The 57,671-nt window shown below is 33.1% G+C and carries 55 protein-coding genes and 1 riboswitch (2 of these 56 running past the window's edge); of the genes, 22 read left to right on the top strand and 33 right to left on the bottom strand.

The window, feature by feature from the left end; translation table 11 throughout:
- Positions 1-1,015, top strand: partial view of a threonine aldolase family protein gene (locus R6X41_RS09800; RefSeq protein WP_318499787.1) — the 3' portion only. The gene continues 11 nt to the left of window position 1, outside the view; 1,015 of the gene's 1,026 nt are visible here — the last part of the coding sequence; the start codon falls outside the window, past its left edge; it ends in the stop codon at positions 1,013-1,015.
- Between the two features lie 65 nt (positions 1,016-1,080).
- Here the strand turns inward: R6X41_RS09800 and gdhA are convergent, their stop codons facing one another.
- Positions 1,081-2,424 carry an NADP-specific glutamate dehydrogenase gene (gdhA, locus tag R6X41_RS09795; protein WP_318499785.1) on the bottom strand — a complete coding sequence of 448 codons (1,344 nt, stop codon included), beginning with the start codon at positions 2,422-2,424 and terminating at the stop codon, positions 1,081-1,083.
- Between the two features lie 221 nt (positions 2,425-2,645).
- On the opposite strand from gdhA, the gene R6X41_RS09790 reads away from it, so the two are divergent.
- Together R6X41_RS09790 and R6X41_RS09785 are read left to right on the top strand one after the other, a co-directional pair.
- Positions 2,646-3,398: a THC0290_0291 family protein gene (locus R6X41_RS09790; RefSeq protein WP_318499783.1), complete on the top strand. Its 753-nt coding sequence runs from the start codon at positions 2,646-2,648 to the stop codon at positions 3,396-3,398.
- Positions 3,399-3,507: 109 nt separating this feature from the next.
- Positions 3,508-4,230 (top strand): DUF3298 and DUF4163 domain-containing protein, encoded by a 723-nt coding sequence (locus R6X41_RS09785; RefSeq protein ID WP_318499781.1) that lies wholly within the window; start codon positions 3,508-3,510, stop codon positions 4,228-4,230.
- Here R6X41_RS09785 and R6X41_RS09780 read toward each other — a convergent pair.
- Complete coding sequence (locus R6X41_RS09780) at positions 4,210-4,674, bottom strand: DinB family protein (protein WP_318499779.1); 465 nt, start codon at positions 4,672-4,674, stop codon at positions 4,210-4,212. The genes R6X41_RS09785 and R6X41_RS09780 overlap by 21 nt on opposite strands.
- A 73-nt stretch (positions 4,675-4,747) precedes the next feature.
- Here R6X41_RS09780 and R6X41_RS09775 point away from each other — a divergent pair, with 73 nt between their 5' ends.
- Positions 4,748-5,101, top strand: a complete 354-nt coding sequence (locus R6X41_RS09775) for an arsenate reductase family protein (protein ID WP_318499777.1) — start codon at positions 4,748-4,750, stop codon at positions 5,099-5,101.
- Positions 5,094-5,978 carry a DMT family transporter gene (locus R6X41_RS09770; RefSeq protein ID WP_318499775.1) on the top strand — a complete coding sequence of 295 codons (885 nt, stop codon included), beginning with the start codon at positions 5,094-5,096 and terminating at the stop codon, positions 5,976-5,978. The genes R6X41_RS09775 and R6X41_RS09770 overlap by 8 nt, the downstream gene beginning before the upstream one ends.
- Position 5,979: 1 nt before the next feature.
- On the opposite strand, the gene R6X41_RS09765 is transcribed toward R6X41_RS09770, so the two are convergent.
- Positions 5,980-6,459, bottom strand: coding sequence for an acyl-CoA thioesterase (locus R6X41_RS09765; RefSeq protein WP_318499773.1), 480 nt, complete (start codon positions 6,457-6,459; stop codon positions 5,980-5,982).
- A 116-nt stretch (positions 6,460-6,575) separates the two neighbouring features.
- Between R6X41_RS09765 and R6X41_RS09760 the strand changes: the two genes are divergently transcribed.
- The 7 genes from R6X41_RS09760 to R6X41_RS09730 all read left to right on the top strand — a co-directional run bounded on the left by R6X41_RS09760 (position 6,576) and on the right by R6X41_RS09730 (position 13,219).
- Entirely contained in the window at positions 6,576-7,433 is an 858-nt protein-coding gene (locus R6X41_RS09760) for a YicC/YloC family endoribonuclease (RefSeq protein WP_318499771.1), read from the top strand.
- A gap of 1 nt (position 7,434) precedes the next feature.
- Positions 7,435-8,010: a guanylate kinase gene (gene gmk / locus R6X41_RS09755; protein WP_318499769.1), complete on the top strand. Its 576-nt coding sequence runs from the start codon at positions 7,435-7,437 to the stop codon at positions 8,008-8,010.
- Between the two features lie 6 nt (positions 8,011-8,016).
- The gene (nadD, locus tag R6X41_RS09750; RefSeq protein WP_318499767.1) at positions 8,017-8,595 is read left to right on the top strand and encodes a nicotinate (nicotinamide) nucleotide adenylyltransferase; all 579 of its coding nucleotides are present in this window, start codon (positions 8,017-8,019) and stop codon (positions 8,593-8,595) included.
- A gap of 327 nt (positions 8,596-8,922) precedes the next feature.
- Positions 8,923-10,074, top strand: coding sequence for an FAD synthase family protein (locus R6X41_RS09745; protein ID WP_318499765.1), 1,152 nt, complete (start codon positions 8,923-8,925; stop codon positions 10,072-10,074).
- 284 nt (positions 10,075-10,358) lie between these two features.
- Positions 10,359-10,422, top strand: a riboswitch (Fluoride riboswitch).
- Between the two features lie 44 nt (positions 10,423-10,466).
- Entirely contained in the window at positions 10,467-11,771 is a 1,305-nt protein-coding gene (locus R6X41_RS09740) for a voltage-gated chloride channel family protein (protein ID WP_318499763.1), read from the top strand.
- A complete protein-coding gene (locus R6X41_RS09735; protein WP_318499761.1) occupies positions 11,768-12,112 on the top strand; it encodes a hypothetical protein in 345 nt (114 codons plus the stop codon). Before R6X41_RS09740 ends, R6X41_RS09735 begins: the two co-directional genes overlap by 4 nt.
- A gap of 105 nt (positions 12,113-12,217) precedes the next feature.
- On the top strand, positions 12,218-13,219 hold the full coding sequence (locus R6X41_RS09730; RefSeq protein ID WP_318499760.1) for an NAD(P)H-dependent glycerol-3-phosphate dehydrogenase: 1,002 nt from the start codon (positions 12,218-12,220) through the stop codon (positions 13,217-13,219).
- A 10-nt stretch (positions 13,220-13,229) separates the two neighbouring features.
- Here R6X41_RS09730 and R6X41_RS09725 read toward each other — a convergent pair whose 3' ends face one another.
- Genes R6X41_RS09725 through R6X41_RS09715 form a run of 3 tightly spaced genes read right to left on the bottom strand, consistent with a single transcriptional unit; the run spans position 13,230 to position 15,043 of the window.
- Entirely contained in the window at positions 13,230-13,625 is a 396-nt protein-coding gene (locus R6X41_RS09725) for a hypothetical protein (protein WP_318499758.1), read from the bottom strand.
- Between the two features lie 4 nt (positions 13,626-13,629).
- Complete coding sequence (pheS, locus tag R6X41_RS09720; RefSeq protein WP_318499756.1) at positions 13,630-14,649, bottom strand: phenylalanine--tRNA ligase subunit alpha; 1,020 nt, start codon at positions 14,647-14,649, stop codon at positions 13,630-13,632.
- Positions 14,650-14,686: 37 nt separating this feature from the next.
- Entirely contained in the window at positions 14,687-15,043 is a 357-nt protein-coding gene (locus R6X41_RS09715) for a hypothetical protein (protein ID WP_318499754.1), read from the bottom strand.
- A 127-nt stretch (positions 15,044-15,170) separates the two neighbouring features.
- On the opposite strand from R6X41_RS09715, the gene R6X41_RS09710 reads away from it, so the two are divergent.
- Complete coding sequence (locus R6X41_RS09710) at positions 15,171-15,689, top strand: CvpA family protein (protein ID WP_318499753.1); 519 nt, start codon at positions 15,171-15,173, stop codon at positions 15,687-15,689.
- Here R6X41_RS09710 and R6X41_RS09705 read toward each other — a convergent pair.
- The 15 genes from R6X41_RS09705 to R6X41_RS09635 all read right to left on the bottom strand — a co-directional run bounded on the left by R6X41_RS09705 (position 15,686) and on the right by R6X41_RS09635 (position 33,051).
- Positions 15,686-17,890, bottom strand: coding sequence for a PepSY domain-containing protein (locus R6X41_RS09705; RefSeq protein ID WP_318499751.1), 2,205 nt, complete (start codon positions 17,888-17,890; stop codon positions 15,686-15,688). The two genes, R6X41_RS09710 and R6X41_RS09705, sit on opposite strands and share 4 nt — an antisense overlap.
- Before the next feature lie 12 nt (positions 17,891-17,902).
- On the bottom strand, positions 17,903-18,397 hold the full coding sequence (locus R6X41_RS09700; RefSeq protein WP_318499749.1) for a DUF2271 domain-containing protein: 495 nt from the start codon (positions 18,395-18,397) through the stop codon (positions 17,903-17,905).
- A 5-nt stretch (positions 18,398-18,402) separates the two neighbouring features.
- A complete protein-coding gene (locus R6X41_RS09695) occupies positions 18,403-19,905 on the bottom strand; it encodes an ankyrin repeat domain-containing protein (RefSeq protein WP_318499747.1) in 1,503 nt (500 codons plus the stop codon).
- Between the two features lie 2 nt (positions 19,906-19,907).
- On the bottom strand, positions 19,908-20,819 hold the full coding sequence (locus R6X41_RS09690; protein WP_318499745.1) for a DUF6607 family protein: 912 nt from the start codon (positions 20,817-20,819) through the stop codon (positions 19,908-19,910).
- Positions 20,820-21,050: 231 nt separating this feature from the next.
- The gene (locus R6X41_RS09685) at positions 21,051-21,677 is read right to left on the bottom strand and encodes a carbonic anhydrase (RefSeq protein WP_318499743.1); all 627 of its coding nucleotides are present in this window, start codon (positions 21,675-21,677) and stop codon (positions 21,051-21,053) included.
- A gap of 161 nt (positions 21,678-21,838) precedes the next feature.
- Positions 21,839-23,431: a SulP family inorganic anion transporter gene (locus R6X41_RS09680; protein WP_318499741.1), complete on the bottom strand. Its 1,593-nt coding sequence runs from the start codon at positions 23,429-23,431 to the stop codon at positions 21,839-21,841.
- 70 nt (positions 23,432-23,501) lie between these two features.
- Entirely contained in the window at positions 23,502-23,801 is a 300-nt protein-coding gene (locus tag R6X41_RS09675) for a hypothetical protein (protein WP_318499739.1), read from the bottom strand.
- A gap of 45 nt (positions 23,802-23,846) precedes the next feature.
- A complete protein-coding gene (locus tag R6X41_RS09670; RefSeq protein ID WP_318499737.1) occupies positions 23,847-24,596 on the bottom strand; it encodes a tetratricopeptide repeat protein in 750 nt (249 codons plus the stop codon).
- 1 nt (position 24,597) lies between these two features.
- Positions 24,598-26,370, bottom strand: a complete 1,773-nt coding sequence (locus tag R6X41_RS09665) for a BatD family protein (RefSeq protein ID WP_318499735.1) — start codon at positions 26,368-26,370, stop codon at positions 24,598-24,600.
- A gap of 24 nt (positions 26,371-26,394) precedes the next feature.
- Positions 26,395-27,333, bottom strand: a complete 939-nt coding sequence (locus R6X41_RS09660; protein ID WP_318499733.1) for a tetratricopeptide repeat protein — start codon at positions 27,331-27,333, stop codon at positions 26,395-26,397.
- Positions 27,330-28,367, bottom strand: a complete 1,038-nt coding sequence (locus R6X41_RS09655) for a vWA domain-containing protein (protein WP_318499731.1) — start codon at positions 28,365-28,367, stop codon at positions 27,330-27,332. Before R6X41_RS09655 ends, R6X41_RS09660 begins: the two co-directional genes overlap by 4 nt.
- Positions 28,368-28,370: 3 nt before the next feature.
- Positions 28,371-29,375 carry a vWA domain-containing protein gene (locus R6X41_RS09650; protein ID WP_318499729.1) on the bottom strand — a complete coding sequence of 335 codons (1,005 nt, stop codon included), beginning with the start codon at positions 29,373-29,375 and terminating at the stop codon, positions 28,371-28,373.
- Entirely contained in the window at positions 29,375-31,063 is a 1,689-nt protein-coding gene (locus tag R6X41_RS09645) for a hypothetical protein (RefSeq protein WP_318499727.1), read from the bottom strand. Before R6X41_RS09645 ends, R6X41_RS09650 begins: the two co-directional genes overlap by 1 nt.
- Positions 31,064-31,080: 17 nt before the next feature.
- A complete protein-coding gene (locus R6X41_RS09640) occupies positions 31,081-31,944 on the bottom strand; it encodes a DUF58 domain-containing protein (protein ID WP_318499725.1) in 864 nt (287 codons plus the stop codon).
- Between the two features lie 105 nt (positions 31,945-32,049).
- On the bottom strand, positions 32,050-33,051 hold the full coding sequence (locus R6X41_RS09635; RefSeq protein ID WP_318499724.1) for an AAA family ATPase: 1,002 nt from the start codon (positions 33,049-33,051) through the stop codon (positions 32,050-32,052).
- A 253-nt stretch (positions 33,052-33,304) separates the two neighbouring features.
- Between R6X41_RS09635 and R6X41_RS09630 the strand changes: the two genes are divergently transcribed.
- Positions 33,305-34,057 (top strand): SDR family NAD(P)-dependent oxidoreductase, encoded by a 753-nt coding sequence (locus R6X41_RS09630; protein WP_318499722.1) that lies wholly within the window; start codon positions 33,305-33,307, stop codon positions 34,055-34,057.
- 1 nt (position 34,058) lies between these two features.
- Entirely contained in the window at positions 34,059-35,192 is a 1,134-nt protein-coding gene (locus R6X41_RS09625) for an ATP-binding protein (protein ID WP_318499720.1), read from the top strand.
- Between the two features lie 251 nt (positions 35,193-35,443).
- Here R6X41_RS09625 and amaB read toward each other — a convergent pair whose 3' ends face one another.
- The 5 genes from amaB to R6X41_RS09600 form a co-directional block, all read right to left on the bottom strand.
- Complete coding sequence (amaB, locus tag R6X41_RS09620; protein WP_318499718.1) at positions 35,444-37,000, bottom strand: L-piperidine-6-carboxylate dehydrogenase; 1,557 nt, start codon at positions 36,998-37,000, stop codon at positions 35,444-35,446.
- Positions 37,001-37,088: 88 nt separating this feature from the next.
- Positions 37,089-38,972, bottom strand: a complete 1,884-nt coding sequence (locus R6X41_RS09615; protein ID WP_318499716.1) for a T9SS type B sorting domain-containing protein — start codon at positions 38,970-38,972, stop codon at positions 37,089-37,091.
- Between the two features lie 245 nt (positions 38,973-39,217).
- Positions 39,218-39,766 (bottom strand): YciI family protein, encoded by a 549-nt coding sequence (locus R6X41_RS09610; protein WP_318499714.1) that lies wholly within the window; start codon positions 39,764-39,766, stop codon positions 39,218-39,220.
- Positions 39,763-40,236 (bottom strand): CYTH domain-containing protein, encoded by a 474-nt coding sequence (locus tag R6X41_RS09605; RefSeq protein ID WP_318499712.1) that lies wholly within the window; start codon positions 40,234-40,236, stop codon positions 39,763-39,765. Before R6X41_RS09605 ends, R6X41_RS09610 begins: the two co-directional genes overlap by 4 nt.
- Positions 40,217-40,894: an NAD(P)H-binding protein gene (locus tag R6X41_RS09600; RefSeq protein WP_318499710.1), complete on the bottom strand. Its 678-nt coding sequence runs from the start codon at positions 40,892-40,894 to the stop codon at positions 40,217-40,219. Before R6X41_RS09600 ends, R6X41_RS09605 begins: the two co-directional genes overlap by 20 nt.
- Before the next feature lie 92 nt (positions 40,895-40,986).
- Here R6X41_RS09600 and dinB point away from each other — a divergent pair, with 92 nt between their 5' ends.
- The 3 genes from dinB (at position 40,987) to R6X41_RS09585 (ending at position 46,084) form a co-directional block, all read left to right on the top strand.
- Positions 40,987-42,087, top strand: coding sequence for a DNA polymerase IV (dinB, locus tag R6X41_RS09595; RefSeq protein WP_318499708.1), 1,101 nt, complete (start codon positions 40,987-40,989; stop codon positions 42,085-42,087).
- Positions 42,088-42,325: 238 nt separating this feature from the next.
- Positions 42,326-44,746, top strand: a complete 2,421-nt coding sequence (locus tag R6X41_RS09590; RefSeq protein ID WP_318499706.1) for a TonB-dependent receptor — start codon at positions 42,326-42,328, stop codon at positions 44,744-44,746.
- A gap of 27 nt (positions 44,747-44,773) precedes the next feature.
- The gene (locus R6X41_RS09585) at positions 44,774-46,084 is read left to right on the top strand and encodes a hypothetical protein (protein WP_318499704.1); all 1,311 of its coding nucleotides are present in this window, start codon (positions 44,774-44,776) and stop codon (positions 46,082-46,084) included.
- Positions 46,085-46,217: 133 nt separating this feature from the next.
- On the opposite strand, the gene pyk is transcribed toward R6X41_RS09585, so the two are convergent.
- From pyk to R6X41_RS09560, 5 genes are all read right to left on the bottom strand, one after another.
- A complete protein-coding gene (pyk, locus tag R6X41_RS09580) occupies positions 46,218-47,657 on the bottom strand; it encodes a pyruvate kinase (RefSeq protein WP_318499702.1) in 1,440 nt (479 codons plus the stop codon).
- On the bottom strand, positions 47,657-48,142 hold the full coding sequence (locus R6X41_RS09575) for an IPExxxVDY family protein (protein ID WP_318499700.1): 486 nt from the start codon (positions 48,140-48,142) through the stop codon (positions 47,657-47,659). Before R6X41_RS09575 ends, pyk begins: the two co-directional genes overlap by 1 nt.
- Before the next feature lie 139 nt (positions 48,143-48,281).
- Positions 48,282-49,022, bottom strand: a complete 741-nt coding sequence (rnc, locus tag R6X41_RS09570; protein WP_318499698.1) for a ribonuclease III — start codon at positions 49,020-49,022, stop codon at positions 48,282-48,284.
- 6 nt (positions 49,023-49,028) lie between these two features.
- Positions 49,029-50,282, bottom strand: a complete 1,254-nt coding sequence (gene fabF / locus R6X41_RS09565; protein ID WP_318499694.1) for a beta-ketoacyl-ACP synthase II — start codon at positions 50,280-50,282, stop codon at positions 49,029-49,031.
- 13 nt (positions 50,283-50,295) lie between these two features.
- Entirely contained in the window at positions 50,296-50,529 is a 234-nt protein-coding gene (locus R6X41_RS09560) for an acyl carrier protein (RefSeq protein WP_007647141.1), read from the bottom strand.
- Between the two features lie 235 nt (positions 50,530-50,764).
- Between R6X41_RS09560 and purN the strand changes: the two genes are divergently transcribed.
- The 4 genes from purN to R6X41_RS09540 all read left to right on the top strand — a co-directional run bounded on the left by purN (position 50,765) and on the right by R6X41_RS09540 (position 54,971).
- A complete protein-coding gene (gene purN / locus R6X41_RS09555) occupies positions 50,765-51,328 on the top strand; it encodes a phosphoribosylglycinamide formyltransferase (protein ID WP_318499662.1) in 564 nt (187 codons plus the stop codon).
- A 22-nt stretch (positions 51,329-51,350) separates the two neighbouring features.
- Entirely contained in the window at positions 51,351-51,986 is a 636-nt protein-coding gene (locus tag R6X41_RS09550) for a ribonuclease H1 domain-containing protein (protein ID WP_318499660.1), read from the top strand.
- 108 nt (positions 51,987-52,094) lie between these two features.
- Complete coding sequence (locus R6X41_RS09545) at positions 52,095-53,021, top strand: PfkB family carbohydrate kinase (RefSeq protein ID WP_318499658.1); 927 nt, start codon at positions 52,095-52,097, stop codon at positions 53,019-53,021.
- Between the two features lie 54 nt (positions 53,022-53,075).
- Entirely contained in the window at positions 53,076-54,971 is a 1,896-nt protein-coding gene (locus R6X41_RS09540; RefSeq protein WP_318499657.1) for an amidophosphoribosyltransferase, read from the top strand.
- A gap of 457 nt (positions 54,972-55,428) precedes the next feature.
- On the opposite strand, the gene R6X41_RS09535 is transcribed toward R6X41_RS09540, so the two are convergent.
- Entirely contained in the window at positions 55,429-55,752 is a 324-nt protein-coding gene (locus R6X41_RS09535; protein ID WP_318499655.1) for a phosphoribosylpyrophosphate synthetase, read from the bottom strand.
- Between the two features lie 107 nt (positions 55,753-55,859).
- Positions 55,860-57,671 carry the 3' portion of a penicillin-binding protein 1A gene (locus tag R6X41_RS09530; RefSeq protein WP_318499653.1) on the bottom strand. It continues 513 nt past the right edge of the window, so 1,812 of the gene's 2,325 nt are visible here — the last part of the coding sequence; its start codon lies off the right edge, out of view; its stop codon occupies positions 55,860-55,862.

The raw sequence follows: 57,671 nt of genomic DNA, 5'->3' as shown, positions 1-57,671 counted from the left end.
TTTAAGAAGTGATACAGTAACAAAACCAACTAAAGAAATGCTAGACGCCATGATGTCTGCTCAAATTGGGGACGATGTATATAAGGAAGATGAAACTATAAATCTTTTAGAAAAACGCATTGCAAACATGTTTGGAAAATCTCACGCTATGTTTTTTCCTAGCGGAACAATGGCTAACCAAACAGCAATTAAATTACATACAAATCCGGGTGAACAGGTTATCTGCGATAAATATGCACATATATATAATTATGAAGGTGGAGGAGCTTCTTTTAATAGCGGAGTCTCTTGTAAATTAATCGATGGACATCAAGGAATGTTTACAGCCAAAGATGTTATAGAAGCCATAAATCCACCAGAATTTTATCATAGTCCGTTAACTTCTTTAGTTGAAGTTGAAAACACGACCAATAAAGGAGGTGGTGCTTGTTGGGAATTTAAGGAACTTGAAAAAATAAAATCCGTTTGTGAGGAACACAACTTAGGATATCATTTAGATGGAGCGCGTTTATGGAATGCCTTGGTCGCTAAAAATGAAACTTCACAACAATACGGAACAGTATTCGACACCATTTCAGTTTGTTTAAGTAAAGGCCTAGGTTGCCCAATAGGATCGGTATTAACTGGCGACAAGGAATTTATGTCTCGCGCTTTACGAATACGAAAAATGTTAGGTGGCGGGATGCGTCAAGGTGGATTTTTGGCAGCAGCAGGACTTTATGCTTTAGACCATAATATAACACGTTTAGCCGAAGATCATAAAAAAGCAAAAGTATTAGGCGAACATTTAAAAACGTTAAACGTTATAAAACACGTAGTGCCTACTGAAACAAACATTGTAATTTTTGAGTTAGAAAAAGATGTAAATAGCAATCAATTTATTTTAAAATTGAAAGAACAAAATATTTTAATTAGCGATATGGGGCAAGGAAAACTACGCCTAGTAACCCACCTTGATTACACTAACGATATGCATACTAAAGTTTTAGACACTTTAAAACATTTAAATTTCTAAAACCATAAAAAAAGCCTTCAAAAGTAAATTTTCGAAGGCTTTTTTAAAATATTTAAAATTAGAGATTATACCACTCCTTGAGCTAACATAGCATCTGCTACTTTAACAAAACCAGCAATATTTGCTCCTTTTACATAATCTACATAACCATCCTCCTCAGTACCATAAGTTACACAAGACTCATGAATATCATTCATAATTTGATGTAATTTAGCATCAACTTCTTCTCTAGTCCAATTTAAACGTAAAGAATTCTGACTCATTTCTAAACCAGAAGTCGCAACACCACCAGCATTAGAAGCTTTTCCTGGCGAAAACAATAATTTAGCATCCTGAATAATTGAAATAGCTTCTGGTGTAGTAGGCATATTTGCACCTTCGGCAACAGCAATTACATTATTTGCTATTAATAATTTAGCATCGTTTGCATCTAATTCATTTTGTGTAGCACAAGGCATTGCTATATCGCATTTTACAGACCACGGTCTTTCTCCTTCAACAAATTTTGCAGATGGGTAAGCCTTAACATATTCATTTATACGACCACGTTTTACATTTTTAAGCTCCATGATAAATGCTAACTTTTCAGCATTTATTCCGTCTGCATCGTAAATGTATCCTGAAGAATCTGAAAGCGTTACCACTTTTGCACCTAATTCCGTTGCTTTTTCACAAGCATATTGAGCCACATTACCTGAACCAGAAATAACTATAATTTTTCCTTCTAACGATTCGTTACGCGTATCTAACATATTTTTAGCAAAATAAACAGCGCCATAACCAGTCGCTTCAGGTCTAATTAATGACCCTCCGTATTCCATACCTTTACCTGTTAACACACCAGTAAACTCGTTACGAAGTCTTTTATATTGACCGAATAAATAACCTATTTCGCGACCTCCAACACCTATATCTCCAGCTGGAATATCTGTATTTGGACCTATATGACGCGCTAATTCTGACATAAATGATTGACAAAAACGCATCACTTCATTATCACTTTTACCTTTCGGATCGAAATCACTACCTCCTTTACCTCCGCCCATAGGCAAAGTTGTTAAAGAGTTTTTAAAAGTTTGTTCGAATCCTAAAAATTTTAAAATACTTAAGTTTACTGAAGGATGAAAACGCAATCCGCCTTTATAAGGACCAATAGCAGAATTAAACTCAATTCTAAAACCTCTATTTACCTGAGTATCTCCTTTATCATCAATCCACGGGACTCTAAATATTATGGTACGTTCTGGTTCGACCATACGCTCCAATAATTTTTTACCCTTATATTTTTGATTATTTTCAATAAACGGAATTACTGTTTCTGCAACTTCGTGTACTGCTTGAAGAAACTCTGGTTCATGACCATCTTTTTGTTTTACAAGCTCTAAAAAAGTATTTATTTGATTTTTCATTTTTTAAAAAATTATGATGCAGTTAAACATTCATGAGTTTTGAACAACAAATATACATTATCTTTAAAAATTACAGTCTTTTTTTGTAGTTTCACAATTAATTTGATGTTAAAAAAAACTTAATGCCGATTTTTTAAATTTTATTGGATTGGTATTAATCATTTTATATATTTGTTAATGCTATTAATCAACTAAATCTGCATCTATTTCATTTAGATCCAATGCTAAACAACCTAAAATTACTTTTATTAGTTATATTTTTAAGCCTATTCAATTCAGTCAATTCACAAACATTGACAGGTTATGAACTTGGAATACTAGTTGGACCCGTTCAAATGCGTTCTGATTTTGGTTTAAGAGGAGACAAGGCTACTAACCGTGGAAACATTGGATTTGGAGCTGGCTTAATGTTCGATATAAATCCTATGGATTGGGGATCTAGACGTGATTATGCTTACGACCATTTTAAACTTCGATTTGATCTTTCTTTTAACAAAACTAGCTTACAGCATTATGGTGAATATGTCGATCCTGACAACACCAGTGAAAATGCTAATAAATTAAGAGCACAACGTGGAGAAGCAAAAAATTCTAGTTTAGGTGTAGCTCTTGAATATTACCCCTTAAGTTTAAGAGGTTTCTTTTACAACTTTTTCGATTTTACTCCATACCTAATTCTTGGTGTACAATATACCTATGCAAAACCAGGATCAAATATCACTAATGAAGATCAATTATATGGACCATGGGCAAATAAAGGTTCTATAAATACAGAATCATTTTATACTATGGCTTTGAATACTGGAATTGGAGTACGATATAAAGTAAGTGAATATTCTGATTTCTTATTCGAAACTAAGTTTCAGTTTTTTAATAGTGATTGGGTAGATGGTTTAAACCATCCATTAGATTATAATGAAAACAACGATGCTTTAATCTGGTTCACTTTTGGTTATGTGTACTATCTAAACTAATAAATTTCATCTTCTTTATATTGATTTTTTTTAATATATAAAGTCTAATTTTATCTTCGAATATCAAACTGCAATATGTACCTTTATTCTAGAAAAATAAAGCACTATTATGCACCCTAAATTACACCAAATTCTCGTTCTGTTTTGCCTTTTCATTTTAGCTTCATGTACAGAAGAAAAAGCTATAACATTTTCAGAAGAATCTTTTTCAACTCCTACCAATAATATTGTAGACATTAATATTCCTAAGGCTGAAGGTGAGAGTGATATTGCTAAACAAATAAACGTAACACTAGAACAGCGTATTGCTGCAGCACTTCAGTTTAATCAAGAAGATAATACAATAAATGCTCTTGAAGACAATATAAATAACTTCAATTCTGAATACACTGACTTTAAAAGTCAATTTCCTGAAAGTGCACAAGAATGGGAAGCTCAAATAGATGGAGAGGTTATGTTTCAATCGCCAGAGATTATTAGCATCTCATTAACTTGTTACACGAATACCGGTGGTGCTCACGGTATTTTAGTTATTAGCTTCTTAAATTTTGACGCACAAACTGGTGCTTTAATTGATAACAGTCAATTATTTAAAAACATCACTGAGTTTACCCAAGTAGCAACCCCATACTTTAACGACGAGATTGCGGAGAAAAAAGACATGTATCTAGATCCCGAAAAATTTGTTTTACCTCAAAACATAGGCTACAGCGCAGACGGGTTGATTCTATTGTATAACACTTACGAAATTGCACCCTACGCTGCGGGAATAACAGAATTTGTTATCCCATTTAGCGTGGTTAATTCTTATCTAAAGTTTAACGGTTTTTAGTAACGACATTACAATTCCTAAATGAATACCTTCATGAAATAAAGCAAAATCTAAGGCGTCGTCTACATTATGCAATGTAGTTCCAGTCGTTTCGGGCGTATATTCTTGAAAATTTAGAAATGCATTTTCGTTATAGTCTGTTTTTGTTTTTTGAATAGTTTCTGAAAGCATTTTTGCGATAACATCAACATCATCTTGTGTTACATTCCCTTCTGGCTTGGAACCTTTTCTATAAGCATTTATAAATTCATCTGAAACCAACATTGGCAAACCAGATAATTTATAAATCAGAACTTGTTCTGTAGCCACAATATGGCCAATATTCCAAATAATATTATTATTAAATCCTTTTGGGATTTTGTTTAAATCTTCAAGACTTAACTGTTCTAAATATGATTTAAAAAAACCTCTAGTTTTTTCAAATACAGAAAAAGTAAAATTCATTGTATTCAATTTTTGAATAAATATAAGTCAAACTCATTAAAATGCTTTTATTTTGCATCAAAATCTGATCATTATGAAAAAAATATACTACTTAAAAACTTGTAACACGTGTATGCGCATCATTAAAGAATTAGATCTGCCTAAGGATGTAAGCTTTCAAGATATTAAAGAATCACCAATTACAGTGGCTCAACTTGAAGAGATGTATGAATTATCGAAAAGTTATGAAGCACTCTTTAGCAAACGAGCTAAATTGTATAAAGAAATGGATTTAAAAAATCAGACTTTAGAAGAAACCGATTACAAAAACTACATTTTAGAACATTACACCTTTTTAAGCCGACCTGTATTAGTTTACGACAATCAAATATTTATCGGAAACAGTAAAAAATCGGTAGCTGCTGCCAAACATGCTATACATGAATAAACGCACATTAGCATTAGTTTTACTCTTTTTAGTTCAAGTATTTTATGGCTTAAATTACGGTTTCGCCAACGATGTTATAGACGGCGGTTACATCAAGCCTGCTGGATTTATTTTACTACGCCTATTAGGAGCAACAACGCTTTTCTGGATTATAGGAATATTTATTCCTAAAGAAAAAATACAGAAACAAGATTACTTAACGTTTATAGCAGCTGCATTTTTTGGAATGTTCCTTAATATGCTCTCATTTTTTAAAGGCCTAGAATTTACAACCCCTATCCATGCCTCCGTAATATCTACAATTACTCCCATTGTTGTACTTGTATTGTCCTCAATTTATTTAAAAGAAAAGATTACTTCTCTAAAAATTCTTGGAATCATTTTAGGATTTTCCGGAGCTATAATTCTGAGTATTTACGGAAAAGCAATACATTCCGGCGATAACATCGTACTAGGGAATTCTTTGATTATTCTTAATGCTACCGCTTTTAGTATCTACCTTATAATAGCGAAAAAACTAACGGCTAAATATCATCCGCTAACGATTATAAAATGGTTGTTTCTTTTAGGTTTAATAATGACAACGCCTTTTGGTATTCAAGAATTCCGAGAAGTGCAATGGCATACATTTTCATCTTACAATATATTTTCAGCATTTTTTGTTGTTGTTTTTGCAACTTTTGGAACTTACTTATTAAATGTAATTGCCCTAAAGCAAGTAAAAGCCTCTACAGCTAGTATTTTTGTTTATCTCCAACCAATGGTAGCCGCAATTTTCGCTTTAATTATTGGCAGCGACACTATTAATAGCGTCAAAATAATAGCTGCCATTTTAATTTTTGCTGGCGTATATTTAGTTACAAAACCATCTAAATAAGTTATTTATTTAGAGGTTTTGGTATCTTATTCATAACTCTAGTATCTGCCTTGGTTAGCCATTTAAAATCTTTTGTTTTCGGGAATACTTCAGCCATTTTCATTAATTCGCCTGGAAGCGCTGTTAATTTCCGTTCTTTTAAATTTATCCAGCCTCCTAACATTTCACAATGCGCAATATTTTCACCTTTTTGATTATAAAAATTATGTTCAAATTTAAAAAATTTACCGTCCTCACTTATTCCAGACACTTCTAATCCCACTGTTATTGGCTGTCCTAAAAACGCTTCTTTAAAATAATACATATGCTCGTAAAACACCACTGGACCTATATTGTACTGCGCCATGTCTTTAGCCGAAAATCCGTTTTCTAGCAAAAATGCCATCCGCGTATGACTCATAAAATTAGTATAAGCAGAATTAGCTAAATGGCGATTTGCATCGATATCACTCCATCGTATTTCAAATTGTTTTGTATACATATCTATAATTATTAATTTCCATAAAAATAAAAAATTATACTGTGCACGCATACTAATTTTAGAATTTTCTAAACGCTTAAGTTTAATTACCTTTGCACAACTTTTAATTATAGTTTATGATATATTCAATGACGGGTTACGGTAAATCTGTATTACAATTACCAACCAAAAAAATTTCTATAGAAATAAAATCACTGAACAGTAAAAACCTAGATTTGAATACGCGAATGCCTTCTTTTTACAGAGAGAAGGAATTGAATTTACGTAAACTTATTGCTGATAAACTAGAACGCGGAAAGATTGATTTTTCCATTTTTGTTGAAGTTACAGGTGAAGAGACTTCTACTCAAATTAACAAACCTGTTGTAAAAGAATATTTAAAACAATTGAAAGAAATTGTTGATGGCGATGCTACCGAACTTCTTAAAATGGCAGTTCGTTTCCCGGATGCATTAAGCACAGAACGCCAAGATATTGACGAAGATGAATGGGACAATATCTTAAATGAAATCCATTTGGCATTAAAACATATTAGCGAATACAGACTAGATGAAGGTAAAGTTCTAGAAGCTGATTTTAAAAATAGAATCGCAACTATTGAAAACCTTTTAGAGGAAGTAATCACTATAGACCCTGAGCGTATTGAAGCTGTTAGAGAGCGTTTACGTAAAGGTATAGAAGATTTAAAAGAGAAAGTAGACGAAAACAGATTCGAGCAAGAATTGGTGTATTATATTGAAAAATATGACATCACTGAAGAAAAAGTACGTTTAAAAAACCATTTAGACTATTTTATGACGTCTTTAAATTCTGAAGATTCAAACGGAAAAAAATTAGGATTTATCGGTCAGGAACTTGGTCGTGAAATAAACACAATTGGTTCTAAAAGTAATTATGCACCTATGCAAAAATTAGTTGTGCAAATGAAAGACGAACTAGAAAAAATAAAAGAACAACTTTTAAACGTTTTATAACATGCCCAAAGGGAAACTTATCGTTTTTTCTGCCCCATCAGGTTCTGGAAAAACAACTATAGTAAGACATTTACTTGGTCTTGAAGATTTAAATTTAGAATTTTCAATTTCAGCAACATCACGCGAAAAACGTGGTACAGAAGTAGATGCCAAAGATTATTATTTTTTATCGCTTGAAGATTTTAAAACTAATATTAAAACTGATGCCTTTTTAGAATGGGAAGAAGTCTATCGCGATAATTTTTATGGTACATTAAAAAGTGAAGTTGAGCGCATTTGGGCACAAGGAAAACACGTGATTTTTGATATTGACGTATCTGGAGGTCTACGTATAAAACGAAAATTCCCTAAAGAGACACTTTCAATTTTTGTAAAACCACCAAGTATAGACGAATTAAAAATCCGTTTAAAAAAGCGTAAAACAGAATCTGAAGACAAAATAAACATGCGAGTTGCAAAAGCATCAGCCGAATTAGCTACAGCTCCGCTCTTTGATTGTATTATAGAAAACGACACTTTAGAACACGCACTCGCAGAGGCAGAAAAAGTAGTTTCAGAATTTATAAACAAAGCTTAACATTTCATGAAAATCGGACTCTACTTTGGCACCTTTAATCCCATTCACGTTGGGCATTTAATCATAGCAAATCACATGGCTGAATATAGCGATTTAGATCAGATTTGGTTGGTGGTTACGCCTCATAATCCGTTTAAAAAGAAAAATACACTTTTAGATAATCATCACAGATTAGAAATGGTGTATCAGGCTACAAAAGATTATGAAAAATTAACTGCCAGCGACATCGAGTTTAAATTGCCGCAACCTAGTTATACGATTAATACGCTTACCTACCTCTTGGAAAAACATCCAAATCATGAGTTTTCACTTATTATGGGTGAAGACAATTTAAAAGGATTTCATAAGTGGAAAAATAATGATGTCATTTTAGAAAATCATAATATTTATGTGTATCCTAGAATTTCTGAAGGTAAAACAGAAACTCAACTTAAAAATCATCCTAAGATTCATCGAGTTGATGCTCCTATCATGGAAATCTCTTCAACCTTTATAAGACAGGCGGTTTACGATGGTAAAAGCTGCAAACCACTACTTCCTGAACATGTATGGACATACATAGACGAAATGAATTTTTACAGATAAGAAAAAGGGCAATTCAATTAGGATTGCCCTTTTTCTTATCTGCTATTTTATCTTTTAACCTAAAGTAAAAACACGTAACGCTTCTCCAGGATAACATCTGTTACTCGTAAATTGTTGTATTCTGATAAGAATTAGAAGTTCTTTATAAAAGGGCAATTCATAATGATTTCTGAAATATTTTAAATAACGACACCAAAAGCAGTTATAATAAGTATTACAAGTACGCTTTTACAACAAAGTTGTTGCTCGTTTTCCGCAAATAAAATATCTTGCATACAATTGTTTTTAGAGAGTAAATCCAATTTTAGAATATAAATTAAATATAAGATGAATAAAAAAGTATTTGTTTCTGGGTGTTTTGACATGCTACATAGTGGCCATATTGCATTTTTTAAAGAAGCCTCTATGTATGGTGACTTATATGTTGGGATCGGTTCTGACGCAACTATTTCAGAATTGAAAGGGCGCCAAACCATTAATTCGGAACAAGAAAGACTTTATATGATAAATGCTATTAGGTACGTAAAAAAAGCTTTTGTAAATACGGGCTCTGGAATCTTAGATTTCAAAGAAGATTTAGAAACATTAAAACCTGATTTTTTTGTAGTAAATGAAGATGGTTTTTCTCCTAAAAAAGAAGAATTATGTAACGCTCTTAACATCGAACTAAAAAACCTAAAACGAATTCCAGACGAAGGACTTCCTGAGCGCTCAACAACAGCCATACGATCTGCAGGAAATTGTTCTTTACCTTATCGAATCGATTTAGCAGGTACTTGGATTGACCAACCTTACGTTTCTAAATTTCATCCAGGATGGGCTATTACATTATCTATTGAGCCTATTATAGAATATAACGAACGTTGCGGTATGTCTACCTCTACTAGGAATGCTGCAAAACAAATTTGGCCTTATTATTTACCTTTAGAAAAGCCAGAAAAACTAGCTGAAATACTTTTTAAATTTGAAAATACACCGGGTTCAACTCTAATTTCTGGCGCACAAGATGCCATTGGTATTTGCATGCCAGGTCTCGTAAGACACTATTACGACAAAGCGTATTGGCCTACAAAATTCGAATCTATTGATGACGAATCTACGTTAACCTGGCTAGAAGAGCATATTTACATGGTTATGCTTTGGCCAAGAGAACCTGGCTTAGATCTTTTAGGTGAAACGTATATTAATGAAGACAATGTAAAAGAATTATCCGAAGCGTCTGAAATGGTTTGGGACGCTATAAAGGCTAAAGATTTAGACACCTTTGCTACTGGATTTTTAAATTCATTTAAAGCACAAGTAAAAATGTTTCCTGCAATGGTTAACGATAGAATTAATAAAGAAATCGATAAACATAAAGATCACGCTATGGCATGGAAGCTTGCTGGAGCTGGTGGAGGAGGCTATTTAATTCTAGTTTCAGAGGAACCAATTGAAGACGCTATGCGCATTAATATTAGAAGAAAAGAAGTGCTTTAGCACACCATTTCATAGCCTTTTTAATTATTAAAATCTCTATCAGGCATATCCTAAAACCATAGTAACTACTTGATAGAGATATATTTTAATCTTAGCAATTAGATAACTCTAATAATTATGCCAGAATTGTATAAACAATCACAATCTAATGTTAAAAAATTAATAATCAACAAATTACAAAGTCTATAGATTAAATATGATACACCTTTCAAAAACTTAAATTTACATGAGGATTATAAAGACTCACTAAAACTGATTGATTTTATTTTATTTGTTATAATTTTGTTTCATTGGGCAATGAGGTCTGCCTTAAACCGTTCGCAAAGAACTGATGACTTCTACTTTTTACAGGCTTATTTATGCCTAAGTAGAATCGTTTATATTAGGTAATTATGAAATTTGAAAATCTTAAAAAACAATTAACCTCTTTCGAACAAATCCCCTCTTTATATTATCTTCTTAAATGGTTTGTAATCTGTGCTTTTATAGGGCTCGTAACAGGAAGTATTTCTGCTTTTTTCTTAAAAAGTCTAGAATGGGCGACAAATTATAGAGAGTCAAATTATTGGATAATCGCCTTATTACCTATTGGAGGATTCATTATAGGAATCACCTATCACCTGTTTGGAGACAGTGTCGTTAAAGGAAACAATTTACTTTTAGAAGAATTTCATTCACCTAAAAAAATAATTCCGTTTAAAATGGCACCATTGGTATTATTCGGCACTGTGGTTACTCATTTATTTGGTGGGTCTGCAGGTCGTGAAGGTACTGCTGTACAAATTGGAGGTGCTGTTGCAGACCAATTCACTAAAATATTCAAACTCTCGGATCGCGATCGGAAAATTGTAATAATTGCTGGTATAAGTGCTGGTTTTGCATCGGTTTTTGGTACACCTTTGGCCGGAGGAATTTTTGCTTTAGAGGTACTGATTTTAGGTCGTATTCGTTTAGACGCGATTGTTCCTAGTTTTTTAGCCGCTGTGTTAGCCAACTATTTTTGTGAGATTTGGAATGTTGGACATACACATTACCACATTGATACTGTTGCCGAAATGAATCCTATTAATCTACTTTGGGCCATGTTGGCAGGAATAATTTTTGGGCTAGTAGCCATGTTGTTTTCTAAATCAACACACTTTTGGACAAATCAATTTAAAAAACTTATAAAATATCCGCCATTACGTCCGTGTATTGGTGGCCTAATTTTAGCCATCACTATATATAGTATTGGCACTACAAAATATATTGGATTAGGTATTCCTACAATAGTTGAATCGTTTAGCTCTAACATGAATTCTTACGATTTTTTAGCAAAACTACTCTTCACATCCTTCACTCTTGGAGCTGGATTTAAAGGCGGGGAAGTAACACCTCTATTTTATATAGGAGCAACTTTAGGGAATGTTTTAATTTGGTTTATTCCGCTTCCAATGGGCTTACTCGCAGGTATGGGATTTGTCGCTGTTTTTGCCGGAGCCACCAATACACCAATTGCTTGCACAGTTATGGGAATTGAGTTATTCGGAATTGAAGCAGGCGTTTTTATAGCCATTGCATGTAGCGTTTCCTATTTATTTTCTGGGCATACTGGTGTGTATACTTCACAAATTATTGGAAGTCCGAAAAACAATAGTGTGTTTAGAGAAAAAGGACTTACCTTATCTGAAATTGACGCTAAAAGACATCATAAATGAAAACGTTAACCACAGTAAGAATTTATTTTGAATACGGTAAAAAACGTAAAGATGTCCCCTTTTGGAAAACACTTCACGAATCTGATTTTTCTACACTAATTTTAAAGAAAGCTAAAGCTTCAAACTTAAATCAGGTGTTACAATTTAATGTCTCAAAAGGGTATTTTAATAATGAAAAAATAAACTGGGGACTTGGTGATGTTCAACATTTTAAACACCCCCAAATAATTGAAATCACAGATTCATTAGAGAACATTGAAACTTTTCTAGAACAAGAAAAAATCTTTTTCGAAGACACTTCAATTTATATAATTAAAAATGAAATTTTACTAAAATCTTAAGCTATTGTTATATATTACACTTTAAAATATGCTTTATTAATATTTCATTAACCCAAAAAAACTACTTTTTTACGTACTTTTGAATCTTATAATCTTAATGTTTTTATGAGTAAAGAATTAAAATATGCTGTATTTGGTGCTGGTAGCTGGGCTACTGCCATTGTAAAAATGCTTTGCGAAAATCTGGATGAAGTGGGTTGGTACATGCGTAGTGTTTATACAAAAGAACATTTACTAAAAGAACAGCACAATCCTAATTATTTAAGTTCTGTAGAATTTAAAACAGACGAACTTATTTTAAGTAACGATATAGATGAAATAGCCAATTATGCAGATGTCTTAATTTTTGCAATTCCTTCTGCTTTTATGCAAAGTGAATTAGAAAAATTAACGATAGACATTTCTAATAAAACGGTAGTTTCTGCAGTAAAAGGTATTATACCTGAATCTGGATTATTGGTAGGACAACATTTTCATAATGTATTTAATATTCCATTTAATAATATTGCTGTAATCGCTGGCCCATGTCATGCCGAAGAGGTTGCATTAGAACGTTTGTCATACTTAACCATTTCTTGTGCCGATTCTAAAAAAGCGAAAGCTATTGCAAAAAACCTATCAAGTAATTATATAAAAACAAAAATTAGCGACGATGTTATCGGGACAGAATACGCCGTAATGCTAAAGAACATTTATGCTATTGCTGCAGGGATTGCACACGGTTTAGGGTACGGAGATAACTTCCAGAGTGTACTAATGAGTAACGCTATTCGCGAAATGAAACGCTTTATTAAAAAGATGCACAAAATGAAACGTAATATTAATAATTCGGCATATTTAGGCGATTTATTAGTTACTGGATATTCTTTGTTTTCCAGAAATAGAATGTTTGGAAATATGATTGGGAAAGGCTATACCGTAAAATCTGCACAAATGGAAATGAGCATGGTTGCTGAAGGATATTATGCCACAAAAAGTGCACATTTATTAAACGACAAAAACGATAGAAAAACTAAACTTCCTATAATTGATGCCGTTTACGAAATTTTATATGAAGGGAAAGACCCTAAGAAAACATTCACAAAACTAACCGAAAAACTAGATTAAATCGGGGCTATTATTTCACTAAAACACCCTGAACTCCCATAGTAGGAATAAGCTGAAAAGCCTTTTCGTTTATCGTGTTTTCTTTAAATACGAATGTTTTATCGAACATTTTGTTACCTTCAAAAAAAGAGATTTCAAAAGTGTTTGTTAATGCCAAAACATCTTCTTGAAGGTATTCAATTTTCGCGAAACTTCTAGCAGGAAGTGTGTCTAGTTTATGACGCATTACTGCTGTTTTCTTGTCTTTAGATAGGCCTTTAGTGACGATTAAAACCATCTCTAAATCTACATCTTTATCATTTATAATATAGGCCGTCCACTCGTCTACCCTAAAGGCTTCATTAAATACTTTTACAGCAGCAACATATACACCATCTACTTTTGGAATTTCAATATCTTTCTTCATGAAATTATATAGTAGACTTAAATTGTTCTAAGAAACGCACATCATTTTCACTTAACAAACGAATATCATTTATTTGGTGCAATAACATAGCGATACGATCTATTCCTACTCCAAAAGCAAAACCAGAATACACTTTAGAATCAATATTACAATTTTCCAAAACATTAGGATCTACCATACCACAACCACCAATTTCTAACCAACCGGTTCCTTTAGTAATTTTGTAATCAGATTCTGTTTCTAATCCCCAATACACATCAATTTCCGCGCTTGGTTCTGTAAATGGGAAATAAGACGGACGTAAACGAATTTTAGATTTTCCGAACATTTCAGTAGTGAAATACTGAAGCGTTTGCTTTAAGTCTGCAAAGCTTACATCTTTATCTATATATAATCCTTCAACTTGGTGAAAGAAACAGTGAGAACGTGCCGATATCGCTTCATTTCTATACACACGACCTGGAGAAATGGTACGAATTGGAGGTGCATTATTTTCCATATAACGCACTTGTACAGAACTTGTATGTGTTCTTAACAAGACATCTGGATCTGTTTGAATAAAAAACGTATCCTGCATATCTCTTGCCGGATGATATTCTGGTAAATTTAAGGCTGTAAAATTATGCCAATCATCTTCAATTTCTGGGCCTTCACTAACGTTAAAGCCTATCGTTGAAAAAATATCTATAATTTGATTTTTTACAATTGAAATCGGATGACGTGCTCCAATAGAAATCGGTTCACCGGGTTTAGATAAATCACCATAAACGCCTTTCGACTCCTCATTACCTTCAAATTCAGCTTTTAAAGCATCTACCCGTTCTTGAGTAATATTTTTAAGCTCATTAATTACTTGACCAAATTCCTTCTTTTGATCGTGAGCTACGTTCTTAAATTCAGCAAAATAATCGTTTAACAATCCTTTTTTACCTAAATATTTAATACGGAAAGCTTCAACTTCGTCTTTAGACTGTGCTTTAAACGCTTCTGCTTCAGCAATAAGTTCTTTTATTTTATCAATCATGATATTCCTTCAAAAATGAATGCAAATTTAATAATTCTTACTTTATATATTCGGTTTCCATGAAATAGTTTACAATAGCTTCTTTCATTAAAATACTTTGCTCACCAGCTTTTAAAGTTGGTAGTTGTTCTTTCATGGTATAATGCGGCCAACCATCTTCGTCTACAAAATCAAACTCATAATACCCATAAGGCATCAATAACTTACAGATTGCGATATGCATTAAATCTAATTTCTGGTCCTTTTTAAAAGTACGATCCAACTGTCCTAATTCCTGAAAGCCAATTAAATAAATAATAGCATCTAGATCTAACGTATCGCCATCGGCAAATTGATTCGATAATTTAGTAACGACGTCTTTCCATCGCGTTTTTAATTCTTCGTCTCTTGACATATAATTTTTATTACGCTTAAACTGCGTGCTGCAAAGTTAAAAAATAGCATCTCATATCTCGTAAACATCTCATAAAATATGACAGATTCATTTTAAATATTATATTTGAAAAAACAACCAATTCAATATGAATTTATTAGACATCATTCTTGCTGTATTACTACTTTTTGGTTTAGTTCGAGGATTTATGAATGGTCTTTTTGTTGAAATAGCCTCTTTACTTGCTTTAATTCTTGGTATTTTTGGTGCGATTCACTTTAGTGCTTATACTGCTTCACTTTTTGAAGATAAAGTAGATTGGGATGAAAACTACGTAACCATAGTGGCATTTGCCATAACATTCGTGGTCATTGTACTCGTAATTGGTTTGGCAGGAAAAGCCCTTACAAAACTAGCAAATTTTGCTTTTTTAGGTATTGTAAATAAAATTTTAGGTGGTGTTTTTGGAATGCTTAAAGTTGGTTTAATTGCAAGTATTGCTTTAAACATCTTTGGAAATTTAAATGACACTATACCTTTTATGGATAAAAAAGATATTGACGAATCTATACTTTACGAACCTGTAATGTCAATATCTACAAAACTATACCCTGCAATTAAAGAGAAAGTTGAAGAGAAAAAAGAAGATTTTTTACCTACAGACTAATAACAGTCTAATTTAAGTTGCCCTTTGTTTTTATATACACTTAACGGATATTCTAGATATCGCTCACAAATAGATTCTAAGACTATTAAAACGTCTTTTTGCATCGCTATAGAACCACAAATCATAATCACACCTTTTTGCTTTAAAACGTGAGCTACATGTTCTGCATCGCGCTCTAAAAGATGTTGTACATAAACCTTTTTTTCGTCTTGCTGAGAATATCCAATTTCTAGTTTTTGAAGTCTCTTAGTTTCTAAACTTTCATCTATAATAGATTTATAAATATCGAAAGACGATTCTTGCCTTCCGCCCCAATATAAGTGCATATTCTGACTAGAAGTATTTTGATTTATCATCCCTAAGAATGGCGCAATTCCTGTGCCGTTAGCGATCATTAATACATGCTTAGTGCGTTTAGACAATCGGAATTCTTTATTCTTGATTAAACGTGCTTTTATAACATTGTTTGGATTTAATTCATTTAAATAATTAGAACACAATCCTAATTCCTGACGTTTAACACTTAGAAAAATGGAATCGTTTACTTTTCCAACAGAATATAAACGCTCGATGCTATTTGCTTCGGGTTGTATAGCCAATAAATCGCCAGACTTAAATCGAGATAGCCCTAATTTAGATTTAAATGCAATGGTAAATGTATCGTCCGGATTCTCGTTTGCAATAGATTTTATAACGACTGTAAAAGTTCGTTTTCGTTTTTTATTTTGTAGCACATCATCTCCAGCTAACTGAATTTGTAATCCTACTTTTTTCGACCAAGAATTAATCCACTGTGTATAGGCCTCAAAAGATTTATTATGGATCGTGAATGGCATTAAAAGCTGAACCGCATTCGGGTCTGTTTGAAGCAATTCGTCCACATCGAAAGCATATTTACAGAAATCTGAATATGCTAAAGATCCAAACCCAACTACAGAAAAACTATAGGCATGCTCTGATACTGTATTTTTAAAAGTATCGAAAAACTTATTTGCATTTTCGGGTGCTTCACCTTGGCCATAAGTGGCTGTAATAACAACCAAATGTTCACAATTTTTATAGGTTGAAAATGAATTCAGTTCAGCAATAAAACTAGATTCACCTAATTTCAATAATTGCTTGTGCAACATATTTGCGTATTGCAACGTACTACCATTTTCAGAACCGATTAAAATGATATATTTCGCATTGTCTTTTTTAAATTTATTTTTGAGTTTTGCCTTACGACGTTTTAAGGTCATTGCAAATCCAGAATACACAAAAAACAAAATATTAAGACAGGCTATCGCTAAAATTAGAGACCAAATAATACTCCCTTGCCCCGTATGTAAATTAATACTTAATCGTGATGCAATAGCAATGAATGGATATTTGGATTCGCTTAAAATATCTCCAGTATATTGATTAACTAAAACTTCACGATCTTTTAATTGAAGTGTATAATAATCTTCTACATCATCAGAAAAGGGAAATTCTACACTTCTAACTTCAGATAATTTTGTATCTCTAAAAATAGGTTGATCTTTTATATCTCGTTTTGGAGCCTCAACAATTTCATCATAATTCACATTTTGAGTGAGTGTTTCCTTCGGCAGTAAATCGAAGCGATATAAAGACAAATATACACCTGTAAGCGTAAGAATAATAATAGGAATTAAAGACAACCGTCCTAATACAACATGATAATATTGCGCAAAATTCTCGTTTACAATTGTATTAAAAAACCGTTTAAAACCGCGTTGTCTTTTTACAATTAAAACCGTTCCAGACACAGCAATTAAGAAGAGTAAGAACGATGTAATTCCAATAAAAATACGCCCCGTAGATTTTAAAAATAATGATCTATGAAAGTTCGTTGTCCATTGAAATAACGGAGATTTTTCAATAATATCTCCAATTTTAGTTCCTGTTTTAGGATTGATATAAAAGGTTTCTGCATCTCCTTCTTCTGTAATTACAGATGCCGAAACAAAATCGTTTACGTCGACATCGACGTTTAAAATTTCAATATAATTTGTTTTTAAATGCTGAATCGTTTCGGCAAGTGTCACCTTATTAAAATCATCGACGCGATAAGGTTGCACCTGATTAGAAATGGGTTCGAAGGCCAAAATTATGCCTGTTAGCGAGGCTAATACTATAAAAACAAAAGAAGATACAGCCAGCGCAAGGTGGCTATATCTCCATATTGAAATTGTCATGCTATATTGTTTTTAGTTAGGAATCATACGGATATAACGTACAAATCCGGTACCTTCAACTTTACTTTTAACGCTTACAGATGTTAACTCAAATTCTACATCTTGCTCGTAATATTCTTGATCTTCTACAGCCGATTCAAAACGAATACTATAACCAGAATCTATCTTAGAATCTTCGATTTCAATCACATTAATACTGCGTTGTCCGCCAGCAACCGTTGCCCCTGTAATGGCATCTATATTATTACGTTTTTTTCCGTAGAAAGCAAACCAAGATGTTAAATCGTTGTACCACTCATCGTCGTCTCCTTGCATATACAAGGTTTTCTCGTACTTACCTTCAGGATTAATTAACGAGATTGCAACATAAGCACCTTCACCTGTATAATTAGTCATTTGCACCATACATTTATACTTTGTAGATGCTTCTACAGACTTAAAAGAATAGAAACTAAACACCACAAGTACTAATACGAAAAGTGTTTTTATTACTGAAAATTTATGCATTGAAATTATTTTAAAAAATTAATGTTTACGTTGTTCTCTTTTAAAAGCTCGTTCTCTTGAGCTAAATCGTAAGCCGTTTCTTCGAATTCTGTTGCAATACTTTTATCCGCTCCATTTGCTAATAAATATTTTAAAACGGTATCGTCTTGAGACGACATTGCCGATTTTAATAATGGTGTAATTCCTTCATTATTTTCAGCATTAATATCTACTTTATATTGGGTTGCAAGTTCAAGTAATTCAAAATTATTCTGATCTAAAGCTAAATGATATAATGTATTTCCGTTAGCTTGAACTTTGGAAACATCTAACCCTTTTGATGTTAAAAGTGCTAGTTTCTGATCAAAATCAGCTTCATTTTTTGGTGAATATGATTTAATTAGATAAGCTGTCAAATTATTTCCGCTGGCATCTACAACACTAATATCTGCTCCTTTTTCAATTAAATAAGAAACTACTTCTGGCGAATTATTTTCTACCGCCAAAGCTAAAGCAGATTCTCCTTTTTTATTTGTGAAATTAATATCTCTTAAATTCATTTCAAGTAAAGTCACTATAGACAAGTCGTTACTAGAAGCAGCATTTAAAAACGCTGTATTTCCATTCTGATCTGCTTGATTAACATCTACACCTTCATTTAAAAAATAAATAATAACCGCTTCATCTTTACTTTTAGAAGCCAAACCATGTAAAGGCGTTACTCCATTTTTTGTAGTGATATTAGCTTTTAATCCTTGGCCTTCCAAATATTTAAAAACGTCTAAACCGTTAGAAGTTCCACGACCACCCATACTTGCATAAATCATGGCATTAGCACCTTCATTATTCAATGTTTTATAATCTACACCTTTATCTATAAGTTGATCTAGCATAACGGTGTTTCCAGACTTGGCTACGTAATTAAAAATCCCATTGCCGTCTGCATCCTTACTATTAAGATCTAATCCTTTTGAAATAAAATAATTAATTGTGCTAAAATCTTTAGCACTTTGCGACACTAACAATAACGCATTCGCACCATGATGGTCTAAATCTGTTAATTTTGCACCATTTGCTAAACATAAATCGTAGACTTTAGTATCCTTCTGACCAGTTGCTGCAGCAAAATTTAAAACAGAATACCCGTGATTATCTAAAATATCTGTTTTAGCTCCATGCTTTAAAAGATATTCCATAAGCTCCACATTACCTTTGTTTGCTGCCCAAAAGATATACGTACGTCCATCGTGGGTTAACTTATTTACGTCGTTCCCTTCTAGAGATAACAAATAAATGACTGACGTATTTGGAGCACCCTGTAAAATGGCCATGGTTACAGCATCGAAACTTCTTTCGTTAAGTTGTGCTGGATTATTACCTTCTTTAATTTTTACTTCAATTGTCTCAACGCTAGGTTTAGTTCCCCAGAATTCACGATTAAAAAACACATTAGAGTCTTGTGCCTGAACTAGTGATCCCAGAGCTAAAAACGCTCCTAAAATTCCATTTCTTAATACTGATTTTTTCATGTTTATTTTTTTACAAAAGATTCTATCACTTCGTTAATATCTGCTTCGTTCTGATATTCTTCTTCAGAAAACAAATACTTATATAATTGTTTATTATCTACTTTTTCTTCTAAGCTCAAATTTTTGTCTCTAGCAAAAACGGCATCCCATTTTGTACGAACTAATGCCCATTTAGCACTTGTTGTTTTCCAATAATCTTGAGCAGCAACACACTTATTGTCATCTACCTTAGTATAGGTGTTAAATCCTTTTTCTTGAGCAATAACAACATCATCTTTACCTGCTTCACGAAGGATTTTGTCGTTGTCTTGATCGTGAATCCAACCCGTTTTTGTAATTTCTTGTCTGTTACGTCTTAATGTAATATTGTAATCACTACGCTTTGTATACTCTCTTCGTGGCAAGGGCGCTGTTGTGGTGTTCTCCCAATAGCTTTTTCCATCTATATGAACCCAAGATGAAGATCCTTCGTAACGCGGACTATCATCTACTTGGAATACTTTCTGTGACCACTGTCCTTTGACTTCGCTTTCCGGCAGACTTACATAAGTCCATTCATTATCGCCATTATAGGTATACAAATCTGTGTTTTCGTATTCCCAATCTTGCCTCCAATGCTTTACAATATAAGGTTCGGCAGGATTCCCAACAATTAATAAATGTTGTAATGCAATTTTATTTTTAGAATCTTCGACTAATTCTACCCATTCTAATCCTTTATCGTGCTTTACTTCCGAAGACACATAAGTAGAATCGTTTACATAATTAAAAGTTTCTGCAAAATTAAAGTTCACTTCGTAACACCCACACATGTTTTTAATTGCGTTTTGATCTTGCTTTTTTTGCTTTTGCGCAATGGCGTTAGCATTAACGAAGACTATAATACATAAGGTTAATAGAATGTGTCTTATCATATTTATAATTCAATATCATTTTAAATTACAATCTTATTAAGACTCAATAAAGATAATAATTAATAATTGTCGCAAATTTAAAAAAGAATGAGTCTAAATAAAAATTTTATTTTACTTTTTTCTCACACATATTTAGAAATAGAATAAAAAGGTCATTAAACTAAAAAGCCACTCGATTATTGAGTGGCTTTTTTGATTTTTATAAAATCGATTAAATATTGATAAAAGAGATTAATCTAAATGATAAATTTCTCTGATATCATGTAATATTTTATCAAAATCAATATTTAAATCAATTAATTTACCTGTATGAATATCGAATACCCATCCATGAACCTGAAGACCTCTTGAGCGTATTGCTTTTTGAACAGCTGACGTCTTAATAAGGTTAACGCATTGTTCTTGAACATTTAATTCTATCAACTTATTATATCTTAAATCTTCATCTTCAATGGCGTTCAATTCTTCCGCATGTAAACGGTAAACATCTCTAATATTTCTTAACCAAGGATTTAATAACCCTAAATCTGCCGATTGCATTGCTGCCTTAACACCTCCACAACCATAATGACCACAAACTACAACGTGGTTAACTTTTAAATGATCTACGGCGTAATCTACAACAGACATCACATTCAAATCGGTATTAGGTACCATATTCGCAATGTTTCTATGTACAAATACTTGTCCTAATTCTAATCCCATTAATCCTTCTGCATCTACACGACTATCAGAACACCCGATGTATAAGAAATCAGGAGTTTGACCATGGCGTAAATCTTCGAAATAATTTGCATTAGATTCCAATTTATCTTTGATCCATTTTTCGTTATTTTCAAAAACGTTTTCTAATTTCATAATTATATTTTTTAATAGTTCTTATTATTTATTTATTCAATGTTACATGATTTTAAAATATTAAACTCATGCTTTTTAATTAAATCAGGAGTAATTATTATATACTCCATTATATAATTTGGTTGCTTTTCAACCTTTCTAATACTACTTTTGCGCTTAATCTAACTTAAGCTAATATCGGATTTAGGACGTTCCTTAAAGAAGGATATAAAACTTTCTGGATTTTCTACAACGCCACGTTTAGATATTAATGTTACATCTATATTCTTCTCCTTCGCTTTATGAATGAAATCTTCGAGAATCTCTATAATATCATAATCTAAATATCTTGTTTTTAACAAATTCAATTCCAAACTCGAATCATTTGGCAAAGTATCTAATTCTTTTAAAATCGCTCCTTTATTAAAAAAGGTAACTTCTTCTGCTAACGTCATTTTTACTTTAGGCTTACCATTACTTTTATCTTCAATATTTAAAAAGTGTGAGTTTTGGTAACTTTTTAGAAGGATTACAACAATTCCAACGCCAAGTCCCAAACCTATTCCTACTAATAAGTCTGTAAACACTATACCAATAACCGTTACAAAAAACGGAACTGATTGTTTCCACCCTAAACCAATCATTTGTTTAAACAATACCGGCTTAGCTAATTTATAACCAACAACTAAAAGTATCGCAGCCAAAACAGACAACGGAATCATATTTAGTAATGTAGGGATTAAAATCACAGAAATCAATAATAAAAATCCATGTAAAATCGCTGAGAGTTTACTTTTTCCGCCAGATTGAACATTTGCAGAACTTCTAACAATTACCTGAGTAATAGGTAAACCTCCGATTAAACCTGAAACTATATTACCAATACCTTGTGCCAGTAACTCTCTGTTGGTTGGTGTCACGTTTTTATCTGGATCTATTTTATCGGATGCCTCGACACATAGTAAAGTTTCTAAACTAGCAACCAATGCTATTGTAAATGCCACGATCCAAACTCCATGATCGAAAATCGCACTAAAATTCGGAAAACTAAATTGATTGAAAAAAGAAGTAGCATCTTCAGGAACAGGAACATTAACCATATGGCTAACACCAATTGATAAAACGTCGTTGCCTTTAGTTACATTATAGTAAATAATCCCTAAAACAACTGCTACGAAAGGGCCTTGAATAACCTGGAAGACTTTACTTTTTTTAGCTAAGACGTTATCCCAAAATAAAAGAATTGCTAAACTAACGGCACCTATTAAGGCAGCACCTGGATGCACATTATTAATAATATTAAAAAGTTCTGAAAAGGTATTCCCTCCATCTATCTCAAAGAATTCAAAATCCCAAGATGATTGTTCATCGTAACCAAAGAAGTTCGGAATTTGCTTTAAAATAATAATAATTCCTATACCTGTAAGCATTCCTTTAATAACCGAAGACGGAAAATAATATGCAATTACACCTGCCTTTAGTATTCCAAATAAAATCTGGAGAACACCTGCTAATACAACAGCTACTAAGAAATTCTCATAACCTCCTAATGTTCCTATTGCGGTTAAAACAATAGCAGCTAAACCAGCTGCGGGTCCGCTTACTCCAATTTTAGATCCACTTAAAAACCCTACTACTATACCTCCTATTATCCCTGCGATAACCCCAGAGAATAACGGCGCACCACTCGCCAAAGCAATACCTAAACATAAAGGTAAAGCCACAAAAAACACGACAATACTTGCCGGAAAATCATTTTTTAATGTTTTAAACATAATAAAATTTGTTTTAATATTTTAAAAATACATGTAGTCTGATTACTAAAAATCAAACTAATAAAACGCATTATATAATGTTCTGTTCTGGAGGGGGAGATACATTCTCTAATTCGAATTGAGAATGCATATTTAGGTAAAAACTAAATGTATTATCATGGTTTGTATAGCCAAACACATGATTCAAACCTGGATGTGGTTTTAATTCAAGTTCAATAAGTTTTACTGTTTCCTTACTGTTTTCTTCTTCTGCCAAACTATAAAACATAGAAACATCTACATCCTTATCTAGCATAGATATGATAGTTGGCGCCGAAAGTAACAGCGCAAAAATCATTGTGAATAATAAAGAAATTAAAGTTTTAGGCATTGATTTTATTCATTGAACATAAATTCTAAATATCGGCTAATATAGTTATAAGACTTTGATATCTGCACTAGAAATCCAACCAGTTTTACCATCGGTCAATTTTATTTTTTTCCAATTGTTTACTGTATCTAAAACTTGCACTTTTGTGCCTTCATGCAATTTAAAAGCTTCTTCACTGCTTAAATTAGGCTCGTTTTTAACTTGACTTTCCTGAACAAAAATAATAGCAGGATTATCTTTACTTGTTAAGTTATAATCATGAAATGCAAAAAACAAAGTCAGAAAACCAAGTCCTAAAATAATTATACTAGTTGTAAAAGCAGCGCGCTTGCTATTGGTATATTCAGCAAAATAATAGCTTATAAATAGGATTACAAAGATTACAAATAGCACTACAGTTGTTATTGCCCACCCATCAAAACTCATCACATTTGTAATGTTATTTAAAAATTTGGAAATACCAACTTGCGGAACCACATCTATAGCATCTATGGTCATATTTCGGGCGTAAGCGACGTTATTTTTTATATCCTTATCATTTGGAGCTAATTGTAGTGCTTTCTCGAAATAGTACACACTAGGCCCAACATGATTTAGTTTATAATGTGCATTACCTAAATTAAAAAACACCTCGCTGGATTGCATACCACTATCTAAAATAGCTTGGTATTTGTCAATAGCTTCGGCATATTTCCCATCGTTATAAAGCGTGTTACCCTGCTCGAAAAGCGAATTATTTTGAGCAAAAGTTAAACTGCTTAACAAAGCCATTAGTGTATATAAAATTGCTTTCATCTTAACGTATTTGTTTATCAATTAACGAAATGGTACTCGCTGCCTTATCATAATCATGCTGCATAGCAACTTTTGTTAAAGGTGTATAACGCGCCAATTCACAACTTACCAATAAGGATACAAACTCGGAAACCACAACTGGATCTACCTGCCTTGCGCTTAGTAATTCTTGTATTTTATCTTTACTTAAATCGCCTGTTTCAATATTCAATTTAGCTTTCAAGTAATTATGAAGTGCTTTTTCTAAAGCCACATAAAAAGCTTCTTTTTGTCCTAAAGCTTTTTTCGCTGCACCCAAATATTTCTTGGCTAATTTATCGGCTTTTCTGATTTTATTTCCTGTAACATCTGCATCTCTTACCGCTTTTCGTTTTCTGAAAACCATCACTAATGGAATCATTAAAAATGGCACTAATACAGATCCCCAGAATAATTTTGATTTAAAGAAATAAGACGTTTTATTACTCTTTAAATTGGTTTTTGTTTTAATAAAAGCAAAGTGATCGTTATTTAAAACTACAGGTTGTTTATTATCTCCTGTTGCTGAAGGATGTGTTTCGGTAACCGCATTATTAGGCCCTTGAGTTACATCTACAACAATCTCGTCTGAAGAAATACGTTTATAGGATTCTGTTTTTAAATCGAAGTACGAAAATGAAATACTTGGAATTGGATATTTTCCTTTAAACTGTGGCACTACCGTATAACTATCTGAAATACGACCTTGCATGCCGTCTAAATTTGTTCTTACATTTTCATTATGCTCAGGTTCGTAAACTTCCAACGAACTAGGTAAGTTTACTTTAGGTAATTCGAATAATTTTAAGTTTCCATTTCCTGAAACCTCAACATTTAAATCTAAAGATTCTGATGCTTTTAATTCGGTTTTAGATGTCGTTACTTTAAAATTAAAAACACCTACAGCACCAGTAAAATCGTCTGGTCTACCATTTTCAGGAAGTTGTTTTACATTAATAATACGTTCTCCCGCAGAAACGGTTTTATGAACTTGTGTCATTAATCGACCACCAAACATATCGCGTCTGTTTGTTGGTACATCTACAGTAATATCTAAACTTAGAGGTTCAATTTTAAGTTTACCAGTTTTTTGTGGATATAAAACTGTTTTACGCAAAACCACATAACGATATGATTCGCCTTCGTACGTCCCGTTCTGAACTTTTAAGCCTTTAATATCGATATTCTGGCTCCAGAAATCGCTGTATTTCGGATTGTCTATTTCTCTCCAATTACTAACACCTGTATTTTGAGATACGTATAATTTATAAACAACTGTAATCGCTTCATTTAAATAAGGATTAGTTTTTGAAACCTCAGCGACCAAATGAATATTTTCTGAAGCAACAAAATCGGCATTACTACCATCTTTAGGTTTACTAACTGCCGATGTCACCGTAATTCTTGTAGGTGTTGTTTTATAAATTTGGTTATCAATTTCTATAGTCGCCTGATTTAAAGTAAAATTCCCTTGACTTATAGGCGCTAGAAAATACGTATATGTTTTAGAAAATTGAGAAACACCGTTAACCCACGATTTACTTACAGATTGATTTGGTCCACCTACAACTTTGAAATTTGAAAAATTTGGCGGATTAAAATTATCGCCATCCTTATTCATTTCAAAATCGACTCGTAAACGTTCATTTATACCTAGTTTGGTTTTACTCACTTTAGCTTCAAACTTAACCTGTGCGAAGGTTACGCTCGAAATAAGTAAAACTAAAACTATAAATATGTGTTTAATATTTTTCATCTTTAAATTCATTCTCAAAACAAATTACCAATCTTTATCGGTTTGAACGCGTTCACCTTTTTGTTTTTCAGCATTCATCTTTTCTTGAACTTTTTGTTCTTGATTGTTCATCGCTTCTAACAAGTTTTTAATTTGTTGTGGCGACATCTGGCCTTGTTGTGGCTTTGGTTGTTGGGGTTGTTCTTTTTTATCTTGATCGCCTTCTCCTTGATCTTGTTTATCATCTTTAGGCTTGCCGTCTTCATTCTCTTTTTCGTCTCCTTGATCTTGATCTTGGTCACCTTCATCCTTCTTATCCTGATCTTTGTCCTCGCCTTCGTCCTTCTTGTCTTGGTCTTCTTGATCCTGATCTTTATTATCTTTATTCTGATCCTCGTTTTGATCCTGATCATCCTGATTCTGATCTTTGTTATCTTCCTGATCGTCTTCGTTATTCTTATTCTCTTCTTCTTGCTGCTTAGCACATTCTTTCGCTAAACCATAGTTATAACGCGTTTCTTCGTCTGCAGGATCATTTCTTAATGCATTTTTATAGGCTTCGACAGCTTCTTTACATTGTTTATTCTGCATTAAAATATTCCCGATGTTATGATATGCTTTGTGCTTCTCGCTACGATCGGTTGCTTTACTTGCAGCTTCTTGCAAACGGAATAAAGACTCTTCGTAATTTCCTTTTTTGAAATACGATGTTCCTAAATTATACAATCCAGAAATATTTGATTGTTCTTCAGAAATGGCTTTTCTGTATTCCATTTCGGCAGCTACATAATCTTCTTCCTGAACTTTTTCATTGCCTTCAAAGACAAAATTATTAGCGAGTCTTTGGGCTTCAATAAGTTCTTCATTTTCATCTTGTGCAAAAGACGTAAATGCGCATAATGAGATAAAAATTAATAAGATACTTTTCATAACATGTATTCCAAAATCACTGAATATTACTAATTTTCTAACGTTTTCTATCATAAGTTTTCGTTAAATAAGTTTAACTTCTTTAACCATCCTGTCTTACGATCTAATAAGAAAATGTCCATAAATAAGAAGAGAATTGCAAGGCCAATAAACCATTGAAATTGAGATTTAAAATCGGCAATTTGCTTCGCCTCAAATTCTGTTTTATCCATTCCGTTTAGAATTTCTCGAATCTCATCGACAACAACACTTGTTTGTGCTCCGTTTATATAAACTCCATTCGCTTCGCTTGCTATATTTTTAAGTGTTTCCTCATTCAAACGTGTAATTACAGTTTCGCCATTGTTATCCTTTTTATAGTTCATAACAATGCCATTTCGCTTTTCAGGTATTGGTCCACCTTTTACATCTCCTACACCAATTGTAAAAATTCTAATACCTTCTTCACTAGCTTCTTCTGCTACTTTTGCAGCCACTTCACTATGGTCTTCACCATCGGAAATTATAATAAGTACACGATTGGTTTGCTCATCGTCATCATAATACGTTTTCGCCAAATTAATTGCTTCGTTTATGGCTGTACCTTGAGAAGACATCATGTCTGTATTCATATTCTGAAGGAACATTTTTGCTGAAGCATAATCTGTTGTAATCGGCAATTGCGGAAATGCTTTTCCTGCGTAAGCAATAATTCCCACACGATCACTCGCCAAATTATTAATGATTTGCGTTACCAATTGTTTTGCTTTCTCAAGTCGGTTTGGTGCGATATCTTCGGCCAACATACTTTTAGAAACATCGACGGCAAATACAATATCTACACCTTCACGTTTAACTGTTTCTAACTTCGTTCCTACTTTAGGGTTAACTAAAGCAATTGCTAAAGATGCAAAAGCTAAACATATAATAACCAATTTTAAAACCGATTTAAACACCGAACGATTCGGGCTTAAACGCTTTAAAAGGACTTTATCTGCGAATTTTTTTTGAGTATGGCGTTTCCATAATTGAAGCATCAAATAGATGACTATAATCACCGGAATGATACACAATGCCCAAAACCATATTTTTTCTTCTAATTGAAACATCTATTATATAAAACTTTTAAATATTGTAGAACGAAGTAAAATCTCAAGTAACAATAACATTCCCGCCAATAAAACTAAAGCGCGGTATTTCTCTTCGTAATTATAAAACTTGAATTCTTCTACATCTGTTTTTTCCAGTTTATTAATCTCTTTGTAAATCTCTTCAAGTTTCTGATTATCGGTTGCTCTAAAGTATTTACCTCCAGTAACGTTGGCAATTTCCTCTAAAAGCGCTTCGTCTATCTCTACTGGAACACGACCATATTGGAAACTTCCGTTTGGTAAAATTCCTATTGGTGATAATGCCATACCATTAGAACCGAGTCCGATGGTATAGGTTTTTACACCAAATTCTACTGCCATTTCACTAGCAATTTTAGGATCTATAAACCCGGAATTATTAACACCATCTGTAAGTAAAATAATTACTTTACTTTTAGCTTTACTGTCTTTTAATCTATTTACAGCAGTTGCTAAACCCATACCAATTGCCGTTCCGCCTTCTATAATATTATTGTATTTAATATCGTTTAAAGATCTTAGAACAATACCTTTATCACTTGTAATTGGTGTTCTAGTAAAACTTTCTCCAGCGTATTCTACTAAGCCAATTCTGTCGTTCGGGCGTTCTTTAATAAAGTCGGCAGCAACTTCTTTTAAGGCTTCTAATCTGTTTGGTTTTAAATCTTTTGCCAACATACTTGCCGAGACATCTATTGCCATTACAATATCTATACCTTTTGTTGTTTTCGTTCTTGACGATACATCTACAGTTCTTGGTCTAGCCATGGCTGTAATTAATAATGCTAAGGCTAATAAACGCAATGCAAAAAGGAGGTGTTTTAATTTAGGCAACCAAGAACTAGTTACTTTAAACCCCTTAATAGTCGACATTTTTAATTCAGCATTTAGCTTATTCTGCTTAAAAATATACCATAAAATTGCTAGTGGTAGCAATAATAGCAACCAGAATGCTTCTTTGTTTAAAAATTCTATACCTTCAAACATTATTCTGCTTTATTTAGTTCTATGGAATTCACGATGCGATCTGCCATATCTTGAGCATAAACGTCGTCGTTTTTCCATGTAATTATAATTTCTTGTAATACATTTTCAGATGTAAAATGAAGCATTACATAATGTCCAGCCACATAATTATCTGAATTCCCTACTGGAATATGTCCGTTACCAAATGTTTTTAAACCTTCGGCTCCGTTTGGTGTTGTAAACTTTTCGTGTTTTACGGTAATGTCTGTGACTTTATTAAGCTCGAATTGCTTTATAGCACGTTCTGAAGCTTCATTTAAATCTATGGTATTATCCTCCTTCTGTGGCGGTTGTTGACCACCTTGTTGCCCTTGCGGATTTTCTGGTGTAGATTTTTGTGTTGTTACATTTACACTAAATACATCCAACATCGTTCCGAAACCAAATTTGGTAACTTGAAGTTTATCTTTCAATTCATCTGGAACAGGACTCTCTAAACGTTCCAACACTTCTGGAGTCGTTAAAGTCACTGGTGGAAATCCATAAGAACTTCTTACCCACTTACCTTCTAACAACTGTTTTGTATCGTGACGAAAAATGGTGTCTTTTGTATAATTAAAACCATATTTCATAACAAAACCGGCAAAAATCAAAGTAATTAATCCAATTCCAACAACTACAGAAATGAATATTTTTTTACGTTTCTTTTTACGTTCTTGTTCGTCTTTGTATTGCTGATTTAATAGTTTCTCTTCTTCATCAGGTTCAGGAAGCACATCCTTTACATGATCTATTTCCGAAGCAATGGTTTGTTTATCAAATTCTGCAAGCTGAATATCTGGAGCAGATTTGGCGAACTTTACTAAATCTGCACGCTTTAAAATGCTTTCAATATTTTTAATGGTTTCTTTACTGAAATCAATTTGATTACCTTCTTTTAATAACTGTAATCTGGTTACCAATTGATCTGTAGTACTCTCTAAAGCTTTATCGTAAACCTTTTCATCTAAATATTTACGAAGGACTAACGTTAACTCAGAATAATATTGTTTGATTTCAGACTGTTCTAAAAACTGACTATTATCTAATTTTTGAAGTGCTAATTTTGCACGTTCGTAAGGAGGTAAAAGTGCAATTTCTTCTTCCTCTGTAAGCGGTTTTTTACGCCAAACAAACCAATATAAAATCCCTCCAACAACAATTAAACCTAACAAGATATAAAGTGGTAATCGCCACCAATTATTGTTTGATTTTTCTACTTGTATATAAGGCTTAATATCGTAAAGTCCTTGTTTTGTAGAATCGACAACAATATCTCTAACCTCAACTTTTAAAGAATCGGTTTGAAATGTTTTATCGCCAACTATTATCTTTTGAATTGGAATAGTATAGTGCCCAGAGTCAAATTGCGTTAATCCATATTTCTTGATTAAATTAAATTTATCTTCCAGTTTGGTCGTATCAATAGGATACGACTGTATCATTTCTAAAGGAGCAAATGTTTGCCCTTCTGGAAACACAACAAGGTTAATAGAATCTGTTTCAACTTGAATAGTATATGTGATTTGTGCGCCTACTTTTATTGAAGTAGAATCTATTCCTGAAGTTAAATTTTGCGCATACGAATAGCTCGAGAATACACCGAATACTATAAGTAAACACATGCTATTCTTAAAACGATTCAATATTGGGAATTTAAAGATTTTCATAGGTTATATAAAGATTATCATCTGCGTTTAAAATAGCCAAGTAATTTTTTTACATAACTTTCGTCTACACGACAATCTATAGTTCCAGCTCCAGATTTTGCGAAGCTGTCTTTATAATAGTTTACTTTTTCTTGATAATATTTACTGTAATTGGTTCTAACCGATTTAGAAGATGTGTTGACTAACATAAGCTCGCCAGTTTCTTCGTCTTGCATCTGCACCATTCCTAAATTAGGGATACTTTCTTCATGCTTATCATACACACGAATTCCAGTAACATCGTGGCGTTTAGCTGCAATCTTTAGAGTCTGCTTATAATCGTCGGAAATAAAATCGGAAAGCACAAAAACAATCGCTCGTTTTTTCATTACGCTCGATAAAAACTTAAAAGCTTCGGTAACGTTTGTCTCTTTACTTTTTGGCTTAAATTCTATAAGTTCACGAATAATTCTCAACACATGAGAACGACTTTTCTTAGGCGGAATATAAAGCTCTATAGTATCTGAAAACAAAACAAGTCCAATTTTATCGTTGTTCTGCGTTGCAGAAAAAGCTAATGTCGCAGCTATTTCTGTAACCACTTCATTTTTAAATTGCTGTTCTGTTCCAAACCATTCCGACCCTGAAACATCAACCATTAGCATCATGGTTAACTCACGCTCTTCTTCAAACACTTTTATATAAGGTTCGTTGTAACGCGCAGTCACATTCCAGTCTATATTTCTAACATCGTCTCCAAATTGATATTGACGCACTTCACTAAATGTCATACCACGACCTTTAAAGGTAGAATGATATTCTCCTCCAAAAATGTGATTAGACAAACGGCGTGTCTTAATCTCAATTTTTCGTACTTTTTTTAGTAATTCTTTAGTATCCATTTTTCCGCTTTCCAAACCCTCTCTCCAAAGGAGAAAGGACTTTTAAAATTTTAATTTTATTCACCCTTTTGAAGTCCTTCCCTAAGAAAGGATTTAGGACGGGATTTATGGTACTTCTATTTCGTTTACAATCTTAGTAATGATGTCTTCTGAAGTAATATTTTCAGCTTCAGCTTCATAAGTAATTCCAATTCTATGTCGTAACACATCGTAAACAACGGCACGTACATCCTCTGGAATAACATAACCACGACGTCTTATAAAAGCATAACATTTAGCAGCTGTTGCTAAGTTGATACTTCCACGAGGCGATGCTCCAAAAGAAATTAATGGTTTTAAATCTGCTAATCTGTATTTTTCTGGGTAACGTGTTGCAAAGATAATATCAAGAATATATTTCTCAATTTTCTCGTCCATATATACTTCACGAACAGCTTCTTGAGCTCTTACAATCTGAGCTACACTAACTACAGGATTTACTTTCTCGTAAGTCCCTCTTAAATTCGCACGAACAATAAGTTGCTCTTCGTCTAATTTAGGATAATCGATAACTGTTTTCAACATAAAACGATCGACTTGCGCTTCAGGTAACGGATAAGTTCCTTCTTGCTCTACCGGGTTTTGCGTTGCCATTACTAAAAACGGCTTATCTAAGATAAATGTAGTATCTCCAATAGTAACTTGTTTTTCCTGCATCGCTTCTAGTAATGCCGACTGTACTTTAGCTGGCGCTCTGTTAATCTCATCTGCAAGTACGAAGTTAGCGAAGATTGGACCCTTTTTAATCGTGAAATCGTTATCTTTTATATTGTAAATCATTGTTCCCACAACATCTGCAGGCAATAAATCTGGCGTAAACTGCACACGACTAAAACTACCGTCAATAGCTTTAGCCAAGGTGTTAATTGCAAGTGTTTTTGCTAATCCCGGAACCCCTTCTAAAAGAATATGTCCTTGTCCTAATAATCCAATAAGTAAGCGCTCAACCATGTGTTTTTGCCCAACGATTACTTTGTTCATTTCTAACGTAAGTAAATCGACAAAAGCACTTTCTCTTTCTATCTTTTCGTTGATTGATTTAATATCAACAGTACTGGTATCCTCCATGTATTCTATTTTTTAAAAACTCGAATTTAGTAAGTAATTTAATGCCATGCAAATTGTTAAAATTTTCCGTGTATTGCTGTTAATAATTGGTTAAAAATTAAACATTATGTATTTATTAAGATTTTCCATGCTAAAAATAGAATTCACAGACTGCAAACTTTGAGATTTAGACAATTATTAACGTAAACACTAGTATTTATTAACGTGTATTAAGTATTTTTATAGATGAATTTATTGAATTATAAAGCATAAAATGAACACTAAAATAGCATTAATTACAGGCGCCACAAGTGGTATTGGAAGATCGACAGCTCATGAATTTGCAAAACACAATATAAAACTAGTATTGTGTGGTCGCAGGCAAGACCGTTTGGACATTATAAAGAAAGCCTTAGAAAAAGACACCGATGTTTATACTTTAAACTTTGATGTTCGAGATAAAAAAGCCACAGTTGAAGCGATCAATTCACTACCAGAAGAATTTTCTAAAATTGATATTTTAATTAATAATGCAGGAAACGCACATGGACTAGACTTTATTCAAGACGGAGACAGCGATGACTGGGATGCTATGATAGATATTAATGTGAAAGGTCTTTTATATGTTAGTAATGCCATAATTCCTAAAATGACGGAACGTAAATCTGGACATATTATTAATATTGGATCCTCGGCAGGAAAGGAAGTATATCCTAAAGGAAATGTGTATTGCGCAAGTAAACATGCCGTTTTAGCTATTACTGAAGGCATGCGAATTGACCTAAATCCCTACGGAATAAAAGTTGGCGCGGTAAATCCTGGTTTAGTAGAAACTGAATTTTCTAAAGTTCGGTTTAAAGGAGATCCGAAAGCCGATTCTGTTTACAAAGGATTTCAGGCATTGCAACCCCAAGATATTGCCGAAATTATTTACTTCGTAATTAGCAGACCATATCATGTTAATATAGCCGACTTACTTGTGTTTCCAACTGCTCAGGCCTCTTCAACTATTCTAAAAAAGGATTAACATGATCAATAAGCGACTTCTTATTAAAAACCTATTAGCGCATAACGACGAAAATAGTTTTTACGATAAAAAGCGTAAAATTGAAATCGGCGAAAAAGAAGGAAAAGCCAAATTTTTAAAACATATTTGTGCGCTTTCTAATAGCAATCCTAAGAACAACTCTTTTATTGTAATTGGAGTTGAAGATGATGATAACGAAATTATAGGTGTCGATTTTTTCGACGATAGTAAAATTCAAAATTTAATAAACGCTTATCTTACCAATCCACCAATTGTGCAATACGAAAACATTCCGTTTCCGCATTTGCCAGACCATAAAGTGGTTGGATTGGTAACCATACGTGCGAATAATAAAATTACTTCGCTTCGGAAAAATATTTGGAAATATTACGGCGGATCAGTCTTTTTTAGAGACGGTAGTATAAGCATGCCCAAAGCTTTTGATATAAAAATTGAAGATGTAAATTCTAAAATTGTTGAAGCCATAGAAAATCATGCGCAAAACAATATAGAGTATACGCTAAATGGCGTATTCGATTTTATGAATTACAGAAAAGATTATCATCCAGAATATATTGTATTTAAGGAATATTTTGTGGTATGCTGGGCTGGACAACGAAAAAGAGTGAAAAACGAAACCTACTTCTCTAGAGTAGATATTGAACTGATAAATGAACAAGTTAGATTGTTTTTTTCAACCTTAGACGAAGTATCTATTACCATTACCGAAGACTCTTTTAATATTATTGAATATGTGCATTTAGGACTTCAAAAATCTTATAATTATTATCCTTTAGAAGAAACCGTAATCAGTTTTAAAGATAATGCAAGCTATCATATAAACACTAAATTATTGTTTGAACCACCACAGTTCGATAAAAAAGTTTTACATCATATTTACAACACTAATAATGCAATTCTTGGGAAATTAAAAAAAGGATTATCGCTTTCCAAATCGGAAGAAGAGGATATTAAAAACCTTCCAGCAACTTATTTGTTGTGTTATTTAAATCATTTTCCTGAAGCTCTAAATAAACTCTTTTCTGCTAAGTTATATCTAAAATCTTATAATCAAGAAGTTTACCTTTTATACAAGGAAACGTTGCGTATTTTAAGAAAAGTAAAATACAGCTAGATTTAACTATACACTAATACCTACCAATTACGTAGATTTTGATACCAACTATATAATTCATAAAAAATGAGCCCTTTAACGTAATATATTTGCTATGCTATTAGTCAATACTAAATACTAACCTTATTTCTCCCAATAATAATTGGCATTGAAATAAGGTTTTTTAGATTTTTAACTACAACTATTAAAACCGCAGTAAACATTATAAAACCGATATCTTAAATCACTTTTTTCACTTATTCATTAAAGGTTTATAATTCGAATTTTATACCTTGAGCAAGTGGTAAATGTGTTGTATAATTTATGGTATTTGTTTGACGACGCATATATATCTTCCAAGCATCAGAACCTGATTCTCGTCCGCCACCAGTTTCTTTTTCACCACCAAAAGCACCACCAATTTCTGCACCAGAAGTTCCTATATTTACATTTGCGATTCCACAATCAGATCCAGTTACGGATAAAAATTGTTCTGCTTCTCTTAAATTGTTTGTCATAATTGCTGACGATAAACCTTGTGCTACATTATTCTGAATATCTAACGCATTTGTTACATCTCCAGAATATTTCAACAAATATAAAACGGGAGCAAATGTTTCGTGCTGAACGATTTTAAATTCTGGCCTCGCTTCTGCAATTGCAGGTTTCACATAACATCCACTTTCGTAACCTTTACCTTCTAAAACAGCGCCTTCAACAAGAATATTCCCACCTTCTTCTTTAACTTTAGTCAAAGCATTCTGATACATTCTTACAGCATCTATATCGATAAGCGGACCAACATGATTATTTTCATCTAATGGATTTCCAATTTTCAGTTGTTTATATGCACTCACCAAAGCCTCTTTAACTTGATTGTACATACTCTCGTGAATAATTAATCGGCGTGTCGAAGTACAACGTTGACCACAAGTTCCTACAGCACCAAAAACAGCTCCTATAATTGTCATTTTTAAATCTGCATCTGGAGTTACAATGATAGCATTGTTTCCTCCTAATTCTAAAAGTGATTTTCCTAAACGTGCTGCCACATCTTGCGCTACAATTTTCCCCATTCGTGTAGAACCAGTAGCCGAAATTAAAGGCACACGGATATCTTTTGTTAGCAAGCTACCAACTTGATGATCCCCATTTACCAAATTAGAAATACCTTCGGGTAGATTGTTTGCTGCAAATACTTCGGCCGCAATATTCTGGCAAGCGATACCTGTTAACGGTGTTTTTTCACTAGGTTTCCAGATACAAACATCGCCACAAACCCATGATAAAGCCGTATTCCAAGCCCAAACTGCAACTGGAAAATTAAATGCTGAAATAATCCCAACTATACCTAAGGGATGATATTGTTCGTACATACGGTGGCCAGGACGCTCGGAATGCAAGGTCAGTCCGTGAAGTTGTCTTGAGAGTCCAACTGCAAAATCGCAGATATCAATCATTTCCTGAACCTCACCTAAACCTTCTTGGTAACTTTTACCCATTTCGTAAGACACTAATTTGCCTAAAGCTTCTTTTTTCTCGCGTAATTTATTTCCAAACTGACGCACAATTTCGCCTCGCAAAGGAGCAGGTGTTGTGCGCCAAGTTTTAAAAGCGGCTTGAGCAGTGCCTACCACTTTCTCGTAATCTTTTTTTGTAGTAATTTTTACCGAACCAATACGTTCTCCATCAACAGGCGAAAAACTTTCAATACATTCAGTATTACTTGAGAAGAAATTTGTCCCTGTAGATGTCCCTTCATTTATATCTTTAATACCTAATTCTTCTAGTACTTTTTCCATTCCGAATTTAGCTGAAACTGATTTCATATTAATGTTTTTTACAATTTACACTCGTTATTATTACTAAGGTAACAATTATAAATGGCTCTTATTCAGATGACATGCTAAATTTAAGCTAATATTGGATAGTAAAATGACCAGTAAACACCTGAGAGTCAATAGTAATTACATACCAATAATCTGAAGTTGGTAAAAGTTTATTATTATAAGTGCCATCCCATGAAAATGGTGCATTCTTAGAATAAACTAAGAGCTTACCATAACGATTAAAGATAGAAACTTCGGAAGTTCCATAACTATCAATACCAACCAAATTAAATTGATCATGAAAGCCATCTCCATTTGGAGTAAAAAACAGCGGAATAACAAAATGAAGATAACTTTCTTGAATGGCTTCTCCACAACCATTACGTTCACGCACATAAACAGTGTAATATCCGCCAGCTATCCGCTCAAAAACATTACTCGTTTGATAGCCTTGATTATTTAAAGCATATTCAAAATCTCCGGGTTTAGTTGTTTTTACAAGTATTGAACTGCCTTTAGAGGTCACACTTTCTATTTCTGGAGTTAAAATTTGTTGGACTGTAAATGTTTTTACACTAGAACACCCTTCTGTATTTGAAACAGTAACAGTATATTTTCCTGGTGTATTTATAATTATTGTAGATGTTGTTTCTCCTGTACTCCATAAATAATCAACATCTTCCATTGTTGCATCTAAAATTATATTTTCTGAATTGCACAACAGTAAAGTTTCGTCGAAGACTACAGGATTGTAAGAAATGGTATAAGTTATAGCTGTTCTGTTTATTGAAATACAACCACCAATACTAGAGACGGCTTCTGCAAAATAAGTCCCTGCAACTGTTGGGGCAAAAGTTGTGGAACTCGCTTTAATTAAAGTTCCTCCTACAGCTGCATTGTACCAATTAACCGTTTCACCCGTTGGTATAGTTACAGAAATTGGTATCTTATCCGAATCACAAGAAACAACATCTCCGTTGCTTAATGGATTATTTGGTGTCGGAATTATTTTAGCCGTAAAAACATCGGTAAGTGAATTACAGGTACTAATATTCACATTATTTAAATCTTCAGAAACTTTCGCTCTATAATGTGTAGTTTGCGTTACTACACTTGGGGTATAAGTATCGTTGGTTTCCCCAGGAATATCCATCCATGTCACTTCATCATAACTCATTTCCCATTGATAAAAATGAGAACTTGTAACTCCTGTCTGTGGTGTAGCCGTAAGTGTTCCTACAGAAATAGGCGTTTCGATTTCGCAGTTTAAAAGGCTAGTTTGATTACTGGTGTCTTCAATTGTAATTTTATCACCACAAGATTTAAAGACTATATCATCTATGGCAACATCGTTTCCACAGCCACCACTACTATTATTTATCATTTTTAGAATAATAGCATTTTGTCCCAGAACAGTAGTAAACACTAAACCAAATTGTTGCCAATTTGGAGTATTTGTTCCATAAATATTATTTGTATCACCTTCAGCTAAAAGTTTAGTATCTGTTATATCCCAAATCTGAAATTTCACATTTATAGGAATGCCATTACCACTACATTTGGATGCAGGTAATAAATTAAGCAACCAAGCAGAAAACTCGTACGTTGTATTTTTGCATAAGTCAGGAATCTCTGTTCTAAAAAACTCACCTGCAGTATAAGCTGCGTTAACAATTAAAGACCTTCCATTTGTATCTCCAGCAGTATGATCTTGAGTATTGTGCCAACCATACCAATTAGTATTACTGGAAATGGTATAAAAACCATCATTAGGCTCAATAGAAGCAAAAGTATACGTTGTTTCCGCTGGTAGTTGTAAAGAAATATTATCCGTTCCGGATCCAAAATCTTCAGAAAAGATTGGAATTCCAGAATTTCCTGAACAAAATTGGAATTGTGCTAAAATGGTGGTTGAATACAAAAATAAAAGAACACAGCTTATTATTTTAATACGGTTAGTTAGTGTTTTCACACTTTAAATATATAAAATTTATAATCTATTTCGTTCTATTTTTTATATTCACTTAAAAAGATAAAACCATTTTATTAGGATCTAATTTTCACATCTGAACATACTGAATACAAAAATAGCTACATCCAAACGGCTGAAACTACAGAAACAGCATTCAGACCATATTAAAGCACAACGTTTTGTAAAATTAAATTGGCATAGTTTTTATAATGTTCAACGTTGTAAAGTTGTAGGCGAATATGATTTTAGCGCATCTTAAACCCACTGGCTGCCCACCACGGATGAATTTCAATTTCTAATCTTCCTGCTTTTACCATCGGATCTGAATTTGCTAAACTATCGGCCATTTTTTTAGTTGGTACATTATAAATGGTAATACCTCTAATCTCACCTTCGTCTCCAAAAGGACCTGAAACATCTGCATAACCTAACTCATACATGTTTTTTAAATACGCTATGTGTTCATCTTGCAAATCCTTTGCTTCCTCTTCATTTTGTGTTCTTACGGCTCCACCTTTTAAGAAGGCTACAAAATATTGCTTCATTAATATAGTGTCTTTAGTTACCTCGTCTATTAAATCGTAGGTTTCGAAACCTTTGGCCGTTAATTCTGCCTTTATTTCTTTATAACTTTTTGGAGGTGCAACAACTTCAATTTCTGTTATTACGGTATCTATAACTACTTCAGACAGACTTATGGAGTCTGTAACCGTCTGCTGTACAGTTGTCGTACTTTCATTCTTTTTACAACTAAAAAGTGTTAATATGGCAATTATTACTATTGAATATTTCATGTATTCCAAGTTTTATAAGGTTGTTTACTAAGTTGTGAATTATAATATTTCACGTCTCCTGTTACTTCTTTTCCTAACCAAAGTGGTTTTGATATCACTTCTGTAGGGTGACTTAATTCTACTTCTGCAATTACTAATCCTGCATTTGCACCGAAAAATTCGTCAACTTCAAAAATATGTTGATTCATTTTAATTTCATAACGAATTTTATCAATAACTCCTTCTTCACACAATTTTAAAAGTGCTTCGGCATCTGTTTTATCTATGGGTTTTTCCCATTCAAAACGTTCTAAACCATCTTTTGTAGATTGCCCTTTTACTGTTAAAAATCCATCTTCACCTTTTAAACGCACTCGAACAGTTCGCGCTTTATCGGTGTTTAAAAACCCTTGAATTATTTTTGTTTGTTTGAACGATTCCGCTTTAAAAGCATCAGATTTTACTAAAAATTTACGCTCTATTTCTATCATATTCTATTGCAATCTCTTTTATTTTTTCTGAAGGTATACATTGTAATTCATACGTATTTTCAGCTAACCAAAGCATGGCCGATACTATGGTTTTCGATTCTATTGGTTTATATCTTTTCAGTTTACCAATAAATAATGGAGCTACTACTCCCATTATTATTTTACCTATATTTTCTCCAATTCTAAATTCGTCCCTGCCTCCTGTTATTAACGATGGCTGGAGCATATAAGTGTTTTTAAGGTTTAAAGATAACACAACAGCTTCCATTTCTCCTTTAGTTCTGTTATAAAAAACTTTACTTTTAGAATCTGCACCTAATGCTGAAATACATATAAAATTTTCGATATTGTTTTTTGCACACAAATTCGCAGCGGCAACGGGAATACCATAATCTATATTATGGTATGTGGATTTATCTGGTGTTTTAGATTGCGTGGTACCAATACAGCAAAAGACAACATCGGCGCGAAACAGTGTTTTATAACGATCTAATTCGAAAAGATCGATAAGATATTCTGTTATTTTCGAATGCTGAATCCCACAAGTCGATCTGCTAAATAACACAATTCGGCTGTAATCACTATCTTTCAAAAGCTTTTGCAACACGTTTTTCCCTGTTAAACCCGTTGCTCCTAATACGATAGCTGTTTTCCCCATAAGTTTATATTTGCTTTAATAAAGTTATTATAAATTTGTGTAATAGTATACAAAACACAACGCAATAAACCATAGCATTGCTACACTAAATTATGGAGTCAGATTTTCCTCTAAGAAAAATAATTCATGTCGATATGGATGCATTTTATGCTTCTGTAGAACAAATGGATTTCCCTGAACTTAAAGGAAAAGCTATTGCTGTTGGCGGAAGTGAAATTCGTGGTGTTGTTAGTGCTGCAAGTTATGAAGCTCGGAAATTTGGTGTAAAAAGCGCCATGAGCGGAGTCCAAGCCAAACGTAATTGTCCAGAATTAATTTTTGTAAAACCTAGATTTGATCGCTATAAAGAAATCTCTAAAAAGATTCGAAAAATATTTTTCGATTATACAGATTTGGTTGAGCCACTTTCACTAGATGAAGCTTATTTGGATGTTACTGTAAATAAAAAAGGTAATCCGAGTGCTTCTCTTATTGCAGAAGAGATTAGAAGTCGGATTTTAAATGAAGTGGGATTAACAGCTTCTGCCGGAATTTCTATTAATAAATTTATTGCAAAAGTTGCCAGTGATTACAATAAACCTAACGGACAAAAAACAGTTAACCCTGAAGATGTCTTAATCTTTTTAGAAGATTTAGATATCAGAAAATTTTATGGTGTAGGTAAAGTCACTGCCGAAAAAATGTATCAATTAGGAATTTACACAGGAAAGGACTTAAAATTAAAAACCATTGAATATTTAGATTCTCACTTCGGAAAATCTGGCCGATACTATTACTATGTGGTTCGTGGGATTCACAATAGTGAAGTTAAACCTAACCGGATTAGAAAATCACTTGCAGCCGAACGTACGTTTAACGAAAACTTATCTAGTGAAATTTTCATGCTTGAAAAGTTAGAACTCATCGCCAAAGAAGTTTCTAAACGATTAAAAACAAGTAAGGTTGCAGGCAAAACTATAACGCTTAAAATTAAATATAGCGATTTCACCTTACAAACACGAAGCAAAACCTTACATTATTTTATTAGCGATGCTGATTTAATTATGGACACGGTAAAGTCTCTATTAATTCAGGAAGAATTAACCAACTCTGTCCGCTTACTAGGGATTTCTATTTCAAATTTAAATACAGAAAAACCTAACAAGAAACCGGAACAGAAGAGTGTGAGTGCACAATTAAAATTTCAGTTTTAAATTTAGATTTAATTTTAAGCTAATCCATCTTCAAATCATTATAATTCTAATTTAATCTTACAATTAAAATTAACAATTCTCAGTAATTACCGACTTCATTTATGAAATTACTAATTTAGAATGATTCTGATTAAATAAAATTTACAAAAAAAGTGTCCTTTTAAAAATATTCTCAATTCTTCTATTTTTATTTGTACTAAGTCTAAATAAGGTTAATTTTGCGTTAAAATTTATACTAATGGTCTTAACAAAAGGACACCTTACTGTTTTACTTTTTTTACTTAGTTGTTTTGCTTTTGCGCAGCAAGGAGATTTAAAAGGTCATGTTGTTTTCGATACTAACGAACCTGTTCTTGCCGCACAGATTGTTTTAACAGGAAATCAAATTCACAAAGAAACCTTTACCGATATTAATGGTGATTATACCTTTAAAAAAATTCCTTATGGGTCTTACAAAATCCAAATCCACTCTTTAAATGCAAATTCAACAACAATAGACGTTGTACATAATTCTAAAGACGACATTCAAAAAACAATACTCAAAATTGCTGAATACCAAGATTTAGCAGAAGTTTTAGTAAAATCGAAAACAACTCAGCAAAAAATTGAAGAAAAAGGATTTGCTGCTAATGTTATAGAAACACAGGATGTTAAATTACAATCTATACAGGTAAACGATTTGTTAGATCAAAGTGCAGGAGTACGTGTAAGACAGTCCGGAGGAATGGGATCTCAAGCAAGCTATAACTTAAATGGAATGTCTGGAAACTCGGTAAAAATCTTTATCGATGGTGTGCCTATTGGAAATTTCGGACCTTCTTTCTCATTAAATAGCATCCCGTCTTCAATGATTAAACGTATTGAAGTTTATAAAGGAGTGGTTCCAGCGCATCTATCGGACGATGCTATGGGAGGTGCTATAAATGTAATTTTAAATCAGGATATGAACGACCAACTATCGGTTTCTGCTTCAGCCGGATCATTTGGAACCTATCGTGCCGATGTAAATGGTGGATTCAGAAACGAAAAAAATGGTTTAACAGTAAGAGCATCTGCTTTTATAAATTATTCAGACAATGATTATCATGTTTGGGGAGACCAAGTTGCGGTAACCTTAGAGCCTGGGGCACCAGATGTCTATATTAAAGCAAAGCGTTTTCATGATCGATATAGATCGCAAGGAATTAAGGCAGATGTTGGGCTTACCGATGTAAAATGGGCCGATAAATTTATGGTTGGCGGTCTATTATCTAATTTAGACGACCAAGTCCAAACAGGTGCTACCATGGAAATTGTTTATGGAAATAGACATTACGAACAACAAACTCAGATGTTTAATGTGGATTATGCAAAAGAGGACATCGTTAAAAACTTAGACTTAAGTGTGTTTGCTTCATTTTCTGAGTTAAATAGAAAAACGATAGATACAATTGCAACGCAATACAGTTGGTTAGGGTATCCAACTTATTATTATGGAGATCCAGACGAATGGGCTTCAGGTGCAGAAGCTGGTGTTCCGACATTACAACAAGATAAAGATCAAACAATAAATAACAGAACGAATATTGCTTATAATATAAATGAAAATAACAAAGTTCAGTTTAATTATTTGCTGAATACATTTAATAGAGAATCAGACGACCCTATGCTTCCTGCCATAGAAAATGAATTGAAAGAGGAGCGTAAGTATATGAAAAACATTTTAGCACTTTCTTATGAAAATGAGGCTTTTGACAACAGACTTAAAACGACTGTTTTTGTAAAAAGTTATCACATGGATAGAGTTACGAAAATTAGAGAACGTAGTGGAAATAATTCGAATTCGACTATAGTTGTTAATGAATACAAAGTAAATTCAGACGATCTTGGTTATGGTGGAGCGGCATCTTATGCTTTCACAACATCTTTTAGTGTTTTTGGTTCTGCCGAGAAAGCGGTAAGACTTCCTACAGCAGACGAGGTTTACGGAAATGTAGCCATTAATGTAAACCCGTCGCCAAGTCTAAAACCAGAATACAGTAATAACTATAATTTAGGAATAGCATTTACAGATTTACGTCTTCAAAAACACAATTTTGGAATATCGACTAACGCCTTTATTCGCGATACAAAAGACCTTATAATGCAATTTCCCGTAGGAAATGACGAAGAGTTTTTTGGAAACGAAAACATCGGAAAAATATTTACAACAGGATTCGATTTTGAATTAAAATATGACTTCGATAATAAATTATTCTTTAACGGAAATCTATCTTATTTTGATGCTAGAGATTATACCGTAACTTACGATATAGAAGGTAAACCAATTACACCAGACACTTATGAAAGGCTTGCAAATACGCCTTATTTCACAATGAATTATAACCTGAAATATAAGAAAATTGATCTGATACAAAAGGGCTCTCTTTTTTCATGCTATGCTAATGTACTTTATGTACATGACTTTTTCAGACACGGTTCTAATTTAGGTGGTTATGGGAAAACAGTAATCCCAACTCAAGTGAACACCGATTTAGGTTTTGCTTATACTTTTCCTAAAAACAAATTAACAGTAAGCTTTGATATTCGAAATGTTTTCGACAATCAAATATTCGATAATTACGCATTACAAAAACCTGGCCGAGGTTACTACGGTAAACTAACATATAATATATTTTAAAAAATGAATCATTTAAAAATCAATTTTATGAATACTAACATTAAATCAATATTAAAACTAACTTTTGCATCAGCATTGGCACTTAGTATATTTTCTTGTAGCGACAGTAACGACGACAATATTGCTCCTCCAGACCCATCAGCAGAACGTCCTTATCATTTAGTTTTAGGTGTCGGCTCTACTGATGACTCTACAACGTACTCGCAAGGGGTAACAATAACACAAATGCAAGATCCAAATACAACGTTTAGTTATAATAATTATGGTTTTGAAGTACCTTCTACAAGAACAGCTCGTTTATATACTTCAGACGATGGACTAACACTTTATAATTTAAATTACGGTGGTGGAGACATTGCTAAATACAATTACATAAGCGGACAAAACTATTCTCTAATTTCGAATACAGATGTACAAGCTGTAATGGGAACTGCATATCCGCGTTGGACAAAGATTAACGAAGACTATGCTTCGATTCAAAATGTAGTTACAGAAAATGTTTATGACGATCCTAACGCTGAAAGTCCAGTGTACTTAAGAACAAAATCAACAGTAACCTTAGCTTTAATCAACCTGAATACAATGATTGTTGAAACTAACAATACATTTGAATTCCCTTGGAATGAAGCAGAAGCTTCTCAAGGTATTAATGTATTCCGTATTGACGCTCCAGTTCTTTCTAATGGAAAATTATACTATGGGGCTGCCAAGAGACATTACAATGCGTTAACAGGCGAAAATGACACTATGGTTTATGAAGATGCAGAAACTTTAGTAGTAGATTATTCTACTTTAGGAAATCCTACAACATTAAGAACAGATATCGATGGTGTCGCTGGTTCTACTAACGGTTACAGAACACCTGTTGCACATACAGACGAAAAAGGAGATATTTACCAACTAGTAACTTCTGGTGATGCAACTATTTTAAGATTAGACAATGGCGAATATGATGAGTCTTATGGAGCATTTAATATTAAAGACGCATTAGGCCACGCTGCAGAAGCGAATACAGGATGGTTTTATGTTGGAAATGGAATTGGTTACGTGCCAGTTTTAAATACCGACGAAGGTGATAGTGCAAGCTCTTACTGGTATGTTGTTCGTGTAGATGTATACAATAAGACAGCCGTTAAAATGAATATTTCTGAGTCACTTTGGTTAAGACAATACCAATGGGCTAGTGTAATTGAAGGCGAATTATATATGGCTTTAACTCCACTTGGAGGAACAGGAAACATCTATATTTTCGATCCAACAGATGCTAGTGCTAATGGATTTACTAAAGGTGCTACTTTACAAACTGGAAATGATGCTTTTTACATCGGACTTTTCTAGAGAAATCTTTTAAAAACTAGCTAAAGTAAAATTTCTAAGCAATGCTTTTAATTAGAACTTAAGTCAATAAAAAAGCCTGATTAACAAATGTTAATCAGGCTTTTTAAATATTATAATTTTAGTAAATTATAAATTAAGACTTGTATGAAATTTCTGTTACACGTAATGTGTTTACCATTCCTTTATCTTGAATAGGCATAGCCGCTAAACTAATCAGCATATTACCTTCTTCTAAATATCCTTTTTCACAAGCTAATCTGTTTACATCTTCTATAGTTTCATCTGTACTTACAAATTTATCGTAATAAAATGCCTTAACACCCCATAATAGATTTAATTGTGTTAAGATACGTCTGTTAGATGTGAATACTAAAATATGAGCTGATGGTCTCCAAGCTGAAATTTGGAACGCTGTATAACCACTATTTGTTAATGTAGAAATAGCTTGTGCGTTAATTTCGTTTGCCATGTTAGCAGCATGAAAACAAATCGATTTTGTAATATAACGTTTCGTACGAATATGTGGTGGAGATTGTGGCACTTTAATAAGTGGTGAATCTTCTACACTCTTAATAATATTCGACATTTGTTTAATAACCTGAACTGGATATTTACCTACAGATGTTTCTCCCGAAAGCATAACCGCATCTGCACCATCCATTACAGAATTGGCAACATCGTTAACTTCTGCACGCGTTGGAGTTAAACTATCGATCATAGTCTCCATCATCTGTGTTGCAATAATTACAGGAATTCTAGCTTTTTTAGCACATAGTACTAATTGCTTTTGAATTAACGGTACTTCTTCTGCAGGAATTTCTACACCTAAATCACCACGAGCAACCATTAAACCATCGCAATACGCAACAATTTTATCGATATTCTCTACAGCCTCAGGTTTTTCTATTTTTGCAATAATTGGAATTTTTTCTGCACTATGCTCTTTAATAAGCTCTTGAAGTTGCATTAAATCTTCTGCATGACGCACAAAAGATAATGCCATCCAATCTACCTGTAAAGAACATGCAAATATTGCATCTTCTATATCTTTCTCTGTAAGCGCTGGCTGAGAGATATTAGTATTGGGAAGGTTTACACCTTTTTTAGATTTTAGAGGACCTCCTTGAATTACTCTAGCAGTTACCTCGTCTACATTGTTACTAGATATAACTTCAAAAAGTAATTTACCATCATCAAGAAGAATTCGTTCTCCTGGCTTAGCATCTTGTGGAAATTGTTTATAGGTCATGTAAACACGATCCTTGGTTCCTTCAAATCTTTCGCCAGTAGCAAAGATTATCTCGTCTCCAGGGTTTACAAAAACATCATCTTTCATTACTCCTACACGAAGCTTTGGACCTTGTAAATCTCCTAGTATTGCAGCATTATAACCGAATTCATCATTCAGTTCACGAATCATTTTAATACGCTCCGTAACATCTGCATAATCAGCATGAGAAAAATTAATTCTAAATACATCGACACCTTCGTCTAACATACCTTTTAGAACTTCTTTTGTGCTCGTCGCTGGCCCTAAGGTGGCCACTATTTTGGTTTTCTTTCTTTTCAACATTAATTAAAAATTAAATTGTCTTTAGATTTTATCTGATCCACATTTACCGTGTATGTTGTAATAACTTGAGGTATTTGCTGGATTCTATTTACTATTAATTGTTCACTTATTTGCAAGTCTTCTTTCGTAATCTTCATTAAATAATCTACAGTTTTTAACTCAGGAATTAAGTTATAAGACTTTATAATTTTTTCTTCATTTGTAAACAACGAACCAGAGCTGTGTAAGCTATCCTCTTCACGTTTACATATATTGGACACCAAATTATATGTAATTAAATTTGAATCGTCCTTCCATTCAAAAATGGAATAAGCAGCCGAAAAATACTTATAATCGATATCTTGTTCTCTTCTCGTAAGGCTTAATTCTAAATTTTTATTTAAATAATAAGCCAATCTATAATCTTCTAATCTGCTGTGTATGGCAATTAAAATATAATCGACGTCTTCTAAAAAGTCCTCAAGATTAAGTTTATGAATGGCCATAATTGTTACTTTATATATGTAAAGATAACATTTATAAGCATTAATAAATTACCTTTTAGCTTAACTTAGTGTTATATTTTTACGAAAACGTTTTAGTTTACGCGAATTTTTAAAAAAAACACAAGCGTATGTAGTACTACTAGTTAATTTTCGAAATTTGATTCTGAAACACAAAAAATGCACGTTTTGATGCTTTTTCTTCTGCTTTCTTTTTAGACGTTGCTCTGGCTTTTGCAACCACTTTTTTATCTATAGCTAATTTTACAGCAAAATGTCTAATATCATCATTCCCTGTGTCGTCGTACACATTATATTCAAAAGTTTTCTTTTCTTTCTGGCACCACTCTATAAGTAAACTTTTATAGCTTATTACCTTACCTTCAAGCTGTTCAATATCAACAAAAGGAATAATTATACGTTTGTAAATAAATTTTTCGCAATATTTAAAACCACGATCTAAATAAATAGCACCTATTAAGGCTTCGAATAAATTACCATGGATATTATCGCCAAATTGGCCTTTTGGAATTTTACTTTCAATTAAATCTATTAAAAGCAAATCTCGACCAAGTTCATTTAAATGCTCTCGGCTAACAATCTTAGAACGCATTTTGGTAAGATAACCTTCATCGCCTGCAGGAGCTTCTGTATATAAGTAAGAAGCAATTACAGAGCCAAGCATGGCATCTCCTAAAAACTCTAAACGTTCGTAATTAATGGCATTTCCCTTCGGGTCTCTAATATTCATAGAGCGATGGGTGAAAGCGGTCTTGTAATAGCTTTCCTTTTTAGGTTTGAAACCTAAAATTTTGGTAAGAGAAACAAAAAAATTCCCGTTATTTTTAAAACGGGAATTTAATATGTTACGAATGTTTTTCATTCGAATTTAATCTTCTAATTTTCTGAATAATACACAGGCGTTGTGACCGCCAAATCCAAAGGTATTACTCATAACCACTTTAACATCGCGTTTTTGCGCTACGTTAAGTGTTAAATTTAACTCTGAGTCAATGTTTTCATCAAAAACCTCATGGTTAATTGTTGGCGGAACAATACCATATTCCATTGCTAAAATAGCAGCAATAGATTCTATAGCACCAGCCGCACCTAACAAGTGACCCGTCATAGATTTTGTTGAATTAATGTTGATATTTTTAGCGTGCGCGCCAAAAACTTCAGTAATTGCTTTTAATTCGGCTACATCACCAAGAGGTGTAGAAGTTCCATGTGTATTAATATGGTCTACATCTTCTGGTTTTAAACCTGAATTTTCTAAACAATTGCGCATTACAGCCATAACGCCTATACCTTCTGGATGTGGTGCCGTCATATGATATGCATCTGATGACATTCCTCCACCCATAACTTCTGCATAAATTTTAGCGCCTCTTGCTTTTGCATGCTCATATTCTTCAAGAATAATTGCCCCTGCACCTTCTCCCAACACAAAACCATCTCGGGTTGCGTCAAAAGGTCTAGATGCTGTTTCTGGACTTTCATTTCTGGTCGATAAAGCATGCATGGCATTAAAACCACCCATTCCTGCAATAGTTACGGCAGCTTCACTACCTCCTGTTACAATGACGTCGCATTGACCTAAACGAATATAGTTTAGAGCGTCTATCATAGCATTTGCAGAAGATGCACAAGCTGAAACTGTAGTATAGTTAGGCCCCATAAATCCATGTTTAATAGATATGTTACCTGGTGCTATATCTGCAATCATTTTAGGTATAAAAAATGGGTTGAATCTTGGTGAACCATCGCCTGCCGCAAAGTTTAAAACTTCGTTTTGGAATGTTTCTAAACCACCAATTCCCGCACCCCAAATCACACCTACTCGTAATTTGTTTATGGTATCTAAATCTAACTTAGAATCTATTATAGCTTCGTCTGAAGCTACCATAGCATACTGGGTAAATCGATCCATTTTACGAGCCTCTTTTCTGTCAAGAAAATCGGTAGGATTAAAGTTTTTTAATTCGCAAGCGAATTTAGTTTTGAACTTCTCAGTATCAAAATATGTTATAGGAGCAGCACCACTTTTACCACTAATTAGAGCTTCCCAATATTCATCTTTGGTATTCCCTATGGGTGTTAGTGCTCCTAAACCTGTAACTACTACTCGCTTTAGTTCCATAAAAATCTTTTCCTTATTTTGCAGCTTCTATGTATGATATAGCTTGACCAACTGTTGCAATGTTTTCTGCTTGATCATCTGGAATTTGAATATCGAATTCCTTTTCGAATTCCATAATCAATTCTACAGTGTCTAATGAATCTGCTCCTAGGTCGTTCGTGAAGCTAGCTTCAGTTACAACTTCGTTCTCATCAACACCTAATTTGTCTACGATAATCGCTTTTACTCTTGATGCAATGTCTGACATAATCTTTAATTTTAAGTTTTAAATAAGGTGCAAAAATAAAAAACTTTATTTTAAAACACGCTTTTAGTTTGAAAATAGTGAATGTAAATTAACAAATTTAAACTGAAGTAATTTAATTTTGCACGAAAAGTATTAAGTATTATTATTTTTTCATCAAAAAATCAAAGCCGTTTTAAGGACTAACATACAGTGTTTACAGCGCTTTTAATGCTTTTTAAACAAAAAAACATAACACATGAAACGTATTGTAATTTTCGCTTCTGGATCAGGATCGAATGCTGAAAACTTAATAAAATACTTTAAAACAAAATCTGATGCTTCAGTAATCCTGGTTTTAACTAACAATCCTCATGCCAAAGTACTAGACAGATGTAAAACCTTAGATGTAAGCGCCCTGTCATTTAATAGAGTGGCATTTTCAAAAACTAACACCGTTTTAAACATTTTAGAAAGTGTAAATCCAGACCTTATTGTTTTAGCTGGTTTCTTGTGGAAATTCCCGGAATCCATCCTAAATGCCTATCCTAATAAAGTAATTAATGTACATCCTGCTTTACTACCAAAATTTGGAGGAAAAGGGATGTATGGAATGTCTGTTCATGAAGCAGTGGTCGAAAATAAAGAGACGGAAACAGGTATTACAATACATTATGTAAATGAAAATTATGATGAAGGCGCAACCATTTTTCAAGCAACATGTCCAGTCTTAAAAACAGATACAGCTAAAGATGTTGCAGCTAAAATTCATAAATTAGAAATGGAACATTTTCCAAAAGTAGTTGAAGAATTATTAAAATAAATACAGGTTTTAGCAAAATTAGATGTCAAAAAAGAAGAAATACTATACCGTTTGGAAAGGACATAAACCAGGAGTTTACGAAACTTGGAATGCGTGTAAAGCGCAAACTAAAGATTACCCAAGCGCCGTTTATAAATCTTTTCCAACATTAGCTGCCGCAAAACACGCATTAAATAGTAATCCTAAAGATTTTATAGGAAACAAATCCTTTACAAGTGGATTAACTACTGAACAATTAAAAAAAATTGGTCAGCCTAATTATAATTCTATTGCTGTAGATGCCGCTTCAAGTGGAAATCCTGGTATAATGGAATACCGTGGCGTGGAGACTAAATCTAAAAGACAGCTATTTATTCAAGGCCCTTTTCAGCAAGGCACAAATAATATTGGTGAATTTCTAGCTATTGTCCATGGCTTGGCTTTACTCAAAAAAAACAATAGCACTCTATTAATATATACAGATTCTAAAACAGCTATAAGTTGGGTTAAAAAGAAAAATTGCAATACCAAACTAGAACGTACCGATAAAAACAAAGATGTATTCGATTTAATAGATCGTGCCGTAAGTTGGCTAAAAAATAACGACTATATAACGACAATAGTGAAATGGGAAACCAAAGCCTGGGGAGAAATCCCTGCAGATTTTGGAAGAAAATAATGATAATCAACTATGGTTTAGTACATAAATTGGATTTATTTTAAGATGAATAAATAACAAGTATTCGTACAGAAAAACTATATTTGCCAAAAAATTTGACACCTCTTTATGAGCCAATTAGTAATCGTTGGGACCGTAGCTTTTGATGCTATTGAAACCCCATTTGGAAAAACTGATAAAATTCTTGGTGGCGCTGCCACTTACATAGGATTATCTGCCTCGCAGTTTAATGTAGATAGCGCTGTCGTTTCTGTAGTAGGAAACGATTTCCCACAAGACTATCTAGAATTATTATCTAATAGAAACATCGATATTTCAGGTCTTGAAATCGTAAAAGACGGAAAAACATTCTTTTGGAGTGGCCGTTATCATTACGATATGAATACTAGAGACACTTTAATAACCGAATTAAATGTACTCGCAGATTTTAATCCGATTGTTCCTGAAGCATATAAAACTGCTGAAGTTGTAATGCTAGGAAATTTACATCCTTTAGTTCAACTTGGTGTTTTAGATCAAATGACGACTAAGCCAAAATTAGCAATCTTAGATACTATGGATTTCTGGATGGATAACGCTTTAGAAGATTTACACAAAGTAATTGCTAGAGTAGATGTACTTACCATTAACGACGAAGAAGCAAGACAATTAACTGGAGAATATTCTTTAGTTAATGCTGCTCAAAAAATATTTAAATTAGGACCACAATTTGTAGTCATTAAAAAAGGAGAACACGGGGCTTTATTATTTCATAAAGACGACATTTTCTCTGCACCTGCATTACCATTAAAAAGTGTATTCGACCCAACAGGAGCTGGAGATACTTTTGCAGGAGGATTTGCAGGTTTTCTAGCAAATTCTGGTGATTATACATTTTCAAACATGAAAACAGCCATTATATATGGTTCGGCTTTAGCCTCGTTTTGTGTTGAAGAATTTGGAACAGAACGTTTACAAAAAGTCACAACCGAAGAACTAAACCTCCGACTGCAACAGTTTAAGGAGTTAACAACATTCAATATAGATTTATCATAAAAAAACGCGCGCTTTCTAAAAGCGCGTTTTTTAATTAATTTTATAATATATACAATGAGCGATGCTTTAAAACATGAATGCGGTATAGCACTCATAAGACTTTTAAAACCATTAGAATACTATAAAGAAAAATATGGTACTGCATTTTATGGCGTAAATAAAATGTATCTAATGATGGAAAAACAACACAATCGCGGTCAAGATGGTGCTGGTTTTGCAAGTATTAAATTAGACACTCAGCCTGGCGAACGCTATATAAGCAGAGTACGGTCTAATGCTCAACAACCTATTCAAGATATATTCGCTCAAATTAACGAAAGAATAAATCAAGAATTAACAGACCATCCAGAATACAATGATGATGTGGCGCTTCAGAAAAGACACATTCCTTATGTAGGCGAAGTACTTTTAGGTCATGTACGTTATGGTACTTTCGGAAAAAACAGTGTAGAAAGTGTTCACCCTTTTTTAAGACAGAACAACTGGATGCACAGAAACTTAATTCTTGCTGGTAACTTTAACATGACTAATGTTAATGAGTTATTCGACAATTTAATTCGCATCGGACAACATCCAAAAGAAAAAGCAGACACCATTACAATAATGGAAAAAATCGGTCATTTTTTAGACGATTCTGTGGCAAAAAAATACAAACAATTAAAAGCTGAAGGCTATTCTAAAACAGAATGTTCTCCATTAATTGCAGAACGTTTAAACCTAGGTAAAATTCTAAAAAGAGCAGGAAAAAACTTCGATGGAGGTTACGCTATGGCTGGAATGTTAGGTCATGGAGATTCTTTTGTATTTCGTGATCCAGCAGGGATAAGACCCGCATATTATTACCAAGACGACGAGGTTGTTGTAGTCGCTTCAGAACGTCCTGTAATCCAAACTGTGTTTAATGTAGATTTTGATAAAGTTAAAGAACTTGATCCTGGTCATGCCATCATCACAAAAAAATCCGGAGAAGTTAAAATTGAAAAGATTTTAGAACCTACAGAACGTAAAGCATGTTCTTTCGAACGTATTTATTTCTCTAGAGGAAGTGATGCAGAAATATACCAAGAGCGTAAAACATTAGGTAAATTATTAATGCCTAAAGTTCTTGAAACTATTAATTACGATACCAAAAACTCAGTATTCTCTTATATTCCAAATACAGCAGAATCTTCATTTTATGGAATGATAGAATCTGTTGAAGATTTCTTAAATAAGAGAAAAACAAAAGCGATAATTGAAGGAGAAAACTTATCTGAAGAGCAAGTTACCGAGATACTAAAAGAGCGTCCTAGAATTGAAAAAATTGCGATTAAAGATGCTAAACTTCGTACGTTTATTACAGAAGACAGTAGCCGTGACGATTTAGTAGAACACGTTTACGATGTTACTTATGGCGTAGTTAAAAACACAGATAACATTGTTATTATAGACGATAGTATTGTTCGTGGTACAACACTTAAGAAAAGTATTATTAGAATGCTAGACCGTTTGCACCCTAAACGTATAGTTGTTGTATCGTCTGCACCACAAATTCGTTATCCAGATTGTTACGGTATCGATATGGCAAAACTGGAAGCGTTAGTTGCTTTTAGAGCCATGCTAAGCTTACTTGAAGACCATAATAAATACCATTTAGTTGAAGAGGTATATAATAAATGTAAAGCTCAAGTAGATTTAAAAGATACTAAAGTTAAGAATTTTGTAAAAGAATTATACGATCAGTTTACAGATGATGAGATATCGACAAAGATTGCAGTACTTATTTCTGACGACACTATAAATGCAGAAGTGCATACTATTTTCCAAAGTGTCGAAAATTTAAATAAGGCGTGTCCTAAGAATTTAGGAGACTGGTATTTTACAGGAAATTACCCAACACCAGGAGGTAATCGCGTAGTAAACAGAGCATATATCAATTTCTTTGAAGGGAATAACCAACGTGCTTATTAACAATTTCTTAGATGCGAATTTCGTAGTTTAAGCACTACAAAATTACGTTTTATCTAATTTTAATGCACTTTATCTAAAAGATTATATGATATTGTAAAAATATTCTAATTTGGCAGAACCATAACATAAGTAGGTTAAGTTCATGGTAGATTTGGGGCAAAAAAGGTGAACTAACGTTCACCTTTTTTATTTTAAACATGTTTCCTTAATATGTATGCATTAAATTATTTCATGATTCTAGAATTATAAAAATAATAGCTTCTAAGTGTCGTTTATCTGAAATCTAATAAATCCGACTTGGTTGCAAGAAATTAGCAAAAAAATCCATTTAAAACCGCAACAACAGTTTTAAATGGATTTTTTTATCTTAAAGACAAGATCTTCGTGATTTTCGTCTAAAGCGCTTAAATCAATTAAAAACAATGTTAAACATTCTCAATATTAGTTATCTATATTTTTATTTATTTGGATGCGTATTTAATTTTTTTACTATTGCCGAAGATGCATTATCTGCATAAATTCCATAAGCGTTTACAACAATTCCTTTTAAATTATCTTTATTAGACGAAATGGCATAAACAATCATTTCGTCTCCTGGGTCGCTATCTCCTTCGAATCGATAAAAATGATCTATTTCAAAATCATCTGGAGATAAAACGGTTGAAGTTAAATGACAAATCAGACATTCTTTATCTGATAAGATTGAAAAATCAATGGTATAACCTAACTTTTTAAGGTCGGTCATGGCTTCTGTAACTGTATCGTAATTTTTGCGTTCCATAATTGTATGTTTTTATAAATTACTGATATCAAAGATACTAAAACAAAACACAGCCACCTTCAGTAAATTTGAAGGTGGCTGTGTTTTAATATATTCGAAATACTAAATTAAAAATCTAAATCTGCTGGAACGTCCTGATTTGGTGTTTTATCATCGTTTGCAGAAGAACTTGAATCATCATAACAATCTACACGAATGGTTAATTCTTCAGGCTCCTGAAAAGCAGCTGTCGATATATCTAAATCTTTATCTTCATAACAACTTTTCATATACGATCCCCAAATCGGTAATGCCATAGAAGCTCCTTGACCATAAGTAATGGTTTTAAAGTGTACAGCTCTATCTTCTGCACCAACCCAAACTCCTGTAACTAAATTAGGCACCATTCCCATAAACCAACCATCACTCTGGTTTTGTGTCGTTCCTGTTTTACCTGCTATTGGATTTGTTAATTGGTAAGGATATCCCGTCATGATTTCGCGATACATCGCATTCCATTTTTCTGCACCTTGAGTTCTTAAACGTGCACCTGAACCTCCTTCGGTAACACCTTCTAAAAGTTTCACGGTAACATAAGCAACCTCCTCACTTAAAACATCTTTTGTTTTAGGTGTAAACTGATATAAAATCGTGTTATTTTTATCTTCGATATTAGTCACCATTACAGGCTCTGTATATACGCCTTGGTTTGCAAATGTAGCATAAGCTGCCACCATTTCGAAAACACTTAAATCTACGGTTCCTAAGGCTATAGAAGGTACTTCTGGAATTTCGGTAGTTACTCCTAATTTATGAGCCATATCTATAACATGTGCAGGTCCTACTTTATCCATTAAACGTGCAGTAATGGTATTTACAGAATTTGCTAAAGCATTTTTAAGTGTTCTTGAACCTCCATATGTAAGTCCAGAATTTTCCGGACACCAATCTTTTATATTACCCCAACGTCCTTCTTCGATACAATAAGGTACATCTGGAAATTCGTCGCATGGCGATAAATGTAACTGATCTATAGCTGTTGCATACACGAAAGGTTTAAATGTAGACCCAACTTGACGCTTTCCTTGCTTTACGTGATCGTATTGAAAATGACGATAATTCATTCCTCCTACCCATGCTTTTACATGCCCTGTTATAGGATCCATAGACATCATGCCTGGATGTAAAAACTTCTTGTAGTAACGCATGGAATCTATAGGTTTCATAATCGTATCGATTTCACCTTTCCATGAAAATACTGTCATTGGAATAGCGACATTAAACGACTCAATAATTTCTTCGTCAGATTTTTTAGAATCGCGTTTCATTTTTCGCCAACGTTCAGACTGACGCATAGAGCGGTTCATTAAGCCATCTATTTCCTCATCATTTAGACCTAAAAATGGTGTTGTTGGATTTCTTTCTGGAGTATTCTGAATATCAAACTCGGCCTGTAAGTTTATCATATGGCTTTGTACTGCATCCTCGGCATATTGTTGCATACGCGAATCTATAGTCGTGTACACTTTTAATCCATCACTATACAAGTTGTATTTTGTGCCATCTGCTTTTGGATTATTATCAATCCATTCTTTCATAAACTTCTTTAAATACTCTCTAAAATATGTTGCAATACCTTCACGATGCGATTCTGGCGTGTAGTTTAAACCTAAATCTGTTTGCTGTAAAGAATCTTTAATACGCTCTGTGATATACCCATATTTACTCATTTGTAATAAAACCACATTTCTACGATTTGTAACACCTTCTACATTCGTTCTCGGATTATATAATGCAGAGTTTTTAAACATTCCAACAAGCATAGCAGATTCTTTTAAATCTAGCTCGTTAGGTTGTTTATTAAAATAAATACTCGCCGCACTTTTAATACCATCGGCATTATTTAAAAAGTCGTAAATATTAAAATACTGAGCTATAAT

It is taken from the genome of Formosa sejongensis (genome assembly GCF_033447105.1).
In the GTDB taxonomy this organism is placed as follows: Bacteria; Bacteroidota; Bacteroidia; order Flavobacteriales; family Flavobacteriaceae; genus Formosa.
Note: the sequence above shows the minus strand (reverse complement) of the source record. Positions and strands in the feature narration are given on the sequence as shown.

Coding starts and splice junctions, on each gene's coding strand:
- gdhA (WP_318499785.1), bottom strand. CDS start 2,424: ATGAAAAATCAAATAAATACTTTTTTAGAGCTTGTAAAACAAAAAGAT.
- R6X41_RS09790 (WP_318499783.1), top strand. CDS start 2,646: ATGCTAAACAACCTAAAATTACTTTTATTAGTTATATTTTTAAGCCTA.
- R6X41_RS09785 (WP_318499781.1), top strand. CDS start 3,508: ATGCACCCTAAATTACACCAAATTCTCGTTCTGTTTTGCCTTTTCATT.
- R6X41_RS09780 (WP_318499779.1), bottom strand. CDS start 4,674: ATGAATTTTACTTTTTCTGTATTTGAAAAAACTAGAGGTTTTTTTAAA.
- R6X41_RS09775 (WP_318499777.1), top strand. CDS start 4,748: ATGAAAAAAATATACTACTTAAAAACTTGTAACACGTGTATGCGCATC.
- R6X41_RS09770 (WP_318499775.1), top strand. CDS start 5,094: ATGAATAAACGCACATTAGCATTAGTTTTACTCTTTTTAGTTCAAGTA.
- R6X41_RS09765 (WP_318499773.1), bottom strand. CDS start 6,459: ATGTATACAAAACAATTTGAAATACGATGGAGTGATATCGATGCAAAT.
- R6X41_RS09760 (WP_318499771.1), top strand. CDS start 6,576: ATGATATATTCAATGACGGGTTACGGTAAATCTGTATTACAATTACCA.
- gmk (WP_318499769.1), top strand. CDS start 7,435: ATGCCCAAAGGGAAACTTATCGTTTTTTCTGCCCCATCAGGTTCTGGA.
- nadD (WP_318499767.1), top strand. CDS start 8,017: ATGAAAATCGGACTCTACTTTGGCACCTTTAATCCCATTCACGTTGGG.
- R6X41_RS09745 (WP_318499765.1), top strand. CDS start 8,923: ATGAATAAAAAAGTATTTGTTTCTGGGTGTTTTGACATGCTACATAGT.
- R6X41_RS09740 (WP_318499763.1), top strand. CDS start 10,467: ATGAAATTTGAAAATCTTAAAAAACAATTAACCTCTTTCGAACAAATC.
- R6X41_RS09735 (WP_318499761.1), top strand. CDS start 11,768: ATGAAAACGTTAACCACAGTAAGAATTTATTTTGAATACGGTAAAAAA.
- R6X41_RS09730 (WP_318499760.1), top strand. CDS start 12,218: ATGAGTAAAGAATTAAAATATGCTGTATTTGGTGCTGGTAGCTGGGCT.
- R6X41_RS09725 (WP_318499758.1), bottom strand. CDS start 13,625: ATGAAGAAAGATATTGAAATTCCAAAAGTAGATGGTGTATATGTTGCT.
- pheS (WP_318499756.1), bottom strand. CDS start 14,649: ATGATTGATAAAATAAAAGAACTTATTGCTGAAGCAGAAGCGTTTAAA.
- R6X41_RS09715 (WP_318499754.1), bottom strand. CDS start 15,043: ATGTCAAGAGACGAAGAATTAAAAACGCGATGGAAAGACGTCGTTACT.
- R6X41_RS09710 (WP_318499753.1), top strand. CDS start 15,171: ATGAATTTATTAGACATCATTCTTGCTGTATTACTACTTTTTGGTTTA.
- R6X41_RS09705 (WP_318499751.1), bottom strand. CDS start 17,890: ATGACAATTTCAATATGGAGATATAGCCACCTTGCGCTGGCTGTATCT.
- R6X41_RS09700 (WP_318499749.1), bottom strand. CDS start 18,397: ATGCATAAATTTTCAGTAATAAAAACACTTTTCGTATTAGTACTTGTG.
- R6X41_RS09695 (WP_318499747.1), bottom strand. CDS start 19,905: ATGAAAAAATCAGTATTAAGAAATGGAATTTTAGGAGCGTTTTTAGCT.
- R6X41_RS09690 (WP_318499745.1), bottom strand. CDS start 20,819: ATGATAAGACACATTCTATTAACCTTATGTATTATAGTCTTCGTTAAT.
- R6X41_RS09685 (WP_318499743.1), bottom strand. CDS start 21,677: ATGAAATTAGAAAACGTTTTTGAAAATAACGAAAAATGGATCAAAGAT.
- R6X41_RS09680 (WP_318499741.1), bottom strand. CDS start 23,431: ATGTTTAAAACATTAAAAAATGATTTTCCGGCAAGTATTGTCGTGTTT.
- R6X41_RS09675 (WP_318499739.1), bottom strand. CDS start 23,801: ATGCCTAAAACTTTAATTTCTTTATTATTCACAATGATTTTTGCGCTG.
- R6X41_RS09670 (WP_318499737.1), bottom strand. CDS start 24,596: ATGAAAGCAATTTTATATACACTAATGGCTTTGTTAAGCAGTTTAACT.
- R6X41_RS09665 (WP_318499735.1), bottom strand. CDS start 26,370: ATGAAAAATATTAAACACATATTTATAGTTTTAGTTTTACTTATTTCG.
- R6X41_RS09660 (WP_318499733.1), bottom strand. CDS start 27,333: ATGATAGAAAACGTTAGAAAATTAGTAATATTCAGTGATTTTGGAATA.
- R6X41_RS09655 (WP_318499731.1), bottom strand. CDS start 28,367: ATGTTTCAATTAGAAGAAAAAATATGGTTTTGGGCATTGTGTATCATT.
- R6X41_RS09650 (WP_318499729.1), bottom strand. CDS start 29,375: ATGTTTGAAGGTATAGAATTTTTAAACAAAGAAGCATTCTGGTTGCTA.
- R6X41_RS09645 (WP_318499727.1), bottom strand. CDS start 31,063: ATGAAAATCTTTAAATTCCCAATATTGAATCGTTTTAAGAATAGCATG.
- R6X41_RS09640 (WP_318499725.1), bottom strand. CDS start 31,944: ATGGATACTAAAGAATTACTAAAAAAAGTACGAAAAATTGAGATTAAG.
- R6X41_RS09635 (WP_318499724.1), bottom strand. CDS start 33,051: ATGGAGGATACCAGTACTGTTGATATTAAATCAATCAACGAAAAGATA.
- R6X41_RS09630 (WP_318499722.1), top strand. CDS start 33,305: ATGAACACTAAAATAGCATTAATTACAGGCGCCACAAGTGGTATTGGA.
- R6X41_RS09625 (WP_318499720.1), top strand. CDS start 34,059: ATGATCAATAAGCGACTTCTTATTAAAAACCTATTAGCGCATAACGAC.
- amaB (WP_318499718.1), bottom strand. CDS start 37,000: ATGAAATCAGTTTCAGCTAAATTCGGAATGGAAAAAGTACTAGAAGAA.
- R6X41_RS09610 (WP_318499714.1), bottom strand. CDS start 39,766: ATGAAATATTCAATAGTAATAATTGCCATATTAACACTTTTTAGTTGT.
- R6X41_RS09605 (WP_318499712.1), bottom strand. CDS start 40,236: ATGATAGAAATAGAGCGTAAATTTTTAGTAAAATCTGATGCTTTTAAA.
- R6X41_RS09600 (WP_318499710.1), bottom strand. CDS start 40,894: ATGGGGAAAACAGCTATCGTATTAGGAGCAACGGGTTTAACAGGGAAA.
- dinB (WP_318499708.1), top strand. CDS start 40,987: ATGGAGTCAGATTTTCCTCTAAGAAAAATAATTCATGTCGATATGGAT.
- R6X41_RS09590 (WP_318499706.1), top strand. CDS start 42,326: ATGGTCTTAACAAAAGGACACCTTACTGTTTTACTTTTTTTACTTAGT.
- R6X41_RS09585 (WP_318499704.1), top strand. CDS start 44,774: ATGAATACTAACATTAAATCAATATTAAAACTAACTTTTGCATCAGCA.
- pyk (WP_318499702.1), bottom strand. CDS start 47,657: ATGTTGAAAAGAAAGAAAACCAAAATAGTGGCCACCTTAGGGCCAGCG.
- R6X41_RS09575 (WP_318499700.1), bottom strand. CDS start 48,142: ATGGCCATTCATAAACTTAATCTTGAGGACTTTTTAGAAGACGTCGAT.
- rnc (WP_318499698.1), bottom strand. CDS start 49,022: ATGAAAAACATTCGTAACATATTAAATTCCCGTTTTAAAAATAACGGG.
- fabF (WP_318499694.1), bottom strand. CDS start 50,282: ATGGAACTAAAGCGAGTAGTAGTTACAGGTTTAGGAGCACTAACACCC.
- R6X41_RS09560 (WP_007647141.1), bottom strand. CDS start 50,529: ATGTCAGACATTGCATCAAGAGTAAAAGCGATTATCGTAGACAAATTA.
- purN (WP_318499662.1), top strand. CDS start 50,765: ATGAAACGTATTGTAATTTTCGCTTCTGGATCAGGATCGAATGCTGAA.
- R6X41_RS09550 (WP_318499660.1), top strand. CDS start 51,351: ATGTCAAAAAAGAAGAAATACTATACCGTTTGGAAAGGACATAAACCA.
- R6X41_RS09545 (WP_318499658.1), top strand. CDS start 52,095: ATGAGCCAATTAGTAATCGTTGGGACCGTAGCTTTTGATGCTATTGAA.
- R6X41_RS09540 (WP_318499657.1), top strand. CDS start 53,076: ATGAGCGATGCTTTAAAACATGAATGCGGTATAGCACTCATAAGACTT.
- R6X41_RS09535 (WP_318499655.1), bottom strand. CDS start 55,752: ATGGAACGCAAAAATTACGATACAGTTACAGAAGCCATGACCGACCTT.